Annotated in this window: 50 protein-coding genes, 2 tRNA genes and 3 pseudogenes (1 of these 55 running past the window's edge); 26 read left to right on the forward strand and 29 right to left on the reverse strand. The window is 64.0% G+C overall.

Translation table 11 applies throughout. The annotated features are described in order from the left end of the window. Positions 1-118: 118 nt before the first annotated feature. The 5 genes and pseudogenes from PCE31106_RS13645 to PCE31106_RS13665 form a co-directional block, all read right to left on the reverse strand. The gene (locus PCE31106_RS13645) at positions 119-1,327 is read right to left on the reverse strand and encodes a hypothetical protein (RefSeq protein WP_150563617.1); all 1,209 of its coding nucleotides are present in this window, start codon (positions 1,325-1,327) and stop codon (positions 119-121) included. A 127-nt stretch (positions 1,328-1,454) separates the two neighbouring features. Further along, positions 1,455-1,531 (reverse strand) — tRNA-Met (locus PCE31106_RS13650). Between the two features lie 180 nt (positions 1,532-1,711). Further along, entirely contained in the window at positions 1,712-3,370 is a 1,659-nt protein-coding gene (locus PCE31106_RS13655) for an MFS transporter (RefSeq protein WP_150563618.1), read from the reverse strand. Positions 3,371-3,541: 171 nt separating this feature from the next. After that, positions 3,542-5,185 (reverse strand): sensor histidine kinase, encoded by a 1,644-nt coding sequence (locus PCE31106_RS13660; protein WP_150563619.1) that lies wholly within the window; start codon positions 5,183-5,185, stop codon positions 3,542-3,544. Then, positions 5,106-5,947, reverse strand: a pseudogene (locus PCE31106_RS13665) (response regulator transcription factor). Before PCE31106_RS13665 ends, PCE31106_RS13660 begins: the two are co-directional and overlap by 80 nt. Before the next feature lie 202 nt (positions 5,948-6,149). On the opposite strand from PCE31106_RS13665, the gene recA reads away from it, so the two are divergent. From recA to PCE31106_RS13705, 8 genes are all read left to right on the forward strand, one after another. Next, entirely contained in the window at positions 6,150-7,214 is a 1,065-nt protein-coding gene (gene recA, locus PCE31106_RS13670; protein WP_017232934.1) for a recombinase RecA, read from the forward strand. 100 nt (positions 7,215-7,314) lie between these two features. Continuing rightward, complete coding sequence (recX, locus tag PCE31106_RS13675) at positions 7,315-7,860, forward strand: recombination regulator RecX (protein WP_150563620.1); 546 nt, start codon at positions 7,315-7,317, stop codon at positions 7,858-7,860. A gap of 309 nt (positions 7,861-8,169) precedes the next feature. Continuing rightward, positions 8,170-8,856, forward strand: a complete 687-nt coding sequence (locus tag PCE31106_RS13680; RefSeq protein WP_017232936.1) for a DUF2889 domain-containing protein — start codon at positions 8,170-8,172, stop codon at positions 8,854-8,856. Then, the gene (sucC, locus tag PCE31106_RS13685) at positions 8,853-10,019 is read left to right on the forward strand and encodes an ADP-forming succinate--CoA ligase subunit beta (protein ID WP_017232937.1); all 1,167 of its coding nucleotides are present in this window, start codon (positions 8,853-8,855) and stop codon (positions 10,017-10,019) included. The genes PCE31106_RS13680 and sucC overlap by 4 nt, the downstream gene beginning before the upstream one ends. Before the next feature lie 82 nt (positions 10,020-10,101). After that, positions 10,102-10,983, forward strand: coding sequence for a succinate--CoA ligase subunit alpha (gene sucD / locus PCE31106_RS13690; protein ID WP_017232938.1), 882 nt, complete (start codon positions 10,102-10,104; stop codon positions 10,981-10,983). Between the two features lie 155 nt (positions 10,984-11,138). Next, positions 11,139-11,867 carry a TerC family protein gene (locus PCE31106_RS13695; RefSeq protein ID WP_150563621.1) on the forward strand — a complete coding sequence of 243 codons (729 nt, stop codon included), beginning with the start codon at positions 11,139-11,141 and terminating at the stop codon, positions 11,865-11,867. 229 nt (positions 11,868-12,096) lie between these two features. Next, positions 12,097-12,621: a pilin gene (locus PCE31106_RS13700; protein ID WP_174975181.1), complete on the forward strand. Its 525-nt coding sequence runs from the start codon at positions 12,097-12,099 to the stop codon at positions 12,619-12,621. A 304-nt stretch (positions 12,622-12,925) separates the two neighbouring features. Beyond that, entirely contained in the window at positions 12,926-14,722 is a 1,797-nt protein-coding gene (locus tag PCE31106_RS13705; RefSeq protein ID WP_150563623.1) for a PglL family O-oligosaccharyltransferase, read from the forward strand. Positions 14,723-14,804: 82 nt separating this feature from the next. Here PCE31106_RS13705 and thiD read toward each other — a convergent pair whose 3' ends face one another. After that, a complete protein-coding gene (gene thiD / locus PCE31106_RS13710; protein ID WP_017232942.1) occupies positions 14,805-15,647 on the reverse strand; it encodes a bifunctional hydroxymethylpyrimidine kinase/phosphomethylpyrimidine kinase in 843 nt (280 codons plus the stop codon). A gap of 217 nt (positions 15,648-15,864) precedes the next feature. On the opposite strand from thiD, the gene PCE31106_RS13715 reads away from it, so the two are divergent. The 7 genes and pseudogenes from PCE31106_RS13715 (at position 15,865) to PCE31106_RS13745 (ending at position 21,974) form a co-directional block, all read left to right on the forward strand. Further along, the gene (locus tag PCE31106_RS13715; protein WP_006400971.1) at positions 15,865-16,035 is read left to right on the forward strand and encodes a rubredoxin; all 171 of its coding nucleotides are present in this window, start codon (positions 15,865-15,867) and stop codon (positions 16,033-16,035) included. 240 nt (positions 16,036-16,275) lie between these two features. Then, positions 16,276-17,664, forward strand: a complete 1,389-nt coding sequence (locus PCE31106_RS13720) for a serine/threonine-protein kinase (protein ID WP_150563624.1) — start codon at positions 16,276-16,278, stop codon at positions 17,662-17,664. Positions 17,665-17,808: 144 nt separating this feature from the next. Next, the gene (locus tag PCE31106_RS13725) at positions 17,809-18,378 is read left to right on the forward strand and encodes a YqgE/AlgH family protein (RefSeq protein WP_017232134.1); all 570 of its coding nucleotides are present in this window, start codon (positions 17,809-17,811) and stop codon (positions 18,376-18,378) included. Beyond that, entirely contained in the window at positions 18,375-18,803 is a 429-nt protein-coding gene (gene ruvX / locus PCE31106_RS13730; protein ID WP_150563625.1) for a Holliday junction resolvase RuvX, read from the forward strand. The genes PCE31106_RS13725 and ruvX overlap by 4 nt, the downstream gene beginning before the upstream one ends. Positions 18,804-18,901: 98 nt before the next feature. Further along, positions 18,902-19,855 (forward strand): annotated as a pseudogene (locus tag PCE31106_RS13735) (aspartate carbamoyltransferase catalytic subunit); the annotation flags it as partial. A 7-nt stretch (positions 19,856-19,862) separates the two neighbouring features. After that, positions 19,863-21,131, forward strand: coding sequence for a dihydroorotase (locus PCE31106_RS13740; protein ID WP_150563626.1), 1,269 nt, complete (start codon positions 19,863-19,865; stop codon positions 21,129-21,131). Positions 21,132-21,143: 12 nt separating this feature from the next. Next, the gene (locus PCE31106_RS13745) at positions 21,144-21,974 is read left to right on the forward strand and encodes a lysophospholipid acyltransferase family protein (protein ID WP_150563627.1); all 831 of its coding nucleotides are present in this window, start codon (positions 21,144-21,146) and stop codon (positions 21,972-21,974) included. 124 nt (positions 21,975-22,098) lie between these two features. On the opposite strand, the gene PCE31106_RS13750 is transcribed toward PCE31106_RS13745, so the two are convergent. The 7 genes from PCE31106_RS13750 to PCE31106_RS13780 form a co-directional block, all read right to left on the reverse strand. Further along, positions 22,099-23,106, reverse strand: a complete 1,008-nt coding sequence (locus PCE31106_RS13750) for a symmetrical bis(5'-nucleosyl)-tetraphosphatase (RefSeq protein ID WP_150563628.1) — start codon at positions 23,104-23,106, stop codon at positions 22,099-22,101. 96 nt (positions 23,107-23,202) lie between these two features. Next, positions 23,203-24,294, reverse strand: coding sequence for an MraY family glycosyltransferase (locus PCE31106_RS13755; protein WP_150550587.1), 1,092 nt, complete (start codon positions 24,292-24,294; stop codon positions 23,203-23,205). 56 nt (positions 24,295-24,350) lie between these two features. After that, complete coding sequence (locus tag PCE31106_RS13760; RefSeq protein ID WP_150563629.1) at positions 24,351-25,445, reverse strand: MraY family glycosyltransferase; 1,095 nt, start codon at positions 25,443-25,445, stop codon at positions 24,351-24,353. 67 nt (positions 25,446-25,512) lie between these two features. Further along, positions 25,513-26,655, reverse strand: coding sequence for a glycosyltransferase family 4 protein (locus PCE31106_RS13765; RefSeq protein ID WP_150563630.1), 1,143 nt, complete (start codon positions 26,653-26,655; stop codon positions 25,513-25,515). Between the two features lie 5 nt (positions 26,656-26,660). Continuing rightward, positions 26,661-27,791: a glycosyltransferase gene (locus tag PCE31106_RS13770; protein ID WP_174975183.1), complete on the reverse strand. Its 1,131-nt coding sequence runs from the start codon at positions 27,789-27,791 to the stop codon at positions 26,661-26,663. Then, a complete protein-coding gene (locus tag PCE31106_RS13775) occupies positions 27,788-28,924 on the reverse strand; it encodes a glycosyltransferase family 4 protein (RefSeq protein WP_174975184.1) in 1,137 nt (378 codons plus the stop codon). Before PCE31106_RS13775 ends, PCE31106_RS13770 begins: the two co-directional genes overlap by 4 nt. A 4-nt stretch (positions 28,925-28,928) precedes the next feature. Beyond that, a complete protein-coding gene (locus PCE31106_RS13780) occupies positions 28,929-30,146 on the reverse strand; it encodes an oligosaccharide flippase family protein (RefSeq protein ID WP_150563633.1) in 1,218 nt (405 codons plus the stop codon). A 358-nt stretch (positions 30,147-30,504) separates the two neighbouring features. On the opposite strand from PCE31106_RS13780, the gene PCE31106_RS13785 reads away from it, so the two are divergent. The 4 genes from PCE31106_RS13785 (at position 30,505) to waaA (ending at position 35,327) form a co-directional block, all read left to right on the forward strand. Beyond that, positions 30,505-31,902, forward strand: coding sequence for a phosphomannomutase/phosphoglucomutase (locus PCE31106_RS13785; protein ID WP_150563634.1), 1,398 nt, complete (start codon positions 30,505-30,507; stop codon positions 31,900-31,902). Between the two features lie 252 nt (positions 31,903-32,154). Next, positions 32,155-33,123 carry a lipopolysaccharide heptosyltransferase I gene (waaC, locus tag PCE31106_RS13790; RefSeq protein ID WP_254441054.1) on the forward strand — a complete coding sequence of 323 codons (969 nt, stop codon included), beginning with the start codon at positions 32,155-32,157 and terminating at the stop codon, positions 33,121-33,123. 5 nt (positions 33,124-33,128) lie between these two features. Then, positions 33,129-34,016, forward strand: a complete 888-nt coding sequence (kdoO, locus tag PCE31106_RS13795; RefSeq protein WP_026131630.1) for a Kdo hydroxylase KdoO — start codon at positions 33,129-33,131, stop codon at positions 34,014-34,016. A gap of 3 nt (positions 34,017-34,019) precedes the next feature. Further along, a complete protein-coding gene (gene waaA, locus PCE31106_RS13800; RefSeq protein WP_174975194.1) occupies positions 34,020-35,327 on the forward strand; it encodes a lipid IV(A) 3-deoxy-D-manno-octulosonic acid transferase in 1,308 nt (435 codons plus the stop codon). Positions 35,328-35,339: 12 nt separating this feature from the next. Here the strand turns inward: waaA and PCE31106_RS13805 are convergent, their stop codons facing one another. From PCE31106_RS13805 to PCE31106_RS13815, 3 genes are read right to left on the reverse strand one after another with little or no spacing between them, the layout of a single operon-like run. Beyond that, positions 35,340-35,663: a rhodanese-like domain-containing protein gene (locus PCE31106_RS13805; RefSeq protein WP_017232120.1), complete on the reverse strand. Its 324-nt coding sequence runs from the start codon at positions 35,661-35,663 to the stop codon at positions 35,340-35,342. A gap of 33 nt (positions 35,664-35,696) precedes the next feature. Then, the gene (locus PCE31106_RS13810) at positions 35,697-36,365 is read right to left on the reverse strand and encodes a protein-L-isoaspartate O-methyltransferase family protein (RefSeq protein ID WP_150563636.1); all 669 of its coding nucleotides are present in this window, start codon (positions 36,363-36,365) and stop codon (positions 35,697-35,699) included. Positions 36,366-36,425: 60 nt separating this feature from the next. Next, on the reverse strand, positions 36,426-37,112 hold the full coding sequence (locus PCE31106_RS13815; protein ID WP_150563637.1) for a TetR/AcrR family transcriptional regulator: 687 nt from the start codon (positions 37,110-37,112) through the stop codon (positions 36,426-36,428). A 98-nt stretch (positions 37,113-37,210) separates the two neighbouring features. On the opposite strand from PCE31106_RS13815, the gene PCE31106_RS13820 reads away from it, so the two are divergent. The 4 genes from PCE31106_RS13820 to PCE31106_RS13835 all read left to right on the forward strand — a co-directional run bounded on the left by PCE31106_RS13820 (position 37,211) and on the right by PCE31106_RS13835 (position 39,902). Beyond that, entirely contained in the window at positions 37,211-37,993 is a 783-nt protein-coding gene (locus PCE31106_RS13820; protein ID WP_174975186.1) for an SDR family NAD(P)-dependent oxidoreductase, read from the forward strand. 5 nt (positions 37,994-37,998) lie between these two features. After that, positions 37,999-38,262 (forward strand): YkgJ family cysteine cluster protein, encoded by a 264-nt coding sequence (locus PCE31106_RS13825; RefSeq protein ID WP_150563639.1) that lies wholly within the window; start codon positions 37,999-38,001, stop codon positions 38,260-38,262. Between the two features lie 68 nt (positions 38,263-38,330). After that, complete coding sequence (locus PCE31106_RS13830) at positions 38,331-38,972, forward strand: DUF1439 domain-containing protein (RefSeq protein WP_150563640.1); 642 nt, start codon at positions 38,331-38,333, stop codon at positions 38,970-38,972. Between the two features lie 87 nt (positions 38,973-39,059). Beyond that, the gene (locus PCE31106_RS13835) at positions 39,060-39,902 is read left to right on the forward strand and encodes an undecaprenyl-diphosphate phosphatase (RefSeq protein ID WP_017232116.1); all 843 of its coding nucleotides are present in this window, start codon (positions 39,060-39,062) and stop codon (positions 39,900-39,902) included. Positions 39,903-39,950: 48 nt separating this feature from the next. On the opposite strand, the gene trmB is transcribed toward PCE31106_RS13835, so the two are convergent. The 9 genes and pseudogenes from trmB to PCE31106_RS13880 form a co-directional block, all read right to left on the reverse strand. Next, positions 39,951-40,751 carry a tRNA (guanosine(46)-N7)-methyltransferase TrmB gene (gene trmB, locus PCE31106_RS13840; RefSeq protein WP_254441046.1) on the reverse strand — a complete coding sequence of 267 codons (801 nt, stop codon included), beginning with the start codon at positions 40,749-40,751 and terminating at the stop codon, positions 39,951-39,953. A 286-nt stretch (positions 40,752-41,037) separates the two neighbouring features. Continuing rightward, on the reverse strand, positions 41,038-41,955 hold the full coding sequence (locus tag PCE31106_RS13845) for a DUF2894 domain-containing protein (RefSeq protein WP_150563642.1): 918 nt from the start codon (positions 41,953-41,955) through the stop codon (positions 41,038-41,040). Further along, positions 41,948-42,616, reverse strand: coding sequence for an OmpA family protein (locus PCE31106_RS13850; protein WP_150563643.1), 669 nt, complete (start codon positions 42,614-42,616; stop codon positions 41,948-41,950). Before PCE31106_RS13850 ends, PCE31106_RS13845 begins: the two co-directional genes overlap by 8 nt. Next, entirely contained in the window at positions 42,613-45,453 is a 2,841-nt protein-coding gene (locus PCE31106_RS13855) for a DUF802 domain-containing protein (RefSeq protein ID WP_150563644.1), read from the reverse strand. The genes PCE31106_RS13850 and PCE31106_RS13855 overlap by 4 nt, the downstream gene beginning before the upstream one ends. Next, entirely contained in the window at positions 45,434-46,243 is an 810-nt protein-coding gene (locus tag PCE31106_RS13860; RefSeq protein WP_150563645.1) for a DUF3348 domain-containing protein, read from the reverse strand. The genes PCE31106_RS13855 and PCE31106_RS13860 overlap by 20 nt, the downstream gene beginning before the upstream one ends. Before the next feature lie 73 nt (positions 46,244-46,316). Then, positions 46,317-47,273 (reverse strand): glycoside hydrolase family 191 protein, encoded by a 957-nt coding sequence (locus PCE31106_RS13865; RefSeq protein WP_150563646.1) that lies wholly within the window; start codon positions 47,271-47,273, stop codon positions 46,317-46,319. 135 nt (positions 47,274-47,408) lie between these two features. Then, positions 47,409-47,482 (reverse strand) — tRNA-Gly (locus PCE31106_RS13870). Between the two features lie 487 nt (positions 47,483-47,969). Further along, complete coding sequence (locus PCE31106_RS13875; protein ID WP_150563647.1) at positions 47,970-48,677, reverse strand: VIT1/CCC1 transporter family protein; 708 nt, start codon at positions 48,675-48,677, stop codon at positions 47,970-47,972. A 106-nt stretch (positions 48,678-48,783) separates the two neighbouring features. Beyond that, a pseudogene (locus PCE31106_RS13880) lies at positions 48,784-49,126 on the reverse strand (transposase); the annotation flags it as partial. A 275-nt stretch (positions 49,127-49,401) separates the two neighbouring features. Between PCE31106_RS13880 and PCE31106_RS13885 the strand changes: the two are divergent. Continuing rightward, on the forward strand, positions 49,402-50,190 hold the full coding sequence (locus tag PCE31106_RS13885; RefSeq protein ID WP_150563649.1) for a deaminated glutathione amidase: 789 nt from the start codon (positions 49,402-49,404) through the stop codon (positions 50,188-50,190). Between the two features lie 90 nt (positions 50,191-50,280). Here PCE31106_RS13885 and PCE31106_RS13890 read toward each other — a convergent pair whose 3' ends face one another. The 3 genes from PCE31106_RS13890 to PCE31106_RS13900 all read right to left on the reverse strand — a co-directional run bounded on the left by PCE31106_RS13890 (position 50,281) and on the right by PCE31106_RS13900 (position 53,906). Beyond that, complete coding sequence (locus PCE31106_RS13890; RefSeq protein ID WP_254441048.1) at positions 50,281-52,110, reverse strand: EAL domain-containing protein; 1,830 nt, start codon at positions 52,108-52,110, stop codon at positions 50,281-50,283. A gap of 447 nt (positions 52,111-52,557) precedes the next feature. Beyond that, on the reverse strand, positions 52,558-52,749 hold the full coding sequence (locus PCE31106_RS13895) for a hypothetical protein (protein ID WP_017234820.1): 192 nt from the start codon (positions 52,747-52,749) through the stop codon (positions 52,558-52,560). 380 nt (positions 52,750-53,129) lie between these two features. Further along, positions 53,130-53,906, reverse strand: coding sequence for an NAD(P)H-dependent oxidoreductase (locus PCE31106_RS13900; RefSeq protein ID WP_150563651.1), 777 nt, complete (start codon positions 53,904-53,906; stop codon positions 53,130-53,132). 106 nt (positions 53,907-54,012) lie between these two features. Between PCE31106_RS13900 and PCE31106_RS13905 the strand changes: the two genes are divergently transcribed. After that, entirely contained in the window at positions 54,013-54,906 is an 894-nt protein-coding gene (locus PCE31106_RS13905; RefSeq protein ID WP_150563652.1) for a LysR substrate-binding domain-containing protein, read from the forward strand. A 3-nt stretch (positions 54,907-54,909) separates the two neighbouring features. Here the strand turns inward: PCE31106_RS13905 and zapE are convergent, their stop codons facing one another. Then, positions 54,910-55,944, reverse strand: coding sequence for a cell division protein ZapE (gene zapE / locus PCE31106_RS13910; protein WP_150563653.1), 1,035 nt, complete (start codon positions 55,942-55,944; stop codon positions 54,910-54,912). A gap of 232 nt (positions 55,945-56,176) precedes the next feature. On the opposite strand from zapE, the gene PCE31106_RS13915 reads away from it, so the two are divergent. Continuing rightward, positions 56,177-56,402: the 5' end (the start) of an arylamine N-acetyltransferase family protein gene (locus PCE31106_RS13915; protein ID WP_150563654.1), read on the forward strand. It continues 632 nt past the right edge of the window; 226 of the gene's 858 nt are visible here — the first part of the coding sequence; its start codon is at positions 56,177-56,179; its stop codon lies beyond the right edge, outside the window.

Raw genomic sequence — 56,402 nt, forward strand, 5'->3', positions numbered from 1 at the left:
TCCTTTACGCGGATCGATTCGTTCGACCGTCCGTGTAATTCTCAACTCGCCTTGAACACGGAAATTCTGACACCCCCTCCAATACCGGCCGCTTCGCAGAGCCTGATAAGAACACTCGTCAGAAGGGTATTTCCCCAAGTCTGTCGGCGACTGCACCAATGTTCGAGCTATTCACCAGATTGAAGTCCTCTGTTCCGCCACCGAGAATTTTGTCGAAGAATAGGCTCGTCAAAAATGCTTCCTTGGCTTCCGATTGTCTTCCCCACGGGCGCACTTCGTAGTTGTTCGCGATTGAGTTGTCGACGCGTCGGCGGATGTTGCCTGGGATCATGTTGTACACATGTCGTCTGGTGTACCTCGAGTCTTGCAGCAGAGCAGCCAGCCCCTTCATGGTGTAGTAAATCAGGTTCCAAACTTGGGGAATGGAGTACCGTTCGAGTGCGTAGCGAATTGACTCGGCAATCTTGTCGGAATAGCCGTCGCCCGGGAAGTTGTATCGGTCGTATTGCTCGATGAAATACGCCTTGCACTCATCCTCAGCAACGATTTTCCAAAGGGCGTCGAGAGCATCGGGCTCGGGCGTGTGAAAACTAGCCTCAAGTACGGTGAGTAGGTCTGAGTCGGAGAGTCCTTCAGGGTCACTAGCTAACGTCCAATTTACCCGAGTCGGGTAGTAGGCGATTTTTCCGTCATCTTTCACGATTACGGAGCCGCGCGTTGACGTCTCGCTCAAGCACAACACGCCCGCATTGTTCATCCGCATATAGATCGCTATCGAACCGTCTTCGGTCGGCGCGAGCGTGCCAGCTTGGCTGTCTATCGATTCGATAAGCGAAGCTCGCCATGACTCACCCGCAGCGTTAAGCAGCGCATAAAGTAACGCAGAGTTGACGAAGCCTAGGCTTTGGTAGTCGCGGGGTGCGAAGTCTTCGTTTACTGAGTTCAAATGTCGAGCAATTGACTCGGCTTGCGCGGCTTCGGCGGCTCGCTTTTCCTGTTGCTGGAGGAGTAACTGCTGCTTACGAAGCTCGTTTTCCTGAGCCAGGCAAGTCCCACATCTACGACGAGTGTTCTTTGCGCTTGCAAAGTCACTTCTGGATGTCACTTCGACGGGGGTATCGCATACGGTGCAGCGAGCGCCGACCGCGAATGCTGAGCTCGCTTGTTGTACGAACTTGCCGAGGTTGTATTTGGGGATGCCGGCGTCTGAGGCTATCGAGTCGACCCGTTCAGACCAGACACCCTGAGGTCCCAGAGCCCAATATCTATTGCAGATGTCAACGATGTGCTGATCGTCTGTCCGATAGCAAAGAAATACGCCGTCCACTCAGAAGCCCCCGTTTGGCCAAACTGCGAGATTGGAATATTTTGAACTGCGGCGATGCCGGTTGACAGTTGGTTGACACTCGGCAGAAACGACAAAGGGTTAGCCGAAGCTAACCCTTTGTTTTATTTGGTGGCGAATCAGGGACTCGAACCCCGGACCTGCGGATTATGATTCCGTCGCTCTAACCAACTGAGCTAATTCGCCGTAGAAGAAAGAGTATAGGTAAGCCCCAATGGGCTGTCAACATATTTTTGCGGAACAACGCAAATAGTCGCCACGACCGCTCGTCCCGCCTCGCCGCCCCGGGTTCCGGAAACGACAACGCCGAGACCCGAAGGCCCCGGCGTTGTTGATCCGTTTCAACCTGTCGGGCAGGTCACCCCATCAATCGTTGGCGTAGATATCGACGTCCTTGGTTTCCTTGATGAAGAGCATGCCGATCACAAAGGTCGCCAGGGCGATGATGATCGGGTACCACAGGCCGGAGTAAATGTCGCCCTTGGCGGCCACGATCGCGAACGCCGTGGCCGGCAGGAAGCCGCCGAACCAGCCGTTACCGATGTGATACGGCAGCGACATCGACGTGTAGCGAATGCGCGTCGGGAACATTTCCACCAGCATCGCGGCAATCGGCCCGTACACCATCGTCACGAAGATCACCAGAATCGTGAGCAGCACCACGACCATCGGCTTGTTCATCTGCGCCGGGTCAGCCTTCGGCGGATATCCGTCGGCCTTGAGCGTACCGGACATGTCGGCCTCGAACGCCGCAGTCTTTTCCTTCGCATCCGCCGCTTTGCCGTCGACCGACGAAATCACCTTGTCGCCGATCTTCACCGTGGTCATCGTGCCCGCCGGCGCTGCCTGGTTCTCATAGTTCAGGCCGGAACGCGACAGGTAGCTCTTCGCGATGTCGCACGAACTCGTGAACTTCGACGTGCCCACCGGGTTGAACTGGAACGAGCACTCGTTCGGATCGGCGATCACCGTGATCGGCGAGCGAGCGGTTGCCGCCTCCAGGGCCGGGTTGGCGTAGTGCGTGAGTGCCTTGAAGATCGGGAAGTACAGCAGCGCGGCGATCAGACAGCCCCCCATGATGATCGGCTTGCGCCCGATCTTGTCCGAGAGCGCGCCGAAGAACACGAAGAACGGACTGCCGATAAGCAAGGCCACCGCGATCATGATGTTCGCGGTATTGCCATCGACCTTCAGCACCTGCGTCATGAAGAACAGCGCATAGAACTGGCCCGTGTACCACACGACCGCCTGACCGGCCGTCAGGCCGACGAGCGCCAGGATCACGATCTTCAGGTTCTTCCACTCACCGAACGACTCCCTGAGCGGCGCCTTCGAGGCCTTGCCCTCGGCCTTCATGCGCTGGAACGCCGGCGATTCGCTCAGTTGCATGCGGATCCACAGCGACACCAGCAACAGCACGAGCGACAGAACGAACGGCACGCGCCAGCCCCAGTTGGCAAACGCTTCTTCGCCAATCAGCGTGCGGGTGCCAAGAATGACCAGCAGCGAGAGGAAGAGACCCAGCGTGGCGGTCGTCTGAATCCACGAGGTGTAGAACCCGCGGCGGCCGTGCGGCGCGTGTTCGGCAACATACGTGGCGGCACCACCGTATTCGCCACCGAGCGCCAGACCTTGCAACAAACGCATGGCGATGAAGATCACCGGAGCGGCGATCCCCCACGACGCGTAGCCCGGCAGCAAACCGACAACCAGCGTCGACAGCCCCATCAGCGTGATGGTTACCAGGAACGTGTACTTGCGACCGACCAGGTCACCGATGCGGCCGAACACGATGGCGCCGAACGGACGCACCGCGAAGCCTGCAGCGAATGACAACAATGTGAAGATGAAAGCGGCCGTCGGGTTGATCCCCGAGAAGAACTGCCGGCTGATGAAAACGGCCAACGACCCGGCCAGGTAGAAGTCGTACCATTCGAACACCGTGCCCAGCGACGACGCGAAGATGACCTTTCTTTCTTCGGCGGTCATCGGCGCATGGGAGGTGGCTGTCGTTGTAGTAGCCATGCGGTTGTCTCCTGTAATGTAAGCACGCCCCTGGGTCGTGCCCGGGCCGCTGCCACTGATTATTGGAGGACAACCTTACCGACGTCTGACGCCAAACTGACTCGAAGCTTACGTTGCTAGGGACTTACCCTCGACTTTGGCTCGATATTGAACGTATTTCGCGTGAATTCGTCACGCATGCGGGTTTTCGATAGGCGCATCGGCGAGGGGGAACGTGACACGAATGAGCGTGCCGGTTGCTTCGGGGTGCTGCGCGTCAACATGGTCGAGCACGCTCACGTCGCCGCGATGGATCTGCACGATCTCGCGCACGATGGCCAAACCCAGGCCGCTGCCGTCGCTGTCACTGCCGAGAATGCGATAAAAGCGCTCGAACACCCGTGGACGCTCCGACGCCGGAATGCCTGGCCCGGTATCTTCGACTTCGAGATGAACGAAGCCGTCGGACGCCTCATGCCGCAGACGTACCGTCACCTTCCCACCCGTCGGCGTATAACGGATCGCGTTATCGATCAGGTTGTTGAGCAATTCGCGAAGCATCACCGGTTGACCCGACAGATGCACCGAAAACGGTGGCTCCTCGAAGCCCAGATCGATCCGCTTGGCGAAGGCGGCCTGAAACCAGTCCTGCATGGCGCTTCGGGCAAGCACGCTGAGATTGACCGGCGTGAAGGCGGCGGCGTCGTTCGCGCTGTTCTCCGCGCGGGCCAGCGCCAGCAACTGGTTGACGAGGCGCGCCGCCTGCTCGGAACTTACGGCGATCAGCGACAGCGAACGGCGTAATTCGTCGGGAGACGTCTGGCGCAAGGCAAGTTCGGCCTGCATGCGCAGCCCCGCGAGCGGTGTTTTCAGCTGGTGCGCGGCATCGGCGATGAAACGCTGTTGGAGTTTCATATACTGCTCCAGCCGACTGAGCAGATCGTTCAGCGAACCCACGAGCGGTGCAATCTCCGGCGGGGCCTGGCGCGCTTCGAGCGGCGATAGATCGTCGGGACGCCGCGCGCGGATGTGTTCCTGCAACGCGTGCAGCGGCGCGAGGCCGCGCGACAGGCCGAACCACACGAGCACGATGGCCAGCGGCAGGATCACGAACTGCGGCAGGATCACGCCCTTGATGATTTCGTTCGCCAGTTGGCTGCGCTTGTCGAGCGTCTCCGCGACCTGCACGAGCGCCATGCTGCCGGCGGGCGTCACCCGCGGCAAGTCGACGTAGGTGAACGCCACGCGGATGTCGTTGCCGCCCACGGTTTCGTCGCGAAACTGTACGACGCCGGGTTGCGGACGGTCGTCTTCGTGCGGTAGCGGCAGGTCGGGCGTGCCGCCGACGAGTTCGCCCTTCGCCCCCAGCACCTGGAAATAGACGTTGTCGGTGGCGTCGGCGCGCAGCAGATCGCGTGCGGGCATGGGCAGCGTCAGGGTGACTTGGCCGCGGTCCGAATGGACTTGCTGGGCGAGAACGTAAGCGTTGGTCTCGAGCGCCCGGTCGAAGGGGCCGTTGGCAATGGATTTCGCGACGAGGTACGTCACGGCAATGCTCATCGGCCAAAGCAGCAGCAGTGGCGCGAGCATCCAGTCGAGAATTTCGCCGAAGAGCGAGCGCGGGGGCGGCTCCGCCTCGTGCTCGAGCGGCGCGCCAAAGCCGGGCCGTACGAACGGATCGGTGTAAGGGTCGAGCCGGTCGAACGGTTCGTCGGCACCGGGCGGCGAGGGAGTGTGCGGTCGTGAGGGTGCGCCCTCAGGTGATGAGGGCGAGTGCGACGACGCGTCCGGGTCCGCAGGCGCGGCGCGATGATGGTGGCGAAAGCTCAGACGCATCGGACGGAGAGGCTAAAGAGGCAGGGGCGGCCGCGGCCGCATTCGGCGGACTATGCCGCATTGGCTGGCGCGGCGGCCGGCTTCTCCAGACAATACCCCAACCCGCGGATCGTGGCGATGCGCACCCCGCTCGGCTCGATCTTCTTGCGCAGCCGGTGCATGTACACCTCGATGGCGTTGTTGCTCACCTCTTCGCCCCAGCCGCACAAGTGGTCTACGAGCTGCTCCTTGGAAACGAGCCGACCGGTACGCAGCAGCAGGACTTCGAGCAATTCCAGTTCGCGGGCGGACAGGTCGAGCATCTGCTCATTGATATAGGCGGTTCGTCCGACCTGGTCGAAGCTGAGCGGGCCGTGACGGATGACCGTCGAGCCGCCGCCCGCGCCGCGCCGCGTCAGCGCCCGCGCCGCGCCGCGTCAGCGCCCGCACGCGCGCTTCGAGTTCGGCCAGCGCGAACGGCTTGGCCATATAGTCGTCGGCACCGAGATCGAGCCCCTTGACGCGGGCGTCGACACTGTCCGATGCGGTCAGGATCAGTACGGGCAGATGGGAATTGCGCGCGCGCAAGCGGCGCAGGACCTCATGACCGGGCAGGCGAGGCAGGCCGAGGTCGAGAATCAGCAGGTCGAACGTCTGGGCGCAGAGCGCGGAATCGGCTTCGAGCCCCGTCTTGACGTGATCGACGGCATAGCCCCCCTGGCGCAGCGAGCGGGTCAGGGCGTCGGCCAGAATGCTGTCATCCTCTGCGATGAGAATTCGCATGGGCGTGATAGGCTCGTATTGGCACCGTCGCCTGACGGCTGCGGTGTGTCTCCTGTGATGTTGCGGCGCGTGGTTCGCGGCTTTTTTTGTCGTTTCGGCGCTTTCGGACAACAGGCACTTGCAAACAGCACTGGTTTTTTATACAGTACTGGCATTCACGCCTCACCCGAGCCGTCTCGCTCATCATATCAAAGGACGATTCATGGAAGAAAGCAAGAAAGGGTCTGCCAATCTGTCGGCCGAGAAAGGCAAGGCGCTGGCCGCCGCCCTCGCGCAGATCGAAAAGCAATTCGGCAAGGGCTCGATCATGCGTCTGGGCGACAGCGAGGTCGAAGCGGACATCCAGGTCGTCTCGACCGGCTCGCTGGGCCTGGACATCGCGCTGGGCGTGGGTGGCTTGCCGCGTGGGCGCGTGATCGAAATCTACGGTCCGGAATCGTCGGGTAAGACCACGCTCACGCTGCAAGTCGTGGCGGAAATGCAGAAGGTCGGTGGCACTTGCGCGTTTATCGACGCCGAGCACGCCCTCGATGTCGGCTACGCCAACAAACTGGGCGTGTCGGTGCCGGAACTGCTGATCTCGCAGCCGGACACGGGCGAACAAGCCCTCGAAATCGCCGACGCGCTGGTGCGCTCGGGCTCGATCGATCTCATCGTCATCGACTCGGTGGCGGCGCTGGTGCCGAAGGCCGAAATCGAAGGGGAAATGGGCGATTCGCTGCCGGGTCTGCAGGCGCGTCTGATGTCCCAGGCCCTGCGCAAGCTGACCGGTACCATCAAGCGCACGAACTGCACGGTGATCTTCATCAACCAGATTCGGATGAAGATCGGCGTGATGTTCGGTAACCCGGAAACCACGACGGGCGGAAACGCACTGAAGTTCTACTCGTCGGTGCGTCTGGACATTCGCCGGATCGGCTCGATCAAGAAGGGTGACGAGGTCGTCGGCAACGAAACCCGCGTCAAGGTCGTCAAGAACAAGGTGTCGCCGCCGTTCCGCGAAGCGATTTTCGACATCCTTTACGGCCAGGGGATTTCGCGCGAAGGCGAAATCATCGATCTGGGCGTGAACGCGAAGATCGTTGAGAAGGCTGGCGCCTGGTACAGCTACAACGGCGAGAAGATCGGCCAGGGCAAGGACAACGCGCGTGAATTCCTGCGCGAAAATCCGGATATCGCCCACGAGATCGAAAATAAGGTACGCGCATCGCTCGGCGTCACGGCAATCAACGAGACCGGCGAAATCGAAGCAGACGACGAGGTCTGAGGACCTCGCGCCTGTTCCTGAGCGGCAACGCGAAGCCAGTCGGCGCCGCGTTGCCGTTTTGCTTTTCCGGCCCCCGCTTTGATGGCATCACGATGACGTCATGATCACTCGCCGTCCTCCCCGAGATCCGAACGCGCCGCCACCTCCGCCGGGCGACGCCGCCGTTGCGGTCAAGCCGTCGCGCAAACCCGTGCTGAGCCTCAAGGCGCGCGCGCTGTCCTATCTCGCGCGTCGCGAACACAGCCGAGCCGAGCTGCGTCGCAAGCTTGCGCCGTTCGCCGACGCCGACGATCCCGAAGCGCTCGATCGCGTGCTCGACAGTCTTGAGCAGGAGCGCTGGTTGTCCAATGAACGATTTGCGCAAAGCGTCGTGCATCGGCGTGCGTCGCGCATGGGAACGACGCGTATCGTCAACGAACTCAAGCAGCATCAGGTCGACGCCGATACCGTGACGGCCCTCGCGACACAACTGCGCGAAACGGAACTCGTTCGGGCCCGCGCCGTATGGCAGAAGAAGTTCGGCGAGATTGCCACGACGCCCGAGGCGCGCGCCAAACAGATGCGTTTTCTCGCCTCGCGCGGTTTCTCGCGTACCGTTATCAGCAAAATCGTGTGGGGTGCCGACGAATACTCGGACGACTTTTGACGCGACTTCCATCATTTTCCTGATGGATGTCGCACCATTCATCGGGGAAGGGCGGGTGACGCGCGTGGGCTCGCAAGCCGCATGAATACTGGCGTGACATGGCGCGGTATCTCGCGTGTCGCGTCATGCCACAGTTATCGCGATATGGCGTTGCACCATACGCCCAGCACCTGCGGAATTTTGATAACCCGACCCATTGGTCGGGTAATTCGACCTTATGCGGCGGGCTTCTGTTGCGCTGCGGCAATCGCCGTCGCTGCCTATGCTAGAATTCAGATCTTTCCGCGTTCATGCATTGCACACTCTCGCATGCCGCTCTCTGAGCCCGCCTCTCGTACCCTGCGTCACCGCCGCGCGATCGCTGTCGAAGCGTTTTCGCGCGACGATGGCCTATGGGACATCGAAGCCTGTCTAACCGATCACAAGGATCGCGATTTTGCATTGGCAACGGGCCTTCGAAAGGAGGGCACGCCGATTCACTCGCTGTGGCTGCGTCTGACGATCGACGAGAGTTTCGAGGTGCGTGACGCCGAGGCCGTCTCCGACTGGGTGCCTTATCCCGGCATTTGTGACCAGATTGGCCCAGACTACCGTCAATTGATCGGACTTAACCTGCGGCGCGGGTTCCGCCATGCGGTGCGCGAGCGCCTCGGCGGCGCGGCGGGCTGTACCCATCTGACCGAACTTTGCAGTGTCCTGCCCACGGCAGCGATTCAGGCCTTCGCCGGCGAGGTGATCCACACCCCCGACACGGCGCTCAAGGCCGCCCATGAGGCCGATGTTTCGGCGCCTCCTTTCCAACTCGGACATTGTCACGCCCTGCGGTTTGATGGCGAGGCGGTGCGCCGGTTTTACCCGCGCTGGTTCAACGGCCGCGCAAACGATCGAGCGAACGAGCCCACGACGCCCGCCACAACCGAAGCGGTGCGCGATGGTGCCTCGACTCGCCAGCTCGAACCCAAACTTCCAACTCAGCAAGAAGGGAATCACGCATGAAGATTCATGAGTATCAAGGCAAGGAAATCCTCCGAAAATTCGGAGTCGCGGTGCCCCGCGGCATTCCGGCGTTTTCCGTGGACGAGGCCGTGAAGGCAGCCGAAGAACTCGGCGGTCCGGTTTGGGTGGTCAAGGCCCAGATTCACGCAGGCGGTCGCGGTAAGGGCGGCGGCGTGAAGGTTGCCAAGTCGATCGAGCAAGTGCGCGAATACGCCGGCCAGATCCTCGGCATGCAACTGATCACGCACCAGACCGGTCCGGAAGGTCAAAAGGTCAACCGCCTGCTGATCGAAGACGGCGCCGACATCAAGAACGAACTCTACGTCAGCCTCGTGGTCGACCGCATCACGCAGAAGATTGTGCTGATGGGTTCGAGCGAAGGCGGCATGGACATCGAAGAAGTCGCCGAAACGCATCCGGAACTGATCCACAAGGTCATCGTTGAGCCGTCCGTCGGTCTGACCGACGCGCAAGCCGACGATCTGGCGAAGAAGATCGGCGTTCCCGACGCTTCGATCGCTCAAGCCCGCGCGATTCTGCAAGGTCTGTACAAGGCGTTCTGGGAAACCGATGCGTCGCTGGCCGAAATCAACCCGCTGAACGTGAGCAGCAACGGCACGGTCACCGCGCTGGACGCCAAGTTCAACTTCGATTCGAACGCCCTGTTCCGTCACCCGGAAATCGTCGCTTACCGCGATCTGGACGAAGAAGATCCGGCAGAAGTCGAAGCCTCGAAGTTCGATCTGGCCTACATCTCGCTCGACGGTAACATCGGCTGCCTGGTGAACGGTGCCGGTCTGGCCATGGCCACGATGGACACCATCAAGCTGTTCGGCGGCGAGCCGGCGAACTTCCTGGACGTGGGCGGTGGCGCCACGACCGAGAAGGTCACCGAAGCGTTCAAGATCATGCTGAAGAACCCGAACCTGACCGCCATTCTGGTCAACATCTTCGGTGGCATCATGCGTTGCGACGTGATCGCCGAAGGCGTGATCGCAGCCTCGAAGGCCGTCTCGCTGAAGGTGCCGCTGGTCGTGCGCATGAAGGGCACGAACGAAGACCTGGGCAAGAAGATGCTCGCCGAATCGGGTCTGCCGATCATCTCGGCGGACAGCATGGAAGAAGCTGCCCAGAAGGTTGTCGCGGCTGCCGCAGGCAAGTAACCAGAACAGTCGAAGCCGCAGCGGCGCGACCCCAAAGGGGTGTGCGAACGCTGCCCGGCAACCGGATGAAGGAAATCAAGCAATGTCGATTCTGATCAACAAAGATACAAAGGTCATCACCCAAGGTATCACTGGCAAGACCGGCCAGTTCCATACCCGCATGTGCCGCGAATACGCGAATGGCAAGAACGCGTTCGTCGCCGGCGTGAACCCGAAGAAGGCTGGCGAAGACTTCGAGGGCATTCCCATTTTCGGTTCGGTCAAGGACGCGAAGGCACAGACCGGCGCGACCGTGTCGGTGATCTACGTGCCGCCCGCAGGCGCGGCCGCCGCGATCTGGGAAGCCGTCGAAGCCGATCTGGACCTGGCGATCTGTATCACGGAAGGGATCCCCGTTCGTGACATGATCGAAGTGAAGGACCGTATGCGTCGCGAAGGTCGCAAGACCCTGCTGCTCGGCCCGAACTGCCCGGGCGTGATCACGCCGGATGAACTGAAGATCGGCATCATGCCGGGTCACATCCACAAGAAGGGTCGCATTGGCGTGGTGTCGCGCTCGGGTACCCTGACGTATGAAGCCGTGGGTCAACTGACCGCCCTGGGCCTGGGCCAATCGACCGCCGTCGGTATCGGTGGCGATCCGATCAATGGTCTGAAGCACATCGACGTCATGCAAATGTTCAACGACGATCCGGATACGGACGCCGTGATCATGATCGGTGAAATCGGTGGCCCGGACGAAGCCATGGCGGCCGAGTGGATCAAGGGCAACATGAAGAAGCCGGTCGTCGGCTTCATCGCGGGCGTGACGGCGCCCCCGGGCAAGCGCATGGGCCACGCCGGCGCGCTGATCTCGGGCGGTGCCGATACGGCTGAAGCCAAGCTGGAAATCATGGACGCCTGCGGTATCAAGGTGACCAAGAACCCGTCGGAAATGGGCCGTCTGCTCAAGTCGGTGCTGTAATTCCCGTCGGACGACCGGCTCGTGCGCGCCGGAACTGGCGCGCACGAGCGAGGTCATGAAAAGGGAGCCCGGGACATCGGGCTCCCTTTTTTGCTATGGCGTTTCACAAGCCATTCGTTTCCATCGTTGCATTCGTTCCCGAGGATATTCCCGCCATGCTTGCGTTTTTTGCCGAGCTGAACTGGGCTGCGGTTCTGCAGATCATCATGATCGACATCCTGCTGGGTGGCGACAATGCCGTGGTGATCGCGCTCGCCTGCCGCAACTTGCCGGCCAAACAACGTTTGCAGGGCGTCGTATGGGGCACGATCGGCGCCATCGTGCTGCGCGTGATTCTGATCGCGTTCGCCGTGACGTTGCTCGCGGTGCCGTATCTCAAGGCGGTGGGCGGCGCGTTGTTGCTCTGGATTGGGATCAAGCTGCTGGTGCCCGATCATGAGGCTCACGATAGCGTACAGCCGGCCGACAAGCTCTGGACGGCGGTCAAGACCATCATCATTGCGGACCTGGTGATGAGTATCGACAACGTCATCGCCATTGCCGGCGCCGCGGAAGGGGCAGCCAAAGACCATCAGTTGCCACTCGTCATCTTCGGTCTGCTCGTGAGCATTCCGCTGATCGTCTGGGGCTCGCAACTGGTGCTCAAGGCCCTGGACCGGTTCCCATTCATCGTGATGGCCGGGGCGGCGTTGCTCGGCTGGATTGCGGGCGGGCTGATCGCGTCGGATCCGGGCATCGGCGACTGGTTGCATCTGCCGGGCGCCGCGGCCGAATATACGCATTACGTGGCGGCTGTGATCGGCGCACTGCTCGTCGTGGTGGTGGGGCGCGTGCTCAAGCGTCGGGCCGATGCACGTCAAATGCGTGCAACCTCTTCGGAATGATCGGGTCCATTCCCGGGACCGATGTCGTCGGTCCGCGGTGGTTTTTCCAGGAGCCACCGTGCTGTTCGGCCGAATCGTCCCGCCTCTGACTAGGACGATTCTCCTCACCCATACGGCCCCGCCCGATTTTGATCTACGGCAGGGCGCTGGCCGAGGGGGGTATGGCATACTCCGCCCACTTCCCCCCGATGTCCCTTTTGTTTTCATTGCTTTCGCAGGGAGTTACACAATGCGTCGTTTCGGCCACCGGACCTCCGGTATTGCCAAGTCTCGGGGTTTCACCCTGATCGAGTTGATGATCGTGTTGGCGATCATTGGTGTGCTGGTCATGGCAGGGGTTCCGTATCTGCAGAGTTATCTGGTACGTGCACGTGTTGTCGAAGGGCTGGGGGCTGCGGCGTCCGCCAAGGCACTCGTGAGCGAGAACGCCATGCACGGCGCGCCGTTCAACAGCGGCTGGCAAGCGCCGAGCGCGACGGACAACGTGAATGCGGTGAGTATCGATGCCGTGAGCGGCAACGTGACGGTCGCCTATACGCAACGTGCAGGCGACGGTGCCCTTGTGCTGGTGCCGACGAGTGCCGCTGCCGATGGCTCGCCCAAGGCGCTGACGGTCGGCAAGGCCCCCGAAGGCCAGATCGTCTGGACGTGTTACGCCCAAGGCCGCGAAGGGGCTCCGAATGGTGCGACGTTGCCGGGTAAGCTGGCGCCGCCGGAGTGCCGTGCGGCGGCCACCACCGGCAAGTCGGGCTGAGGCCGGCGCTCGGCCGGACGGATTGCGTCGAGCCGTATCGGCGCGACATCCACGCAACGTCGGCACAACGTCTGCCGACGCGGGCCCAGCGCGTGCGTAACGTCGAGCTTGCGTTGATATGGTGGCGACGTAGCGTTGACGCACCGGCGGCGCAACCTTGGCATGCCCCCCGCGTGGCCTGCCGAGATGGCGGATTTGTCGACGGCGCATTCATACGCGCCCGCTGTGAAATGGCTGCCCCTGGGGCAGCCATTTTTCGTTATGCTTGCGCATCTTCCAACGGGTGCATTGCACGGCGGCAATCTTGTTTCCTCCTCTGCTTCTCTCAATGATCGGGCTCACGCTGGCCCTGATCTGGGCCTTGCCCTATAACCTCGTCAGGCACACGTATCCGATTTCCACCTTCTATGCGGAAGCGCTGACATTCTCACTGTTCGCGTTGCTCGGTGCGCTCTCGATGATCGCCGTGTGGCAACGCGACGCACGCGCGCTACGGATGCCTCGCGTCACCTGGATGCCGCTCGCTTTTGTGGCGGTCATCCTTGTGCAGCGTGCCACGATGCCGACCGAGCTGCCGCAACTGATGATGACTGCGCTGCTCTACGGCGTGGCGATGATCGTGGCCGTGAATGCCGGGTTCTGGCTGGCACAACTCGGGTGGCGCGACGTGCTCATGCGATGGAGTGCGATGGCGCTCACGCTGGGGGGGCTGTACGCCGTGGGCGCGCAGGTCTTGCAAGCGTTTCATCTGGAAGCCGACGTACCCTGGCTGGTGGCCAAGTACTCCGTGACGGTCGCGCGCCGACTGTTCGGCAATATGTATCAGCCGAATCACTTGGCAACATATTTGTCGCTTGCCAGCGCGGGGGCGTTCTATCTCTGGTATCAGCGCAAGCTGCCCGCCTGGCTGTGGCTTGTGGTGTGTGCGGCTTTCGATATCGGTATCTGCCTGACCGGCTCGCGTACACCGTGGCTGCAACTGGCGCTATTGTCGGCATTCGGGGCGTGGCTCGTGTGGGTGGCGCGTGCCGAGACGGCGCGCAACATGCGCCGGCCGACGCGCTGGTTCGTGCCCGTTGCCATCCTTCCGTTGCTCGCCCTGATGACGATGTTCGTCGGTTGGGCGAACGTTGCCTGGGGGTTGCAGCTCGACGGCAGTGCCGTGGCCCGCATGCAGCAGGCCGGCCAAGTGGCGGGGCGCTTGAACCTGTGGGAGTACGGTCTGGCGATCTTCCGTGAGCATTGGTGGTTCGGCGCGGGCTGGTCGAACTACATCGACGCACAGTTTGCCTTGGTCGACAAGCTCGGTCCCGTCGAGATGGCCGACAACGCCCATAACGTGCTGCTCGATCTGCTCGCGAAGACCGGCATCATCGGTGCGTTGGCGGTACTGGCGCCGCTCGCGTTCTGGTTCGCGCGCGCGGTGCGCGGCATCAAGACGGCGTCTGTCGCGCTCGCCTTCGTTCTGCTCGGCATGCTCGCGGTCCACGCCATGCTGGAGTATCCGCAGCACTACGCATTCTTCCTCTTGCCCGCGCTGTTCCTGCTCGGTTTGTGCGAGACAAAAGCGATCGATAGCGTGTCACCCACCGCCGCCGGTGCCATCAATGGCGTGATCGTGCTGTTTGCATGCGTGGCGATTCCTTGGCTCTACCACGACTACCAACGCGTCGAAGTGGCTTATCGCGCCGGCAAAATCGAAGCCTATCGCACGGATCCGGCGCTCTTCTTCACCCCGTATGGCGACTACGCGGTCACGGGGGCGTTGTTCCTGAATCGCGATCAGCTCGACGAAAAGCTGGCGGCGCATCGTGAAGCGCTGGCGCTGGGTGCCGGGCCGACCATGATCAAGCGTTATATCGTGCTGCTCGCCCTCGCAGGGCGCGACGACGAAGCGCTCGAAGACATTCAGCGCCTGAAGAATTACAACTCGGCGATTTTCGATGGGCAGTACGCTGCGCTCGTCCGGATGTTGCGTGAGCAGGGCGATACGCTGAAGCCGTTCGTCAAACGGGTCATCGAGGCGTGGGGGCGGCCGAAGGGCGAGGCCGACGAGGACGCGAGCGCCGCACCGCAAAAGAAGACGTCATCGATGTCATAAAGGCCGTGGCGACCCTGCCCATGAAACACAACGCCCGTGAATTTCACGGGCGTTGTGTTTTGCGGCGCTGTCGCACAACGGCTCAAGCCTTGGGGGTATCGCCTTCGTCGTCCTGATCGGTCTCTTCGCTACGCGCCCAGAAGAAACGGTCGGGGAAATGGCGTCCCATGCCCGGGCGGAATGCGTTCTCCAGGACCTGCTGCAGATACTCTTGCGCTTCACTGACGGCTTCCGGCACGGCGAGGCCGTTGGCGAGCATCGCGGTGACGGCGGCCGCCAACGTGTCGATGGCGCCGGCGACGTTGTGGGGCGGCCGGTCCCAGGCGTCCTCGCGCACCACGCCACCCTCGGTGTAGAGCGTGTGCGTGAATTGCGGTGCGTTGTTGTCGCTCACCAGAATGAACTCGCAGCCGTTTTCCAACAGGATGGCAACCGCGTCGTCGAGCGAAAGGTTTTCGTTCTCCGTGACGGTCTGTGCCAGCGCGATGGCATTGGCCGGGCTCACCACAAGCACGCTGGCCTGCGGCACGAGCAGACTGGCCGTGGCCTCGCGCAACTCGTCGGCCGAGAGCAGGTGCTCGCCGGCCAGGCCGAAGTCGGGCGCCACCACCAGGGGCGTCTCGTCGTAATCGGCCACGATCTCGGCAATGGCCGCGACGTTCTCCGCATTGACAGCGCTTCCAACCTTGAAGGCGGCGACCGGCATGTCTTCGAGCAGCATGCGGGCCTGATCGACGACCCAGTCCGGGTCGACCGGCTGTACGTCGTTGCACGTGCGCGAGTCCTGGGCGGAATAGCCGGTGAGCACCGACACGCCGTAGCCGCCCATGCTCGCGAACGTGAGCAGGTCAGCCTGGACGCCGGTTGCCGAAGTCGGGTCGGAGAGTCCGAAGGTCAGGAGAATGGGAGGGGATTCAGTTTGCATGGAGGCAGGATAGACGGCGATCTGGTCACGCCTTGGGTTCGTTGGTACCATCACGCCTTAAATGCCCGTTTCGGAGCGCTGGAAAGCGTCGTGGGCATCGCCCGCCGGAGAACGAATGCACCGGCAGGTTCCCACGCCACCGTACGACATTTTTGTCTGCGGGGCCCGAAGCGGTTGACAAAGCCATTGTAACGGAACGCTCGTCGCTGAAGAAAGCATGGAATACAAGAGCTGGATGTGCCTCATTTGCGGTTGGATTTACGACGAAGAGGCAGGTTTGCCCGATGAGGGCATTGCGCCCGGCACGCGCTGGGAAGACGTGCCCATCAATTGGACCTGCCCCGAGTGCGGCGCGCGCAAGGAAGATTTCGAGATGGTGCAGATCTGAGGACGGGCGGCCCAGCCGCCGCCTGTTCCCCAAGGGTCTTGCGCGTCCAACGCGTCCGCCGCGTTTGTCGCGCGCTCCGAAGCATCGGATGCCTTCAATGCCTCTGATGTACCCGATCGCCGTTTGGCCGTCGTTACGGCATGGCGCTCGACGATCTGCCCGGCCTTCGGCCGGGACGGTGACGCAGCGGACTTCCCGCCCGAATTCACGAAGACCGGCCGTATGGCCAGGAGATGGCCTATGGTGACGCCGCAAACGCCTTCCGACACCACCATCAACACGCCCCAAACGTCCGCGCGCGAGACTCGCGACACGCCCTTGTGGCGTTTGCCCGAAGTGGCAGACGCGCTGACCGAGGCATCCGACGCCTGGTCCAACGGTCCGGCGGCCTCGCTCGGCCCGCTGCGACGGGCCAACCGTCTGCTCCAGTCGAGCGGCCACGCCGATTGGGCGCTGCACGGTGAGCGCCTTGTGCAGGCGATCGCCGAAGCGGCCTATGGGCAGCCGGCCAGCCAGGACGCCCAGCGCAATGCCCTGCGTCAGTTCGAACGCGACATCTGGCAGGCGGGGACGGCCTCTGGTGCATCCCCTGTGGCGACCGATGATGCCCCTCGCGCTTCCGAGCATTGGCCAGGCGCGCCGTCGCTGGGTGAGCTTCGTATGGCCGGCTGGCCGGCCGCGCACCCACGCCTGGACGGTCTGCCGGCGGGCACGGCACCGTTGCGAGCGGACGTCGAGCGCGTGCTGTTGCGACTGCTGCGTCCCGACGCGCAGGCCACCGACACCACTGCGGCCCTCGGTGAACTGGCTGATCTGGCGGCCGATCTCCACCGTGCGGGGGGGACGGCGCCGCTCGACTACTGGCGTCTGGCGGCTGCATGGCTGCGATTTTCCCGTGCGCCGTTGAGTCTGGCCGACAAGCGCCAGATTGGCCGGATGAATATGGCGTTACGCAAGCAACTGACGCGTGCGGTTGTGCCGGAGGGCGGGGCCCCCGCCGCAACGCCTTCGTCTGCCACGGCGGGTGTCGGCGCAAAGGGCGCAAACGAGGCCATTCCCGGCCACGATCTGCTCGAAGCGCTCGCCACGTGGCATGCACAAGCCCCGGATCGCTGGCTGGGCGCGCTGCTGACCGATTTCGGCGTACTGCGACATCCTGGCCATCTGCCCGAGCCGCTGGTCGATGCCGCACAGGTCGGGCAGAAGCAGGGCACGGGAAGCAGTTCGCGCGATTGGCTGCGCATTGGGCCGCTGGCGGTACGGCAGGACGTCTGCCAGACGTTCCTGAGCCTGGCGGACGAGGCGCTGCCCAATCTGAACGATCCGGCGGTGGCGGCGAAGGTGGCGCAATACTCGGCGGGCATCGGGCTGGCACCGGTCGCGCGGCTCGCGGCGGCGGTGGCGGCCACCGGCGAGCGGCTTGCCGCCTCGCCGCCGGCGGAGCCAGGGGGGCCGGCGGCGCTGGCGATGACGGTCAAGGCGTTGCGCGGCATGCTGCATCAGTTTGCCGCCGATACTTATCCGGAGTCGCGGCCCGACCTGATCGCGGAAATGGCGATGTGGCGCGAGCGTGCGCTGGACGCCAGCGTATTCGGACAGCGGCTCGTCACCGGGCGCGACGTTCCGTGATAAAGTCGGCGCAAAGGCTGCCATTGGCAGCTGATGGCCGTATCACGATGCGGAAAAAGTTCGTCTGCTGACCCGCAGCACCCGCTGCGCAAGGCAACACCCGGGCAGCAGACCGTCAAACAGCTTCCGATAAACTTTGGCCCTATGCCGAACGACCGTATCAACCTCACGAATCAATTCCTCATCGCCATGCCGGGCATGGCCGATCCGACGTTTTCCGGTACCGTCGTGTACCTGTGTGAACACAGCGAAAAAGGCGCGATCGGGCTGGTCATCAATCGTCCCACCGACATCGATCTGCAGTCGCTCTTCGAGCGGCTCGATCTCAAGCTGGAAATCGATCCCCTCGCGCATCAGCCCGTGTTTTTCGGCGGGCCGGTGCAGACCGAGCGCGGCTTCGTGCTGCATGAGTCGACCGGCGCGCCCTATAGCTCCTCGCTGTCGGTGCCGGGCGGTCTCGAAATGACGACCTCGAAAGACGTGCTCGAAGCCGTCGCGAATGGTCAGGGACCGCATCGTTTCCTGCTGACGCTGGGACATTCGGGTTGGGGCGCCGGGCAGCTGGAAGACGAGATCGGCCGCAACGGCTGGCTGACGGTCGCGGCGGATCCGGGCATCGTATTCGACGTGCCGCCGGCCGAGCGCTTCGATGCTGCGTTGGCGTTGCTGGGCGTTACCTCGTCGATGCTGTCCGCCGACGCGGGTCACGCATGACGGCTGGCAGTGCCACGGTCCTCGCCTTCGATTACGGCGAGCGCCGAATCGGGGTCGCCATCGGCAATCTGATGTTGCGCGAGGCCAGCGCATTGACCGTCGTGGCCAATCTCAATCGTGAAGTCCGGTTCGCCGAGACCGGTAAGCTCATCGCCGAATGGGAACCCGAACTCATCGTCGTCGGGCTGCCGTGCCATCCGGACGGCACGCCGCACGAGATGACCCAGCAAGCCAAGCGCTTCGGCAACCAACTCAACGGACGATTCAACGTGCCGGTCGTGTGGGTCGACGAGCGTTACTCATCGGTCGCTGCGGCCGCGGCGCTGGCCGAGGCGGGCGTCAAGGTTTCGCAAAAGACATCGCTCGACGCCGAGGCCGCTCGCATCATCCTTCAGCAATATTTCGACGAGCATGTTCCTGTCTGATATCCCGAGCGGCATTCCGCCCGCGCGCCGCCAATGCGACGCCGCGCAACGCCATCTCGCCGCGGAGCCCCTGCATGGCTAACGGAATCCTGGGCCGGCGCGGCCACCCGCAGCTCAACCGCAACGGCGAGCTGAAGCATTTGCTGACGGTGGAAGGGCTGCCGCGCGCCGTATTGATGCACATTCTCGACACCGCCACGCAGTTCGTCGGCGTGAACGATGCCGACGTGAAGAAGGTGCCGCTGCTACGCGGCAAGTCGGTCTTCAATCTCTTCTTCGAGAATTCGACACGTACGCGCACGACGTTCGAGATTGCCGCTGCGCGTCTGTCGGCCGATGTGCTGAATCTGAATATCAACGCGTCCTCGACGAGCAAGGGCGAAACGCTGCTCGACACCATCGGCAACCTGTCGGCCATGCACGCGGATCTGTTCGTCGTGCGTCACGCCCAATCGGGCGCACCTTACCTGATCGCGGAGCATTGTGCGCCGCACGTGCATGTCATCAACGCCGGCGACGGGCGTCACGCGCACCCGACGCAAGGCTTGCTAGACATGTACACGATTCGTCATCACAAGGGCGAATTTCAGAATCTGACGGTAGCGATCGTCGGTGACATTCTGCATTCGCGCGTGGCGCGCTCCGACATTCACGCGCTCACCACGCTGGGCGTGCCGGAAGTGCGCGCCATCGGGCCGCGCACGCTGTTGCCCGAGGGCCTAGAGCAACTCGGCGTGCGCGTATTCCACGACATGGATGAAGGGCTGCGCGACGTCGACGTCATCATCATGTTGCGGCTACAAAACGAGCGAATGAGCGGCGCGTTGCTGCCGTCGGCGGCCGAGTATTTCAAATATTACGGCCTGACGCCGGCGCGTCTCGCTTTGGCCAAATCCGACGCCATCGTCATGCATCCCGGACCGATGAACCGCGGTGTGGAAATCGATTCGGCGGTTGCGGACGGTCCGCAGTCGGTCATTCTCGAACAAGTATCGTTCGGCATTGCCGTGCGCATGGCGGCGATGAGTATCGTTGCCGCAACGCACGGGTGAGGGCGCCATGAAACTGCATCTGAAGGGCGGCCGCGTCATCGATCCCTCGACCCGAATCGATCGTGTCCAGGACGTCTTCATCGCGGCGGGCAGCATTGCTGCGCTGGGCATGCCGCCGGCCGACTTCGTCGCTGACCGAACCGTCGACGTGACGGGGCTGGCGGTCATGCCCGGGCTGGTCGATTTGGCGGCACGTCGCATGACGGCGGCCAGCGAAGCCGCGGCGGCGCTGGCTGGCGGGGTCACGCGCGTCGTTTGCCCACCCGATACCACCCCTGTGCTCGACGCGCCGGATCTCGTCGAAATGCTGCAGTTGCGCGCCCGTGCCGTGCACCATGCGCAGGTGCATCCGCTGGGCGCCTTGACGGTGGGACTTGCCGGCCGAGAACTCACGGAAATGGCGCAGTTGGCGCGAGCGGGCTGCATCGGACTGTCGCAGGCCAACGCGTCGATCACCGACAACCGCACCTTGTTGCGCGCGATGCAGTACGCGGGCACGTTTGGGCTGACTGTCTGGTTGCGCCCGCAGGACGCCGCGCTGGCGGCCGGCGGCGTGGCGGCCAGCGGTGCCGTTGCCTCTCGTCTCGGACTGGCGGGCATTCCGGTGGTGGCCGAGACCATCGCGTTGCACACGATTCTGGAACTCGTACGTGTGACGGGTACGCGCGTGCATCTGTGCCGTCTGTCGTCCGCAGCGGGGCTGGCGCTCGTGCGCTCGGCCAAGGCCGAAGGGCTGCCGGTGACGTGCGACGTCGCCGCGCATCATCTCCATCTGAGCGATATGGACATCGGCTATTTTGATGCTCAGTACCGACTCGATCCGCCACTGCGAGGGCAACGTGACCGAGAGGCCATCCGCGACGCCGCGCGCGACGGCACGGTCGATGCCATTTGCTCGGACCATACGCCGCTGGCGGTCGACGCACGTCTCGTCCCGTTTGCCGAAGCCGAGCCGGGCGCGAGCGGCGTGGAGTTGCTCCTGTCGCTGGTGTTGAAGTGGGCCGACGAGTCGCGCGTGCCGCTGGTCGATGCGCTGGCGCGGGTGACGTACGGGCCGGGACAGCGGCTCGCGACGGTGGCCCCGGGGGCGGGCCGGCTTGCGCCGGGGCAACCGGCAGACCTATGTGTGTTTGCGCCGTCGGCACACTGGACGGTGGCCGCGCAGCAGATGCGCAGTGCCGGCCACAACACGCCGTTTCTGGGTTACGAAGTGCCGGGTCGTGTAGGTCTCACGCTGGTGGGTGGCCACGTGGCGCACGAAACCCTCGCCGTCTAGGATGCGATTGTCGTGCTGCTAATCAAAAAAATTCGTCTTGCCTTGCACCTCACACGCGGTCTGCTGACCGCGCTGCTGTTTTTCCCGTTCCTGTCGGAAGCGGCGAAGCATCGTCGCATTCGCGCATGGTCACAAAAGCTGTTGACGCTGTGCGGCATGCGTCTCGAAGTCGAGCAGCGGGCGCCGTTGCCCGACAGCGGCGTGATGCTGCTGTGCAACCACGTGTCGTGGATCGACATCTTCGCGATCAATGCGTGGCAGCCGGTGCGGTTTGTCGCCAAGGCCGAGATTCGCCACTGGCCGTTGGTCGGCTGGCTGTGCGTGCAGACGCGCACCATCTTCCTGCAACGTGAGCGCCGTGCCGACGCCCGCCGCATCATGCATTACCTGTCCGATTGCCTGCGCGATGGGGACATCATCACCGTCTTCCCCGAAGGCACGACCACGGACGGTCGAAGCTTGTTGCCGTTCCACGCCAATCTGCTGCAGGCGCCGGTGGCTACGTCCAGGCCGGTGCAGCCGCTGTGTCTGTTCTATACCGATGCCGAGAGCGGGCGCCATACGATGGCGCCGGCGTATATCGGCGAAACGAGTCTGATCGAGTCCATCGACATGATTCTGCGCGCGCCGCCCATGACGGTGCGCTTGTCGGTGGGCGAACCGCAGCATCCGCAAGACGGTCAGCACCGTCGCGAGTTTGCGCTCGGCGCGCAGCGGGCGGTTGGCGATGCCTTGCAAGGGTTTCTGCCCGAGGCAGTGTTGCCGCAGAGCGGATCGGTCGGCTCGCGTGACTCGGCATTGGGTGACGAAGACGACGATACGGTGCGGGCCGTTCAGGTCTGACGCGTGTCGCGCGACACAAAAAACGGCGCCCGTGGGCGCCGTTATCGTTCGTCAGGGCGATGACCGTAGCGACGCAGACGTCACTCACGAGACGGGCCGCAAGACGTCGCCCCCGCGCGATCAATCAATGGCCTTTGCGCTTCTCGGCTTTGTCCGCTTTCGCCGATTTCCCAGCCCTCTCCACCTTTCCAACCTTTCTGATTTTGCCTACGGCGCCTCTATCGGACTTCTCGGCTTTCGCGGCCTTGGGCGCGTCTTGGGTCCTGTCCGCCTTTTTGACCTTGTCGCGCGTCTTGTCGTCAGCCATTGCAAGCGGATCGCGAATCTGCGGGCAGTCGACCTGGACCAGCTCGCGCGCGGCGGGCGTGCTGGCGAGCTTCACCGCGGATAACTGCCCGCCCCAGACGCAGCCCGTATCGAGCGCGAGCAGATTGTCGCGCATGACCAGGCCGAGCGCGGACCAGTGACCGAACGCCACCGTGACATTGGCTGTGCGACGGTTCGGCGTGTCGAACCAGGGCTTCAACTCATCCGTGGCCGCGTCGGCCCCTTCCTTGATCTTGAAGTCGATGCGCCCGTCCGCTGTGCAAAAGCGCATGCGGGTGAGGGCGTTGATTGTGAGACGTTGACGGTCTTCGTCGCTCAGATCGTCTTGCCACCGATCGGGCTGATTGCCGAACATGCGCGACAGGAACGTTCTCCAGTCCGGGCCACGCAACTGCCGCTCCACGTCGCGAGCGAGCGTGATGACCTGCGCGGCGTCCCATTGTGGGAGCACGCCGGCATGCACCATCAGATGACCCTGTGCGAAATGCGCGAGCGGTCGATGGCGTACCCAGTCGATGAGGGCGTCGCGGTCGGGGGCCTTGAGAATGTCGTCGAGGGTGTCGCTGCCGTGGGTCTGGCGCACACCGGCCGCCACGGCCAGCAGATGAAGATCGTGATTGCCGAGCACGGCCGTGACGCGATCGCCCAGCGCGATGACCTGGCGCAACGTATCGAGCGAGCGCGGCCCGCGATTGACGAGGTCGCCTGCCAGCCAGAGATCCGCGTCCGGAGGCAGGTGCGCGAGCAGTTGTTCAAACGACGTCTGGCAACCCTGCAGGTCGCCGATAGCATAGATGTCACGCATGGCGGAGGTGGCGCTGTCTCGTCTGTCTAGTTGTCCCGATCATGGGGATGGCGGGTGCCGCGGCTTCGCGCCTGCGATGCGTTGCCCTTGGAGCGTTCACTTTTTGAAAATCAGCCAGCGGGGTGCTTTGAAGCGAACGATGCGCAGATACAGCCAGACATACGTCACCATGAAGGCGACGCAGCACAGCGCGAGCACCAGACTGTGTCGCCAGAACACCGTCGCCGGGATCACTGCCAGCAAGCATAGCAGCCAGAGGTACGGAGACGTCAAGGAGTTGCGTTGCGTCAGCGCGCTTGCCGTGCGGGCGCCGACGGCCCAACGCATCAGCCGCTTGTAGACGAGCATGTGCAGGTGCACGCCATCGGGAATGCCGGGCGACATGCCGCGCACGAAGCGCTTGCGATAGATTGAGAAACAGACCTCGAAGGCGGGGTAAATCACCATCAGTGCCGGGTACCACGGCGACACCTGCGGGTTGCGCATGACCAGCAACACGGCAATTTCGGCCAGCATGAAGCCGATGAAATACGCGCCGCCATCGCCGAGAAAGATCAGTCCGCCGGGAAAATTGAAGATGAAGAACCCGAGGATCGCGCCCACCATGATCATTGAGGTAGTGAGCACAACGGGGTCTTGTACCTGAAACCCGACATAGCCGAGCGAGGCGAACATGATCATCGCGACCATCGCGGCGAGCCCGTTGAACCCGTCGATGATGTTGACGGCATTGGCCATGCCGGCCACGCATAGCACGGTGAGTGGTACCGACACGGCGGCGAGCATCAGCGCGTGGTCGGCCAAGCCGATGTCGATGCGCGTGATATGGATGTCGAGCAGAAGCCAGGCCAGCAGCGCGGCGAACATCGTGCAGATGAGACGCACCGTCGGCGTCACTTTCTTGGTCAGGTCTTCGACAAAGCCGGAGAAGAATGCGGGCAGGCCGCAGGCGACGAGCAGGAGGATATTGCGCGAGACGACGGGATACGAGAAACCGAGCGCCGTGGCGGCCACGATCAGGCCCGCCAGAATGCCGACGCCGCCGATGCGCGGAACCGGACGCACGTGAAACTTCTGCACGCCGGCAACATCGCTATCGCCGGAGAAGCGGGCGTGAACGTGCGCATAGCGGACGATCAAGAGCGTCGCGATGAACGACACGAGCAGGGCGATGGCGAGACTCAGCATGATGCGATGTAACGGCCGATGATTCGGCCGTCGAAGAGAGAATTCGGAAAGACGTCTTACTTCTTCTTGACCACCATCCAACGCGGCGAGCGGAATCTTACGATTCGCTGATACAACCAGACGTACGCCACGATGAATATCAGACAGCAGGCCGCCAAAAGACCACTATGCCGCCAGAAAATCGTTGCCGGAACGACGGCCGAAAGACACAGCACCCAAAGGTAAGGGGAGGTCATCGAATTACGTCGTGCGAGTTGTGATGCGATTTTCGAACCGACGGCCCAGCGCAATACTCGCTTGTAGATGAGCATGTGAAGGTGCACGCCGTCAGGCATGCTGGGAGAGACTCCGCGGACGAAGCGTCGCCGGTAGATCGAGAAGCAGACTTCGAAAATCGGGTAAATCAACATGAGTGCCGGATACCACGGGGAGACCAGCGGGTTTCGCATCACGAGCAGAATGGCGAGTTCCGCAAGCATGAACCCAAGGAAATAGGCGCCGCCATCCCCGAGAAAAATCAACCCATTTGGGTAATTCAAGATGAAAAAGCCGAGCACTGCGCCGACCATCATCATCGCGGCGGAAAGCACGATGTTATCGCCGACCTGAAACGCGACGTAGCCCAGCGACATGAACATGAAAATGCTGACCATCGCGGCAAGTCCATTGAAGCCGTCGATGATATTGATCGCATTGGTCATCGCCGCAGTGCAGATGACGGTCAATGCGACGGAAATCGCTGGAATGGCGAGCAGAGCGTCAATCGGGGCAATGCCGATGCGATTGATGTGGATGCCCAATATCCAATAGGCGACGAGCGCCGACACCATGGCGCACAGCAAGCGCATTCTTGGGGAGACACGTTTGGTGATGTCTTCTATGAATCCGCCGAGAAACACCGGTGCGGCGCTGGCGGCCAGCAGCAAAATTTCTTCGAGGCGTCCTTCGTATCGGAAAGTTGCGAAGGTGCCGGCGACAAGCAGACCGAACATAATGCCCAAACCGCCAATGCGTGGCACAGGATGGGCATGAACCTTCTGAACCCCTTTTGTGTCGCTATCGCTGGAAAAATGCGCATGCACGTGGGCATACCGCACAATAAGCAGCGTAGTGACAAATGAAACCACCAATGCCAATGTCAGGTTCAGCATGTTACGGACAAGTTAATCGCGTTGATTAGTATTTATGTGCGATTGGCGTTCCCTCGCTAAGCCCGCTTTAATCGTGAGTCGAGCCAAACGGAGTCCCCCGATTGACTTCGCCGAGTATTCTCAAGTACTCGGCGATCACCAATCGCTCGTCGAAATTTTGCGCTACTTTAGCACGCCCGGCCTCCCCGACCGCCGCGAGATCACCCGCTGACATGTCTGCCACCTGTTTCATCTTCGCGGCCAGTGCCGCCGCGTTCTGTACGGGGATGACCCATCCTGTCACGCCTTCGCTCACCACCTCACGGCAGCCCTGAACGTCGGTCGTGATCACAGGGCGGCCCATGGCACTCGCTTCGAGAAGGGTTCGCGATAAACCCTCCCGATAAGATGGCAGCACGATGCAGTGTGCTTGCGCGATGAAGGGGCGAACTTCCTGCGTCACGCCCAAATATTCGACGAGACCTTCCCGCTCCCACGCGGCCACCTGCTCACGCGAGATCGCTGTTGGATTTTCAACGTCGGCGGGGCCCAACAACTGGCATCGGACGTGCGGCATCGTCACCTTCAGCGCGCGCGCGGCTTCCACGAACTCCAGCACGCCTTTGTCGCGCAATAGCCGCGCAATCAACAAAAATCGAAATGTGCCATCGTCTCCCGGCCAAGGGGCGGGGGCGAAATGATCCAGATTGATGCCTTCCCCCGGGAGAAGACGTGCTTTGCGTATATCGACGAGCCCGCCGTTGACCATGGCATCGAAGTCCGCCGTATTGAGCAACCAGTTCTCCCGCGTGTGACGGAAGGCATACCGGTACAAGAAGCGGACGACATGCGTAATGAACGATCTGTTGATGAACACGGTGCCCATACCCGTCGTGATCGATACCGACGCAATCCCAGCCCAATGCGCCGCCATGGCGCCGTAGATATTCGGCTTGATCGTGTAATGGAAGCAGACCGCAGGACGAACGCGTCGGTACAGGCGATACAGACGCATCGCGAAGGCGATGTCCTGCAGCGGATTCTGCCCTTTGGACGCCATCGGCATGAGGTGTACCGTGCACCCCATCTCGCGCAGCAAGGGCGAATAGTCGTCATCCGGGGCCACGACGTGGACGGGGTGCCCGTCGGCCAGGAGTGCCCGGATCGGGCCGCCACGAAAATTATGAATCGACCAGAAAGAGTTCGAGCAGAAAAGAACGGGTGCTTGCATGGGATTCAGTGGATTTCGGCTTGAGCCGCTGCAAGACGCGCATACACCGCGATCCAGCGCGTCACGACTGCATCGAGAGAGTAATGGGTGATGATGCGCTCGCGATTGGCGGCGCCGGTCGCGTGACGCGCGCTCGCGTCGGCGCGCAGATGGCGAATCAGGGCGTCCCCGAGCGCCTGCGCGCTGCCTACCGGCACGAGCGTGTTGCCCGAGACGGTGCCGAGGAGTTCGCGCACCCCCCCGCAGTCAGTCGACACGACGGGCAAGCCGCTGGCCATCGCCTCGCCAATCACGAGCGGCAATCCTTCCCAGGCGGACGACATCGCATAGACGTCCGCAGCACACATCCATTGCGCGATGTCGTTGCTACGCCCGAGCAGCGTAATCGCATGGGCCAGCCCGCGTGCGTCCACGAGCGCCTGCATAGCACCGCGCAGCGGCCCGTCTCCGGCGATCGCGAGGCGTGCTTCGGGCACCGCCAGGAGCACATGCGAGAACGCGTCGATCAGCGTCGGATAGTCCTTCGCTTCAACCATCCGGCCCGCCGCGAAGACGATGGGCGTCGCCGTCGAGGGCAACGTGGGTATGGCCGCACGCCACTGCGACCGAACCTGCTCATCGGGACGGTAGCGATCCGTGTCGATGCCGTTGGGCACGCTCACGATACGTTCCGCCGGCGCGGCGCGTTGCGCAACGAAGGCGGCCACCGCGTCATCGCTGACGTTCGTCGTCAAATCCGTCCACCGATCCGTCAGCCGATAGGCCAGCATCCGCAGACGTCCGCCTTCATTGCGGCTGTGCGCGCTCGTCACCAGCACCGGCACCGGGGCAAACCACCGAGCCACGCGAGCCAGCAGGTTGGCATGCACCATGTGGGCGTGCACGACGTCGGGCTGCCACGCGCGCAGGTGCGCGACGAGGCTTCGCAACGCACACACGAGGGACCACGGCGTCTTGCCCGCCTTCAATTCAATGAGCGTGAGCCGCGGCGATTCCGGCAAGGCGATGGCACAGGTGCCCGTGAGCGAGATGAGTGCGACGTCATGCCCGCGCGCGAGGAAACCCCGGGCGAGATCGGCGACCTGCGTTTCCGCTCCCCCCAATTGCAGACCGGTGACGAACAGAACGATCTTCATCGCGCGCTCCGCGGTGTCGAACCGCCCTCGGCCCATAGCGCTTCCCAACGCGCCGCAATGGCATCCGCGCCGAAGTCCCGCGCATGCGCGTAGCCCGCCAGGCCAAGTCTGCGTCGCAGGGAGGCGTCGCCGATCAGCCGTTTGAGCCCGCCAGCCAACCCCTCGATATCGCCGTCGTCGATGATCAGACTGTCGACCTCGTCATGCAACAGCGCGCGGGGCCCGGCATCGGCAGCGTAGGCCACGATGGGCACCGCATACGCCTTGGCTTCAATTAACACGAGTCCGAAACTTTCACGTCGCGACGGGAGACAGTAGATCGCCGCCCGCGCATAGTGCTGCGCGATGTCGGCCACGGCGGGCAGCACCTGCACGCTGTCGCCGACCCCGGTGTCGCGCGCTTGCGCGAGCAGCGCGTCGCGCAGCGGGCCATCGCCCACGATACGCACCTGCCAGCCAGGGGCGTCGCGGGCGATACGCGCCCAAGCGTCGATCAGGCGGTCGAAGCCCTTCTCCGGAACCAGGCGCCCGACGGCGACAATGCCGCCCTCGCTGCTGGGCTCGGGAGGCGCGTCCGGGATCGCAAGGCCCAGCGGATTGGGAAGCGTGACGAACTGCGCCCGGGCGTGGGGATGATGCGTTCGCCACGCGTCGCGGTCGGCGTCAGTGAGCACGACCACGGCGTCGTACCGACGTGCCGCCAGCGCACGCGCCCATCGGCGGGCGCGTCGGCCGAGGTCGCTGGCGTAGGTGCTGTGCTCCCAGGCGATGCGTTGCAGCGGCAGTCCGATCGTGGCGGGCACGGTGTAGAGCGCGAGCATCGGGTCGACGTCGATCAGCACATCGATGGCGTGCTCGCGCACATAGCGCCGCACTTGCCGAACGATGGACACGTAGTGATGCTTGAACGCCAAGCGCTCGGCGAACATCGCGTGGTGCGCGACACCGGGCGCCAACGGGAAGACGGGCTTATGGCCCCACAACGACAGCACGTGCACGCGATGCCCGCGCGCCGCAAGCGCGTTCGCGAGCGTGGCCGTCGCGCGTTCGGCGCCGGCGAAGGCCGCGAGCGTACCCGTGAACAGGCAGAGGGTACGGCCGACGTGGTTGTTCGGGGAATGAGACAGCGTCATCGCATCAGTCTCGCCGGAGCAACCAGACACCGAGCACCAGCGCGGCCGCATACCCCGCGCCGTAGCCAAATGCGCCGGCGAGCGCTCCGAAATGCGGGGCCAGGCCGCGCACGACCGCAAAGGCCACCACGGCCGCACATAGCCACTTCGCGATGACCCAGCGTCCGGCGCCGCGACGAATCAGCGTGAGGTTCAGGGCGGCGTCGGCGAACACCAGAATCCCCATGAGCGCCGAGACGCGAAGAATTTGCGCCGACTCCGCGAATCCGGCGCCATAGATCAGGTGCACGATCCAGGGCGCCAGCAGCGCGATCGGCATCGCCAGGCAAGCGCCGGCGGCGACCATCAGCCACACCGCACGCACGGTATTGCGTCTCGCGGTGGCGTTGTCGAACGTCTGAAAGATCAGTTGCGGCGCCAGCGAATTCGCGATGATCGGCGCCACGAGCACGAAGTTTTCCGTGATCTGCATGGCGGCGGCATACGCGCCGAGTTCCGCGAGCGGGATGAGCGGCTTGAGCACAAGTTGGTCGATGCGCTTGAAGAGGATCATGAGCATCAGGCCGCCCCAGAACGTCATGCCGCTCGAGAGCAGGTCCACCAGCAACGTGCGCCGCCAGATCACAGGCGTCTTCGGCGAATGCTTGAAGTAATACCGAACCAGCAGCGCGGCGGCCACGACGGCCTCGACAGCGTAGACGACCGCGAACGCGGCAACGCCCGCGTGTGTCACGAACAGGAGCGCCACGAGGGCGAGTTTGACGCCGAGCCCGCAGAGGTTGGCCGCGACGCTCGGCCGGTTGAACGTGCGCGCCTGCAACCACGCGATGACAATGCCCGCAGGCTCGCGGAACCAGAGCGCCACGCCGAGCCAGAGGGCAACGGCGACCAGCTCGGACTCGGCAAACCCGATGACGTAGATGGCCAACGCCGCGTAGGCGACGGCCGCAGCGGCCAGGCGCAGCACGAAAGCATGGGCGATGACCGTGCGTTGCTCCGCCTCGGTCTTGCCGACCAGTCGCGGCACCACGACCTCGCTGCCGCACAACAGCGTGAGGGACGCGGCGAGGAACACCAGCGATTGCGCGTACTGAAACAGGCCGAACTGCGCGGCGCCGAGGCTGCGTGCCAGTAGGCCGGAGACGGCGATGCCACCGGCGATCTGCGCGCCGCGCTCGGTCAGCATCCAGAGGATGTTGCGAATGATGGTGCGATAGGGCATGTGGCGCTCGCGCGGCTCACTCGTTCTCAAGTCAAGATAAGCAAAACCGGCCTCGCAAGGCCGGTGCTGGGGGACGTCACACGCGTGTCACGATGCGCGGACACTGATTGTAGGCGATCGCTGACAAGGGTTTGGAGGGAAATGCCGCAGTGCGGCGAAGTCCCGTATAATTTTAGCGTAATGCAGCCGATCCCGGCCGGTCTTCCTGCCGGGATTTCGCGTTTGCTGCGCGCTCGGCGCTGGCTTTCCGGCCGACGCCCCTCGACATTTCCGTTACGTATGGGTTCGCCCAGGCGATACGCCCGGCCCCTCGCGTCGGATGACGACTTTTTCCCTCGTTTCCGAGAGATCCTCCCCCATGACGCAAACCACGCAAGTTTCACCTGCGATTTTCAAGGCATACGACATCCGCGGTATCGTCGGCAAGACCCTGGATGCCAACGTCGCGCACCTGATCGGACGCGCGTTCGGCACGGCGGTGCGTCGCGAAGGCGGCAACGCGGTCGTGGTCGGTCGCGACGGCCGTCTGTCCGGACCCGAACTGGTCGGCGCGCTCTCCGACGGCCTGCGCGCCGCCGGTGTCGATGTGGTCGATATCGGCGTCGTTGTTACGCCGATGGTGTATTTCGCGACGAACGTCACACTGCATGGCCGCATCGTCGACTCCGGCATCATGGTCACGGGTAGCCACAACCCGCCCGACTACAACGGTTTCAAGATGGTCTTGCGCGGTCGGGCGATCTACGGCGATGCCATTCAGGGCCTCGCCACGCTGATCGGCCAGCAGGACTTCGAGACGGGGCAGGGCACGTACACGGCCGACGAGATCGGTGAATCGTATCGCGCGCGCATCGCGGGCGACGTGCATCTGGCGCGGCCGATGAAGATCGCCGTGGACTGCGGCAACGGTGTGGCGGGCGCGTACGCTCCGGCGCTGTTCCAGATGCTCGGCTGCGATGTCATCGAGCTGTTCTGCGAGGTCGACGGCACGTTCCCGAACCATCACCCGGATCCCGCCCATCCGGAGAACCTCCAGGATCTGATCCGCACGCTGCAGACGACCGATGCCGAGATCGGCCTCGCGTTCGACGGCGACGGCGACCGTCTCGGCGTAGTCACCAAGGACGGTCAGATCATCTATCCGGATCGCCAGTTGATGCTCTTCGCCGCCGAGGTGCTGAGCCGCCATCCGGGCGAGAAGATCATCTACGACGTGAAGTGCACCCGCAACCTCGCGGATTGGGTGCAAAAGCACGGCGGCGAGCCGCTGATGTGGAAGACGGGGCACTCGCTGGTCAAGGCCAAGCTCAAGGAAACGGGCGCACCGCTCGCGGGCGAGATGAGCGGCCACGTGTTCTTCAAGGACCGCTGGTACGGTTTCGACGACGGCCTGTACACGGGCGCGCGTCTGCTCGAAATCCTGTCGAAGGCAGCCGATCCGAGCGCGGTGCTCAATGCGCTGCCCAACTCGATTTCGACGCCCGAGCTGCAGATCCCGCTGGCCGAAGGCGAGAACTTCGCGTTGATCGACAAGCTGCGCGAGACCGCGAAGTTCGACGGGGCGCGGGACATCGTCAAGATCGACGGCGTGCGTGTCGAATATGCGGATGGTTTCGGTCTGGCCCGTTCGTCGAACACCACGCCGGTCGTCGTGCTGCGCTTCGAGGCCGACAGCGATGCGGCCATCGCGCGCATTCAAGACGACTTCCGCCGCGCCATCCTGGCCGTGAAACCCGACGCCAAGCTGCCGTTCTGAGGCGAGGCCTGGGGGTCCCAGCGCCGGGCAACCGGCGCGGGACGTCTTAAGGGATGCCGGATGGGCGTCGAGGGGACGCCATAAGATACGCCGTAAGGGGACCGCTGCAAGAACGGCGCAATCAACGCTGTTCGGCGGGCCGGGTCGGGGTAAAATCGCGGTTTTGCTCACGAGGCCCGGCCGAACCGCCGGGGCGTGCGGTTGCAGGTTCTGATCGTCAAAGTCTCGTCGCTCGGCGACGTCGTCCATAACATGCCCGTGGTGCAGGACATTTTGCTCCACCATCCCGACGCCCAGATCGACTGGGTGGTGGAAGAGGGCTTCGTCGACCTCGTCAAGCTCGTGCGCGGGGTGCGCCGGGTCATTCCTTTCGCGTTGCGCCGCTGGCGCAAGCAGCCGCTCGCCGCACGCACGTGGCAGGAGATCGGCGCCTTTCGCCGCGCCTTGCGCGAAACCCCTTACGACTACGTGATCGACACGCAGGGTCTGATCAAGACTGGCTGGATCGCACGCACGGCGCGCGGCGCCGTGTGGGGGTTGGGCAACCGGACCGAAGGGGCCAGCTACGAGTGGCCGGTGCGTTACCTCTACCGGCATACCGTGCGCATCGAGCCGCACACGCACGTGGTTACGCGCTCGCGGCTGCTGGTGGCCGAAGCGATGGGGTTCAAGGTAACCGACGAGATCGACTTCGGCATTGCCACCGAGCGCGCCGACCACAGCCAGTGTCCGGACTATCCGTATGCGGTGTTCGTGCACGCCACGTCGCGCGACGACAAAACATGGCCGGAAGACGACTGGATTGCGCTGGGTCGCGATCTGGCGTCGCAAGGGTTGCGGATCGTATTGCCGTGGGGCAGTGCGGCGGAGCGCGAGGTCTCGCTGCGACTGGCCACCGCGCTGGGTGACGACGCCTGGGTGCCGCCGAAGATGAATCTGTCGCAGGTCGTTGGCCTCATCGATCGCGGCGCGATCACCGTTGGCGTGGATACGGGGCTGGTGCATATTGCCGCAGCACTGAACCGTCCCACCATCGAGTTATACAATTTCAGCACCGCGTGGCGCACCGGCGGATTCTGGTCGCCGCGCATTGTCAATCTTGGCGACGCCGCGCACAAGCCAACGCTCGCGCAAGTCCGCGACGCCGTGCGCCAGCTCGCACCGTCGCTGCGGCCTGTGCCGAGCGGCGACGGCGCGCCCCGGGAGGACCGAAGCGCATGAGCCAAATGAATGAAAGCGGCCAGATCGTTACCGTGGAATCCGGCGACTGGCAGGCAGGGCAACTGTCGGTGCCGCGCGAGACGCTGGTGGCCGATGTCGAGGCCGGCAAGGTGCTGTATTTCCCGCACCTGGCCTTCGCGATCGATGCCGCGGAGCAGCGCCTGCTCGATCCGGCCATTGCCGATCCGAAGCGCAAGAACATCAGCCTCGATCCCAAGTCCGACGTGCTGGTCGGTGTGGCCGCCGACGACAGCACGCAGCGCGCCGTCCATGCGCTGGTCAAGCGTTACTACACGCAGGCGTGCAGCCTGATCGACGGTCTGTTGCCCGAGTATCGCGGCAAGTTGCGCGCGGCGCCCACGAGTCTGCGTCTGCATCGGGTTGAAACGCGCCAGACGTCGTGGCGCAAGGACGACAGCCGACTGCACGTCGACGCCTTTCCGTCGCGCCCGAACTACGGCGAGCGCATTCTGCGCGTGTTCACCAACGTCAACCCGGCAGGGCAGCCGCGCGTCTGGCGTGTGGGCGAGCCGTTCGAAACGGTGGCCAAACGCTTCCTGCCGAAAGTGCCTACCCAATGGCCGGGCTCCGCGTGGCTGCAGAACGCGGTAGGCATCACCAAGCGTGAACGCAGCGGCTACGACCACATCATGCTGCATCTGCACGACGGCATGAAAGCCGACATGGACTACCAGCGCGACGCGGAACAGCAGACCATGCCGTTCCCGCCGGGCAGTGTGTGGATCTGCTTCTCGGACCAGACGTCGCATGCGGTGATGTCGGGCCAGTTCATGATGGAGCAGACCTTCTTCCTTCCCGCCGAAGCGATGGTGCACCCCGAGTGCTCGCCGCTGGCGGTTTTGCAACGTCTCACGCATCGGGCGCTCATCTGAATGTTGCTGCGTCTCGTCTATCGCGCGCTCTGGTGGATCGTCGCGCCGCTGGCCGTGGTGCGGCTATGGTGGCGCGGCCGCTTCGAGCCCGGATACCGTCGTCACATCGGCGAACGCTTCGGGTTTTACGACGCGCCGCCCTACACCGGTCGCCCGCTGATCTGGGTACACGCCGTCTCCGTTGGCGAGACGCGCGCCGCGCAGCCGCTCATCGATGCGCTGCTCGAGCGCTATCCGTCGCACGGCATCGTGCTCACGCATATGACGCCCACCGGACGCGCGACCGGGGAGACGCTGTTCGGCGATCGCGTGCTGCGCTGCTATCTGCCGTACGACATGGTCGGGCCGATCCAGCGTTTCCTGAAGCAATGGCGGCCGAGTGTCGGCGTGGTCATGGAGACGGAAGTCTGGCCGAATCTGATCTTCACGTGCCGCGAGCGCGGCGTGCCGCTGGTGCTGACCAACGCGCGGATGTCGGCGCGCTCGTTCCGGCGTGCAGCACGCTTCGGCGATGCGGCCAAGCCTGTCTTCGGCGGATTCAGCCGCGTGTTTGCGCAGAGCGATGCCGATGCCGAACGTTTGCGCATGCTGGGCGCGAACGACGTCGACGTGATGGGCAACCTCAAGTTCGACATGACGCCACCGCCCGCGCAGCTTGCGCTGGGGGCGCGCTGGCGCGAGCGTTTCGGCGAGCGCAAGGTCTGGCTGGCCGCGAGTACGCGTGACGGCGAGGAGTCGCTGGTGCTTCAGGCGCGCGCCATGTTGGCGGCGTCCTCGGAGGTGGGGCGGCGTTCGTTGCTGGTGCTCGTGCCGCGACATCCACAGCGCTTCGACGAGGTGGCCGAGATGCTGGATCGAGTGCGAATTCACTACTTTCGTCGCAGCACATGGGCTGACGACGACACGCCGCTGCCCGCGGATGTCGATGTGGTTCTCGGCGATTCGATGGGGGAGATGGCCGCGTATTTCTCGGCGGCGGACGTCGCGTTCATTGGCGGCAGCCTGCTGCCGCTGGGCGGTCAAAACCTGATCGAAGCCTGTGCGGCGGGCACGCCGGTCGTCTTCGGTCCGCACATGTTCAATTTCACGCAGGCCAGCGAGAACGCATTGACGGCGGGCGCCGCGCGACGGGTGAGCGACGCCGGTGACCTTGCGACGGCACTGGCCGAGTTGCTGGTCGACGACGACCGGCGGCTCGCGATGCGCACGGCCGCCATGTTGTTCGCGAAACAGCATCAGGGCGCGACCGCGCGTACCGTCGACGCGCTGGGGCGTTGGCTCGACGCGGGCCTTGCCGTCCCGCAGGACTGACGTCGCGCAGGTTCAGTAGGTCGGCATCGACGGGTCGACCTGGCGAGCCCAGGCATCGATTCCGCCGTCCAGATTGAACAGTTGGGTAAAGCCTTGTTGTTCCAGGAACATCGCGGCGCGAGCGCTGCGCATGCCGTGATGGCAGATGCACACGATCGGCGCTTCGGCGTCGAGTTCCGTCAGGCGGGCGGGCACGTCGCCAAGCGGTACGTTCCGGCTCTCGGCGATGCGGCAGGTCTGCACCTCCCAATCTTCACGCACGTCGAGCAGCGTGGGTTGGCCGCGCTCCCCGTCAGCGAGCCACTGGGCCAATTGCGCCGGTGTAATGTTTTGCATGATGGTCGTGTGTCGTTTGGGTCGCGACCCGGCTCAGAACTTGAAGCTCGACGGCTTCGTCGCGACCAGATAGGCCACTTGCGTCTCGAACAGGTTTTCGCGGCGGTATTCGGTCTCGGACACGCGCGTGATGAGCACGGCTTCCATGACCGGGCTACCCCCGATGAACGCTGCCAGACGGCCGCCCACCTTGAGTTGATCGAGGAACGCCTGCGGCAGCTCGACCAGCGCGCCCGAAATGGCGATCACGTCGTAGGGCGCGGCGGCGCTCCAGCCTTGCGCGCCGTCGGCGTTGACGACTTCCACGTTGGTCACGCCATTGGCGCGCAGCGTCTGCTGGGCCGTCTGGGCGAGATTGGCGTCGAACTCGAGGCTCGTCACGTGGTGCGCATTGTAGGCCAGCAGCGCGGCCATATAGCCCGACCCCGTGCCGATTTCGAGCACGTTCTCATGCTTCTTCGGCGCGAGCGCTTGCAGAATGCGCGCTTCCACACGCGGAAACATCATGTGCTGGCTCTTGTCGGCAATCGCTGCGCCCGGCAGCGGCAGTTCGACGTCGGTGAACGCGAGTGCGCGCTGGGCCGTCGGCACGAATTCCTCGCGCTTGACGAGCTTGAGCAGATTGAGCACTTCTTGGTCGAGCACATCCCAAGGACGGATCTGCTGCTCGATCATGTTAAAGCGGGCCTGTTCGTAATTCATTTCGATTACCGTGGGTAGTAGGCAAACACAACCCGGCATTTTACCAGTTCCGGGCGGTAGTCATGTGACTGCGTGAACTTTTGTCGCCGCGGCGTCGTCAGCCGCCCTGGCCACGCGATGCAGATAGGCGCCGCACATCGTCGCCATCTGATCGGCGATCTGGCTGGCGAGCGTTGCATAACAGGTACCTGCGGGCGCGCGATTCTCAAGAATCGCCTTGATGGGCCCGGTCATCGAGTTCAGGAACATGAACGCGACGGTCTCGGGATCGTCGAAATGCGCGTTTCGCGCTGTTTTCAGCATAGCGACGACGGCCACGTGCATGCGCGTGGACGCCCCCGCAAACACTTCCCGCCCATCGAGATCTTCCGAGAGCCGGTACAGCGCCTGGGCTTCTTCGATGTCCGTCATCTTCGCGCCGACATACGCCTTGGCGAGCGTCTGCGCCATCGTTTCCAGCGGCTGGGCGTGCGAGGCCAGACAGGTCGCCTCCACCGTCTCGACGATCCGGTCGATGTGCCGCCCGAGCACCGCATAGAGCAGCACCTGTTTATTCTGGAAATACTGGTACAGCGTGCCCACCGACACGCCCGCCCGTTCGGCCACACGCGTCGTGGTCAATTGACGCCCGCCATCGAGCAGCAAAACCTGAAGCGCCGCTTCGAAAATGGCGTCGATGGTGACCCGCGAACGCGCCTGCTGCGGCGTCTTACGGGGCGTTGCGGGGCCTCGGCTGTCAGGTTTCATATGCGAATGGAAAAACTGAAGGATTCTTCATAAACTCGATGCTAACAAATTTGCGTGCGGCCGGGCGCAACACAACAGGTCAATCGACGGGAGCAGGGATGAAACGGGACGCCATCGAGAATACGGTGCGCGCGGATGCCGAACGCCATCTGGGACGTGTGGCGCTGGTCACGGGCGCGACCCGGGGTATTGGACAGGAAGTCGCGCGCGGGCTGGCCGAGGTGGGCATGACGGTGCTGGTGGGCGCGCGCGAGCCCGCGAAGGGCGACGAGGTGGTCGAGCCGTTGCGCAAGGCGGGTTTTCAGGCAGAGACGCTCGTGATCGACCTGCTGCAGCCCGAGACGTTGCATGCGGCGGCCTATCGGATTGGCCGCTACTACGGTCGACTTGACCTGCTGGTAAACAACGCGGGCGTGACCGATCCGCGCGACGACGCGCCTGAGAAAGCCTCCATCGAAGCCGTCGAGCGGGTGTTCGCGACCAATTTCTTCGGCACCTTGCGCGTTACGCAAGCCATGCTGCCGTGGCTCGCGCGCTCCGCGCGGGCGCATATCGTCAATGTGTCGAGCGGCCTGGGCTCGCTGGCGCACAACAACGATCCGGCGTGGGAGCATGCGGCGTTCCGGCAGATCGGGTTCAACGCATCGAAGGCGGCCTTGAACATGCTGACAGTGCAGCTCGCGCAAACCTTGCGTGAGACGTCGATTACGGTGAATTCGGTCGATCCGGGCGCGCCCGCCGATCTGACGGTCGACGCGGCCGGCAAGCGTGCGCGGCAGGGGGTGGCCCAAGGCGCGCGCAGTGTGCTGATGCTGGCGCTCGGCGAGCGCGGGCCGGTGACGGGCGGCTTCTTCGACGGCGCGGGCCGCTTGCCGTGGTGAGCGTCATGCAGTGTCGTCCTCACTGCGCGGCCTGCTGCATCGCGCCTTCCATCTCGACGCCGATTCCCGGCATGCCGAACGGCAAGCCGGCGAACACCCGTTGCGTGCAACTGGACGACGAAGACCGTTGCCGGATTTTCGGCAGCCCGCTGCGTCCGGCGGTCTGTGGATCGTTGCAGCCCTCGGCCGAGATGTGCGGGAACGATCGTGCGCAGGCCATCGCCTGGCTAACGCAGCTCGAGACGATGACCGCGCCGGCGACGCCGTAATGGCGCGCCGCATGCGAATGCTATAGTCGCGCGTGTCGGGCGCCGGGCGCCCAGTTGCGGACTTTGTCATGTCGGGTAGTGCTCATCCAGATCAGCGAATTCGTCAGCAGTGCGATGGGCTTGCGTCGCAGGACGCCTTGCGCCTCCCGAGTCGCCTCACGCGCCGTCGTTGGCTGGCGCTGGCTGGCGCGACGGCGCTCGCCGCAGGGCTGAGCGCCTGCGCGGGGTTGCCTTTCGGCAACGACTACACCTTCACCGAAAGCCAGTTGCAGCGCGCGCTCGAACGCAAGTTTCCGTTCGACCGTCGCGTGCTGGCGGTGCTCGACGTGAACCTCTCGCATCCGCGTCTGACCTTGTTGCCGGCGCGCAATCGTCTGGCGGTGTCCGTCGACGCGACGGTGACGCACCCGTTCGGTGGTGCGCCGCTCACCGGCACGCTCGCCATCGAGAGCGCGCTCGCGTACGACCCGGCGACGATGTCGGTCGTGCTGCGCGATCCGGAGGTGGAGACGTTCACGGTCGACGGTCTGCCCGAGCGCTGGTCGCGTCAATTGAACGCCGCCGGGGCATTGATCGCGACGCAATGGCTGCAGGGCGCGCCGCTTTACACGTTCAAGCCCGAGCAACTCAACATCGGCGGCGTGGCGCGACAGCCGGGCGCGATCACCGTGCGCTCACATGGCGTGAACGTCAAACTCGATGCGCGTTGACGCGGTCCGTCCGACGCGGCCTGGCGCATCGCTCTCGCTTCCCGTATTCCCCTATTCGCTGTTCGCACCTTCTCAGGAACTCATTGCATGGACTTGTTGCTGGCGTTCAAAGCCCTCATTCTCGGTGTCGTGGAAGGTCTGACCGAATTTTTGCCGATCTCCTCGACCGGGCACCTGATTCTGGCGGGCAGCCTGCTCGACTTCAACGACGAGAAGGGCAAGGTCTTCGAAATCGTGATTCAGTTCGGCGCCATTCTCGCGGTGTGCTGGGAGTATCGCGAGAAGATCGCACAGGTCGTGGCCGGCCTCGGCAGCGATGCCAAGGCGCGCCGCTTCGCGGTGAACGTGATCGTCGCGTGCCTGCCCGCCATCGGGCTCGGCCTGTGGCTCGGCAAGCACATCAAGGCCGCGCTGTTCAACCCCACCGTGGTCGCCACGGCGTTTATCGTCGGTGGCGTGGTCATCCTGCTGGTGGAGCGGCATAACCGTCGCAACGCCGAAGCGGGCAAGCGCCCGCGCGTGAATTCGATGGACGACCTGTCAGTCGTCGACGCCCTGAAAGTCGGCCTCGCGCAATGTCTCGCGCTCGTGCCGGGCACGTCGCGCTCTGGGGCGACGATCATCGGCGGCATGATGTTTGGGCTTGAGCGCAAGGTGGCGACCGAGTTCTCGTTCTTCCTCGCCATCCCGATCCTGTTCGGCGCGACCGTCTACGAACTCTACAAGGCGCGCGCGACGCTCTCGGTCGACGACTTCAGCCTGTTCGGCATTGGCTTCATTGCCGCCTTCATCAGCGCCTTCATTTGTGTGCGCTGGCTGCTGCGCTACATCGCGTCGCACGACTTCACGGCGTTCGCGTGGTATCGCATCGTGTTCGGTCTCGTGGTGCTGGCGACGGGCTACAGCGGTTGGGTAGTCTGGGCCGACTAAAAAAATGGGGCACCGCGTGGTGCCCCTTGTCGTCTCTGGCGACGCGTCTCAGCCGCGTTTGCGGAACACGAGATCCCACACGCCGTGACCGAGGCGCAGGCCGCGATTCTCGAACTTCGTCACTGGACGATAGTCGGGACGCGGTGCATAGTCGGCCGCCGTGTTTTCAAGCGTGGGTTCGCCGCCGAGCACTTCGAGCATCTGCTCGGCATATTCCTGCCAGTCCGTTGCGCAGTGCAGGTAGCCGCCTGGCTTCAGGCGCGACGCGAGCAGCGCCACGAACGGCGGCTGCAGCAGGCGGCGCTTGTGGTGGCGCTTCTTGTGCCACGGATCGGGGAAAAAGACGTGCACGCCGTCCAGCGAGCCTTCGGGCAGCATGTGCTGAACGACTTCCACGGCATCGTGTGCAATGATGCGTACGTTCGACAAGGGCGTTTCGCCGATGCGCTTGAGCAATGCGCCCACGCCCGGCTCGTGCACCTCAACGCCAAGGAAATCGTCTTCCGGACGCAGCTTGGCAATGTACGCCGTGCCGTCTCCCATGCCGAAGCCGATCTCGAGAATGCGAGGCGCATCGGCGCGCGCGAAGGCGGCGGGCCAGTCGAGCGGCTCAGGCGCGTAGGGCAGCAGGAACTGCGGGCCGAGGACGTCGAACGCGCGCTTTTGCGCCTCCGAGCTGCGCCCTGCGCGACGCACGAAGCTGCGAATGCGGCGCGGCTGCGCCACGTCGTTCGGATCGACGTGCGTGTCGTCGTCGCCCGTGGCGTTGGATTGCGACGCGCCCAAGTCGGCGTCGTCGTCGTGGGCCGGTGGCGCGTCGTCAGCCGGCGGTTGTCCGTGGTTCGTCATGGAAACAAAAAGCCGTCTGGGCGACGGCTTGTCGAGGAATGCTGCGGCGGGCGGCACATCCGGCATTGCGGCCTGAGTCGGCACCCAACACGATGATTTTTCGAAAGTTTTTCCCGTGCCATGGCGGCGGGAACGGGCCCGATTATCTCCCGGAACGTCCTTCACTGGCAAGTTGACGTCGTGCACAAGCCAGGCAAGCGACCCGCAATGAGCGTAGACGCATGGCACGAGGGCCCGGAATCTGTGCCTGCGAGGGCAACCGACGCCGGCTATGTCCGCGCAGGCGTTAGCGCGTCTTCGTGCGCGACGGCTTGGCCGCCACGCGAGCCGCCGGCTTGTTGCCAAGCACGCCGGTGGTCTCCATGTCTTCGAGCCAGGAGAGCGCGTCGGCGTGGCGCAGGAAGTGCCGCAGATAGTCGGGCGAGATGTCGTGCATCAGCGACAGTGCGCGGTGCACCAGATGACTGGAGTTGAGCGGTCCGGCGTTCTCCGGTACCTGGGCAAGCGACTGACGCAGATTGCCGTCGGTGCTCACTTTTGACCACGTCTCGCGGAAATACTCGAGGACGTCGAGGTCGTCGAAGGCATCGTCGGTGGCGATGACCGTCGGTGTAAGCGCCACGGGGGCGGGCGGCGCGACGGGGCGTTTCGGCAGTGCCGTGGTTCCGCTGACCGGCTGAACGGTATCGGTGGTGCTGGTGCTGGAGCCATCGCGCAGCGTCCGGCCTGGCGGCGTTGCGGCTTTAACGGCGTGAGACGTCGTCGGCGGCGCGGACCGTTCACGGGGAGGGGCCACGCGTTGCGCAATGCTCGCCGTCAATTCCGCAAGCGGTGAGGCTAGACGTTGTGTCGTCGGTGCTGCAGCATCGGCGGATGCGGGCGATGCGGGCGATGCGGGCGATGCGGGTGATGCGGGTGATGCGGGTGATGCGTCAGATGCGTCAGATGCGGCAGATTCGGCGCCGGCCGCGCCAAGCGACTGCGTAAACGTGTCGACGAGTGCCCTCAAACGTTCGTCGAGCACGCGTCGCACGTCGCCACGAAAGGCACGGCTGCGCAGCGCCAACGCTTCGATGCGATGAAAGCGCACCGGGTCGCGTTTGTCGGCCCCGTGCGCCCGCCATGCGGCGAGTTGCTCGGACAACGTGTCCGTTGCCTCGTGCGCCTGCGCGGCGCCAGCCTCGGCGGGCATCGCGTCACGCATGGGGCTTGCCCGCGTTGCTGGCGCTGCTGCGTGGCATCGGCGCGATTTCCACGCGGCGGTTCTTCGCGCGACCGGCCTCGTCGCGGTTCGACGTAACGGGCTGTTCCGAACCAAACGCCGCGGAGAAGACCGACGACGGCGGCACGCCCGCGGCGATCAATTCGCGCGTCACGGTGAGCGCACGCTGGGCCGACAACTCCCAGTTATCGGCAAATCGCCGGTTCGTTTCGCGCACCTGTTGATCGTCGGTGAAGCCGCTGACCATGAGAATCTCATCGCTCGCCCGGAGATAGGCGGCCAGCGGGGTGGCCAGGCTACGCAGCACTTCACGCCCCTGCGGTTGCAACTGGTCCGAGTTCAGCGCGAAAAGCACATTGCCGCTGATGCCGATACGACCGTTCACCAGTGTGACGCGCCCGCCTGCGAGGGGGCCGGCCAGCGCTTTCTCGAGCGTTTCGCGGCGTTGCGTTTCGGCCCGGCGCTCCTTCACTTCACGATCGAGCTTGGCGGAGAGTTCGATCTGCACGCCGATCACACCGAGCATGATGAGCACGAACGCGCCGAGCATCACCGACATCAGGTCGCCGAAGACGGCCCATGTCGGCGCTGCCGCACCGACCTCGGCGCTGTCCCCGATGTCCGCGTCGAAATCGTCTCTCATGCTGCCGCGCTACCCGGTTGTGAGCGCGTTTGCGCCAGTTCCTGAAGGTTTTCGAGGATCTGCTTTTGCGACATCACGCTCAGCTCCACGACTTCGCGTGCCTGCGCAACGTAGTAGCCGAGTTGTTCGTCGCTGCGCGCCATCGACTTGTCGAGCGCGGCTTCGATGCGTTGCAGGTGGTCGAGCAGTTGCGCGTTCGATTCGCCGAACGATTGCACGGCGGCGCCGAAAGCGTCGCCCAGGCTCGCGATTTCCACCGCGCTGCCGGTGACCTGCGCCGACGCGGCGGTGAGCTTCTCCGTTTGCGCGGCGATGGCGTCGCCCAGATGCGTGCCGGCACGTTCGAGCAGTTGTGCGGACGTCGTCACCAGGTCGTCGACCGCGGCGCGTTGCTCGTTGCCCGCGTGCTTGACGGTGTCGAGCAGCGTGCCCAGCGTGTCGAGCAGACGCGAGCGCTCTTCGAGCATGGCATTGTCGCGCACCATGCTGTCCGAGAGTTTCTGGCGCAGCTCGCCAATGATCTCGGCGGCGGCCTTCGGCGCCTCGGACGCGGTCTGCACCAGACGCGAAATTTCGGCGAGCGTGTCGCTGGCGTGGGCGCGCGTCTGTTCGGACATCTCCAGCGCGGTGCGCGCGAGCGTGTCGCAGATGGCCTGTTGCTGGCTGGCGCTGTGCTCACCGACCTGCTGCCATTCCGAGCGCAGCGTGGCGAGCGTGCCTTCGAGCGTTTGCGTCCACGCCGACAGGCGTTGCGTTTCGCGCTCGGCCGTGGCGTCGTGATGGGCCGCGTTGGCTTCCTGAAGCGCTTGCAGCAATGACGCGCTGTGGTCCGTGAAGACGCTGGTCGTCGCGGCCACGAGTTGCTGATTGCCGTCGGCCAGCCGTTCGCTCGTGCGCGCGTGCTCCGCGATCGCGTCGCGCCACGTTTGCGCGACGTGGGCCGATGTCGAATCCATCTGCGCCGAGACGCTTTGCAGCAATTGCGACGCGCGTGCCTCGAAGGTGTCCGCAAAGCGGGCAAGCGCGCTCGCCAGATCGCGGGCGAGTGCGTCGTTGGCGGACTGTTGCGCGGTGAGGGCTTGCTTCCACTCGCCGGACACGACGCTGGCCGTCTCCGACACGCTGTGCATCGCGCCTTCCGTGCGCAGGCTCACGCCATCGATCAGGTGCGCCGAGCGTTGCTCGAAGGTGTCGGTGAAGCGCGCGAGTGCGGCGCCGAGTTCGGTATTCAGGGCGGCGTTGGCTTGCTGTTGCAGCGCGATCGATTGATCCCACGCCTGGGCGACGCGTTCGTGCGCGCCGCTGACGTTTCCGCTGGCGGCGTCGAGCTTGGCGGCCACGTCGCTGAGCAAGGCCGTGGAGCGAGCTTCGAACGTTTGGGCGAAGCTTTCCAGCGCGGTGCCGAGGTCTTGCGTCAGGGCGTTGTGCGAACGCTGCTGCTGGGCGAGGGCTTGCTCCCATGCCTGGGCGACGGTCGTCTGCGCCGTGGCGATGCTGCCGGTCGCATTGTCGAGACGCGAGGCGACATTGGCCAGCAGGTCGGTGGAGCGGGTCTCGAAGGTCTGGGCGAATTGCGCAAGCGTGGCGCCGAGATCCCTGGCGAGCGCATCGTTGGTGCGCTGCTGCGCGGCGAGCGACGTCTCCCAGGTTTGCGCAACACCCGCATGCGCGGCGCTGACGTGTCCGGTCACGGTTTCGAGCCGGGCGGCGACGTCGTCGACCAGTCGGGATGAGCGCGTCTCGAAGGTTTGCGTGAATTCGCCCAGCGCGGCGCGCAGATCGGTGGCAAGCGATTCATTGGTGCGCAACTGAGCGTCGAGCGAATCCGTCCAGACATTTGCCACGCGGGCGGTGGTGGCCTCGAAGCGATCCGACAGGCCGTCCATTCGATCCTGCATGGCGGTGGACACGGTCTGGTGCCACGAGGCCGACTCGCGCGCGAGGCTGGCCATCGTTGCCTCGACCTCGGGGCGGATGGCGGCACTGGCCGCGTTGGCCGTCGTTGCCACGCTGTCCTTCAGATACTGCTGCATTGCGTTGGTGAGTTGCGCGTACGAGGCGTCGGTCTTGGCGTGCAGGGCGTCTTGATTCGCGACGAGCCGTTCGCCAAGCGACTGACTCTGGCGCTCCATGGCGGCCATCATGTCTTGCAGACGGTCGACGAGGGCGGGCATGACCGTCGCCTGCTGTTGAAGCAATTGCAGCGTGGTGTCGCGCTGATGTTGTCGCGAGAAGCCGCGCAGCGTTGTGACGATGCGCGCGTCGAGCGATTGCACGACCTGGGCGCGTTGCTTGCGGGCGAGCGCGGCGAGCAGGCCGAGCATCGCGGACGTGGCGACCCCGGCCACCGACGTGCCGAACGCAAAGCCGAGGCCTCGGACGGGCGAAGCGAGCGAGGCGCGGATGGCTTCGAGATCAGTGGCGCCTTCGAGCGCGAGACCGGTGCCGCGCAAGGTGGCGGCCATGCCGAGGAAGGTGCCGAGCATACCGAGCAGCACGAGCAAGCCGACCAGATAGGGCGTGAGGGCGGGGCCGGGCAGGCCGACGCGTTCCCCTTCGACGCGCAGACGCACGGCGGTGCGCAGGCCGGCCGGCAGCGTGTCGAGCCACGACGGCAGCGACGCGGGGGGTGAATTCAGGCCGGAGACGGCGTTGGCGAGAGCATCCGTCGCTTGATGGAAGCGTTTGAGTTCGAGGGCGCCGAAGAGATAGACGGCGGCGATGAGCAGGGCGACGGCCAGCGCGAGCGGGTTGGTGCCTGCATAGCCGATGGCGATCCAGCCGACGACGGCCAGGCCTGCGACAAAGGCGACGAGATCAACGAGGTAACGGGTCATGTTGTCCGGGTTCACTAACGTTTTCGCCGGGGGGCGCCGAGGCGAGGGCGGCGATCAGCCCTTCGATCGGTTCGAGGCGTATATCCAGTTCTGCGAGCAGGATGCTCTGCATGTCCCGGTGAAAGGTGTCGAGCCATGTGCCGGCGGGCGCGAGTGGCGGCGCGCCGGGCACGCGCGGGGCGGCCATGGCGGCTTGTTCCGTATCGCGCAGTCGCACGAAGTGCCCTTCGAGCAGATTCGGTACACCGGCGAGAAGTGTGCGCTCACGGGCGGCCATCACACGTTCCATGACGGCGTCGACGCTGGCGAGTCGGGCGGCGTGCGGCGCACGCCGTGCCAACTGGCCGCGCAGGCGGGTGCGCAGGGCGCTGATCGCCGTATCCATCGTCTGTTGCGAGGTCGCGTAGCGCTGACGATAGGCGGGAAATTCCGCGAAGGACGCGGCTCGCTGACGCTCGGCGGCGCTGAGGGTGCGGATCTGCCCGCCGGGCGCGGCGGCCAGGCCGCAATCGCGGGCGATGGCGGCGGCGAGGTCTGCACGCACGCGTGCGAGTTCGCTGGCCGGATCGTGCGCAGCCGCGTGCGCAGCCGCGTGCGCGCCGGGCGTTGCGGCCGGCGGGGCGGATTTGAGGGCCGACGACAGGGCGATGGCGTCGGTCCAGCCCAGCCACTGGCTCATGCGGTCCGAGAGCGACGGCGCGGCCTCAGGTGGCGCGAACGTGCTCAGACGGGCCAGCGAGCGTATGAGTGTCGGGGCGCTGATAACGGGACGCCGGGGCACTTGCACCATTTCACTGGGGGGTCGAAAACCCAGCAGTTTACACTGCGCGCGCCCTTCGCTTGCCCTTTGCCCGTCCGTTGCCTCAGAAGCCCCAGTAGCACACCACGTTCTGGCCTGCGCTGGCGTCGCTCACGGACGGGCTGAAGCCATGCGTCCGGCTGCGGGCGAAGACGATTTTCGCCTCGCGCGCGTTGCCACATCCACCGACGTAGTCGAGCGTGCCGATCCAGAGCTTGCGACCTCGCACGCCGGGGTGCTCCCGTGACCACGTCAGCAATTCGCGCTCGACGGCGGCGTCGTACGTTGGCGCGTAGACCTCCTCGTGCGCAATGCCGTCGAGCAGCGACGTGAAGGCGACGCCGCCGGTGATGCCCTGACGCGTTGCGGGGCCGGTGGCGTTCTGCATGACGAGGATCTTGTCGGGGAAGGCGTTGCGAAGTTCGCGCACCAGATCCAGCGCGCCTTGCTGGCAAGCGGCGTCGCAGGGGCCGTTGCGGGTTCGCACGCCATGCTCGATCAGTTCGAGATTGTCGAGGTAGAAGCCGTCGACGCCCTGCGCAATCAACCGCGGCGCGACGTACGACACGATGAGCTTGCGGTACGCCGGGTCGGACGGGTTCATCCAGGTTTCATCACGGTAGCCGTCATAGCGGCCCAGATGCGCGTGGCGGTTGCGGCCGCAGGAGAGGAAGCCGGCGGGGGCGTGCTGCCAGTACGAACGAAAGCGCTCGCATGCGCCGAGATTGAGATAACTGATGACGCGGTTCGTGCCGTCGGCCTTGAGCGTGGCGATTTGTGCAGGCGTGACGTTGCCTTGATCAGGGTCGGCGTCGATATCGATGAGCCGGAAGGTGCTCGCCGCGCGGGCGAGGTCGAGGTGGGCGACGTTGCCGTAGTAGCTGACCCATGGGGCACCGATGCCGATATCGCGACCGGTCGGAAGGGGGGCTGCGACGGGGGCTCGCGTGTGGGGTTGCGCGGACGACACGAGGGCCGTGAGCGCGAGGAGAAAGCACAGAACGCAGCGCAGCCATGGCATCGGGGCTCGCGCGCGCTGTGGGAATCCGTGTAGATTGACCTGCCTAGCGTGAGTCGTCATGGATGCGATGGACGCAAAAAAGCCGTCTGCAAGACGGCTGATCGATGAGTGCTACGAGCGCTGCTGAAGAATTCGTGGAGCGGGCGATGGGAATCGAACCCACGGCTCTAGCTTGGGAAGCTAGGGTATTACCATTATACGACGCCCGCGAAGATCGCTATTTTACGCGGGGATTGGCGCTCTTGGCAATCAGCGTGTTTCGTAAGTGTGTACGATTCTGGGGTGAGAGTCTTGGGATCGATTCCCATCGCTGGCGCTTTGGACCGACCAGCCTTTCGTAGACATCTTCGAGCCATAATTTATGGCATCCGATGAGGTCAGGATGAATGTAATGACCCAGCGAAACCTGCACATGTTAAGCGGCTAATGCAAATGCCTCAGCCGGGGGGGGGCATCCCAAGCGCCTGATGTGAGCGCCGGCGATTGGAGAAGCGTATTGACGTCCCCTCAAAAAAACGTAGCGGCGAGAATTGCCTTTTTCCGTCCATCGCGTCCGCCATCGGAAAGTCAACACGCGCGTCAACGGATTCGTTCACGGTCTTGCGAGATATCCTCGGGACAGGATGGGGAATGTATCCACACGACAAGTCGCACGGATACACCGGCCCCCAATTCCTGGCCGCCGCTGCTCTGAGATCAAACAGTGGTCCCGAACACGGCCCCCACGCCCGCTGTCACTGCCATCGCAAAGGTGCCCCAGAAAGCCACGCGCAGCGCACTTTTGAAGAGAGGAGTTCCGCCAACGGCAGCAGCGGCAGCGCCGAGCAGGGCCAGGAAGATAATCGCCGTCGCCACGATCCAATAGAGCAGGCTCTGCTCCGGCGCCAGCAAAACCACGGCTAGCGGCATGGCCGCGCCCACGGCGAAGCTCCCAGCAGACGCCATTGCGGCTTGCAGCGGGCGCGCGCTCAACGTTTCCGAGATGCCCAGTTCATCGCGCGCATGCGCGCCCAGCGCATCGTGCGCCATCAACTGCGTGGCGACTTGATCCGCGAGCTGCTGATCCAGGCCGCGCCGCACGTAGATGGCCGTCAGTTCCCGATGCTCTGCCTCCGGGCTGTGCCTCAGTTCCTCACGCTCCCGCATCAAATCCGCCTTTTCTGTGTCGGCCTGCGAATAGACCGATACGAACTCGCCGGCAGCCATGGACATGGCGCCTGCCACCAATCCCGCCACGGCCGTGGTCAGGATGCTGGCGTGGCTTGCATGGGCCGCGGCCACACCGGCGACCAGACTGGCCGTGGAAATGATGCCGTCATTGGCCCCAAGGACGGCGGCGCGCAGCCAGCCGATATGTTCAGTACGGTGTCTTTCAGGGTGGGCACGATGGTGAAACTTTGTCATTGAAGATTCCGATCCATGTGAAGTAGCTGTGGGCAATCCGTTCAGGTGCGACGCCTCGGGAAGCCTGCGAACCCGTGTGCTGTCGCGCATGACGTCGTCGGCAACGCCAGCGCTCCTGCGCCCATAAATACGTAATGTCGCCGCACCAGACTTGATTCGACGCCGCCACATTGAACTCGCAATTTAATACGTTCGAAATGTCGATGCGCTCCAGCGTAGCGCGCATGTAGGCGTGGTTGCCAGGTTGCTTTCATCATGGCCAGCAGATATCTACTGCGCGGCGTGATGCCTCGGCGTTCCTGGTGCAGTTGTTGAACCCAGCGGCGCAGAACCGGCTCCGCGACGCCGACCGACCGGCTGGCATCGACGTGACTATAGCGCTGGTCGAGGACTAGAGACGCAGCGCTGCGCTTGAAATCAGGGGAGAACGTACGACGTTGCTTGCTCATCAGACGCCTCTCCATGGCGAGTATTCTCGCCTAAATTTGTGTCCGGGGAGATTAGACCACTACGCTTGGCCTTGGCCGTCAGAATCGTGCAACGCCAGGCCCGCCGTAGGCGATGCCGAGCGAGTGCCCCGTTCGCGTGCGAGGTGCAAACTGTCGAACTGGCATACTTAAGCAAAGTTGAGCTACGTTCCCCATTCCCATGCTCTGGAATTCAGCCGATCCGCGCCCCGTCCTCCGATTGGGCCTGAGTCGCATCCGTCTTGAGAGAGAAAGTCATGAAAGCAGCCATTGGACAATTCGCCGTTGCCGCAGATGCGTCTATCAACGCGCAGACCTGCCTGCAATGGATGGCCAAGGCACGCGCCGCCGGTGCCGACCTGCTGGTACTCCCCGAGGGCGTGCTGGCGCGCGACATCGCCGACCCTGACCTGGTGCGCCGCGCCGCGCAGCCATTGGACGGCGAGTTCGTGACCGCCTTGCGCGAAGCAAGTCGAGGCAACCACCTCACGACGATGATGACGGTGCACGTGCCCGCGACCGCTGACGGCAAGGTGTGGAATGTCCTGATCGCACTGCGCGACGGCGAAATCATCGCCGAGTACAAGAAGATCCACCTTTACGATGCGTTTTCAGTGAAGGAGTCGACAAACGTGGTCCCCGGTAACGAGGTACCGCCGCTGGTCGACGTCTGCGGCCTCAAGGTTGGCCTGATGACGTGCTACGACGTGCGCTTCCCCGAGCTGGCGCGACGCCTCACGCTCGATGGCGCCGACGTGTTGGTGTTGCCGGCCGCGTGGGTGAGGGGGCCGCTCAAGGAGGCGCATTGGGAAACCCTGTGCACCGCGCGTGCGCTGGAGAACACGTGTTATCTGGTGGCGTCGGGGGAATGCGGGCCCCGCAATATCGGCGCAAGCATGGTCGTTGACCCGTTGGGCGTGATTGTCGCGCGCGCGGCGGAAGCGCCCGCATTCCTGCTTGTCGACCTCGATCCGGCCCGCATCGCCGAAGCGCGTCGCGTGCTGCCTTGCAACGAGAATCGTCGCTTCGCGGCGCCGCAACTTTAGGGCGTGTCGGCCCGGCTCAGCGCATGGCAGAACGGCTGACGTGCCGGGCAAGCCGAGTGACGATGTCGGCCATGTCGGACGAAGCCACCATTACATCAACCGATTGCGCGCTTCGAGCAGCAACTGCGCCGCCAACTTGCCCAGCACCGTACTTGGCGCGTGTGTATCGGGCACGCTCGGCACGCACGCCATCCATTCGGTCAACGCTTCGGCCGGCATCGGGCGCGCAATCGCATACCCTTGGGCGATATCGGCGCCGAGAATCACGACCGCCTCGAGCATGCCCTCGTCTTCGATGCCTTCCACCACGACGGCCTTGTTCAACGAGTGTCCCAACTGGATCAACTGATAGGTGAAGCGCAGGGTCTCCAGGGGATCCCGACCGACAGCGCTCACGATGTCCCGGTCGATCTTGACCAGGTCGAACGGCACTTCGCGCAGGCGCGTCAGACTGCTATAGCCCGAACCCAGATCGTCCTCTGCCAACTGGATTCCCAAGGCTTTGAACTTCGCCAGCTCCTGCGATACGTCCACGCCGAGCGGGAAGGCATCGGTTTCCAGCACTTCCAGCGTCAACTGGTTTGGCGCGGCACCGCTCTTCTTGAGCGCCCGCTCCGTGACTTTGAAATAGCGGATGTCGCCAAGTGCGCTCGATGGCAAGTTCACGGAGACGCTCAGCGGGAAACCCGCCCGCAGCCAGAGGCGGCGCTGCGACAGTGCTTGCTCGAGCCCGCGCTTGTACAGCGTCAGGAAGTCCTCGGACGACAGTGCCGGGAAGAATTCGCCAGGTGTCAGAAGGCGATCGCCATCCTGCAAGCGGGCCAATGCCTCCACCTTGGTCACTTGCCCCGTTTTGAGATCGAGCAGCGGTTGATAGTGGATCTTCAGTGCGTCAGTCCCGAGAAGCTTGGACCAACGCTGCCGAACGGTATAAGGCACGGTGCGGGTATGGCCGGCCAGGCGCTCGGTGCCGGCAATGGCGAAGCCCAGAATCGTCTGCAACAGGGAAACGAAGGCAATCTGATCGGCGCCGGTCAGTGCGCCGGGTAAGGGGCTGTACAGGTTCAGGATGGCAGCGGTGGGTTCGCCCGGCTGGTGCAGGGGAATCGCAATGCAGGAATGAAAACCGACCGGCAAGGCCGCGGCCCGCCACGGCACCATCTTCGGATCGTTCGCAATATTGAGCGAGCGCACCACATGGCCGCTGCGCCAGGCACGCCCCGTGGGCCCCTGACTGCCGGACGAATTGCCCACCGTGATGGGCGCCGTTTTTTCGATCCCAGCGAGATAACGCTCGATGGTGCCGCCAGCCGCCAATTCGAAGCGAAACACCCCCTGACGATCCGGCCGGCCCACCGCACAGCCGGCGATCTCGTCGTGTTCCCCCAGAATCTGGACCACCTGGCTGATCAGGTCGGTATAACTTTCCGTTCTCCACGCCAGCAACGTGACGCGCTGCAATACCGCATGACGGGAGATCTGCAGGCGCTGATAGGCCTCGGCCTGCCAGGCGAGATCCTGGTTCATGCGCCGGCTCAGCAGACATAGCGCCTCGCCATGCGCCGCTGTATCGATGAATTTGACGATGGCTTCGCCAAGGACCCCTCGGGCGCGAACCAGATCTTCCCAGTTGAGTCCGACAATGGCATGCGTACGCCCGGCCCTGATGGCTTGCGCACGATGATCGGCAGCCGTCAGCGAAGGCGCCGAAAGCGCGCATAGTCGCTGCGTCTGGCGCGATTTGGCATATCGCATTTCCGCTGGCGTCAGGTGATTCAGAATACGCTGGGACGCCGGCAGGCATGCAAGTCCATCGTGGAACTGGCTGACGATAGCTGCGGCGTGGCGTTGCACCTCGGCGAAGAGCGCCGCGAGTTGTGGCGTCCCGGCCATGCCGTACATCTCTCGTCCCTCGCTCACGGACGCAGGATCCTGAAGCGGGTGCCAGAACTTTTCGACGTTCGCTGAAACACCGGGAGATTGCATCTCGTCGTCTTGCGTGACCATGAACGTCGGCGGATCTGTGGTTTGCCTTGAAGGAATTAACGACCGGCAGTTGGAAATCCGCAGGCCGCGTCCAGCGACGAGCATACTGCACGGCCGGCCGCCATGCTACCGTGGTTTCACCTGACGATCCCAGTGGGGATCGTCGACAAATGGATAGCACGCGGAGATCGATTGGCGAGCGCGCATCGGGCATGGAGCGCCGATGGCCGCGGAGAGAGGGTGCCGACAAAGGGGGCCGACAGAGCGCGCAGACACCTCGACACGCCGGCACGCTGACGTGCGGCAAGTCCTGGAGGGCGGCCGCAGCTATGGGGCGGCCGCATTGTCGCGGTAAGGCGCTAACGCGTTACCGCGTTTCGATCAGCACCAGGCGGGGACGTAGGCGGACCGGCAGTACGATCTGCCATACGGCGTCAATTCGAGACGCTCGCCCACTCGGCAGACCAGTTCACGCGCCAGCAGCGCGTTAATGATGGCATCCGAAGGGGGGTCGTCATTGCGAATGACGCGATAAATGGCAGCGACTATGGCCTGCTTCGACAGCGTGAGCATTCGTGCTCCTGACATGGATGAGATAACTGCGAGCCGCGTTGACCGACGCACATTTCGCGTCGGGCCTGAGATACCCGCACATGGCTCACGAACAAGATCGGTCGCGTAGCGATGGGCTATTGAGTTGGGTTGGTTTGTCGATGCCTGCAACGCTTTTGGACCGTGCACCCCATCAAACGACGTAGGTCGGTTCTCGCGAAGTGATCGAATTCGCTTCGACCGACCGATTGGATCTCGCAAGGATCGAGGAGATTGACGCGGTGTGGACAAGCGTCAGACTTGAGATTCTCTTTGTCACTTATACGCGTGTTCCGCGCATCGCGCAATGCTTTGTGCCGCCGAACGCCCGCCGACTGTGGCATCCGACGACACGCCCCCTATTAGCCGATATGCGCGGCAAACCCCGTCTGTCCGGTGGCGACGTTGTCCTTGAGCGTGAGCGCCGGAATGTCGTATGCGCCGTGGTTCTGCCGCCGATAGGGAATCGGCGCCGTCGTGGCGAGTGTATCGAGACGCTCGCCCAGCTCGCGCTGAATCTGTGCAAAGCGCTCGGCGTCGATGCGTCCCGTCCGGAAGGCGACGTAGGGCGGCAACACGTCGAACCCCGGGTAGAACAACATGCCGTGCTGAATCGGGAACAGCACATCGTCAATGGGACCGTTGATGCCGCGATCGCTGTAGTGCGAGTCCCAGCCGCCGGTCGTCACCACGAGCATTGCGCGCTTGCCGGCCATCGACCCTTCGCCGTAGCGGTCGCCCCAATGCGTATTCGAGTGCTCGCCAACGCCATACGCGAAGCCGTAGGCATACACGCGATCAAACCATCCCTTCATGATCGCCGGCATCGAGAACCACCACAGCGGGAATTGCAGGATCACCGTGTCTGCCCAGCGCAGCTTCGCCTGCTCGCGGGCGATGTCGGCGCGCTGCGTGCCGCTCGCGAACGCATGCTTCGAGTCGAGCGACGCATGGAACGGCTCGCTCGCATTGCGTTGCGGCGCGTCGTCCTCGTCGATGGTGCTCTTCCACTGCATGGCATACAAATCCGAGACTTGCACGTGGTGCCCGGCCGCTTCGAGTCGCTGCACAGCAAAGTCGCGTAATGCGCCGTTGAGCGAGCGCGGTTGCGGGTGGGCATAAACGATCAATACATTCATTTTTCAAACTCCGTTGCGATTGGGTTCATTCGACTCAGGGAACAAATGCAGGTTAGGCGCACGCAAGGTATATTGGAAATGAATTCCTGATATGCCAGGTATAACCATGAATAATTTGCGACGAATCGATCTGAATCTGCTGGTCACGCTCGATGTCCTGCTTGTCGAACAAAACGTGACGCGTGCCGCCGAGCGGCTGTATATGTCTCAGCCGGCGGTCAGTGTGCATCTTGCGAAGTTGCGCGATTTGCTCGGCGATCCACTTTTGCTGCCGGGGCCGCGCGGCATGCGCCCCACCGCGCGCGCAGAGGCGCTGCGCGGGCCGTTGCGCGATGCGCTTGAATCGCTGTCACGTGCCGTCTCACCCGCTGCGGCTTTCGATCCGGCCAACGCCGACTTGACCTGGCGTATCGCCGCCACCGATTACACGGAGTCGACCCTGGTACTGCCAGTGCTTCAGCGCCTGCGAGCGGCGGCGCCACGCACGCGGCTGGCGGTGTTCGATCTGTCGCCGTCGCGCGTTGCCCGGCAGGCGGAGCAGGGTATCGTCGATATCGCGTTTCACACAACGGATGGCGCACCACAGGGCTTGCGTCGCAAGGCCCTGTTCGCGGAGCGCTATGTTCTGGTGGGACGGCGCGGGCATCCGAAGCTCAAACGACGGCCCACGCTCAAGCAGTTTTGCGAGCTGGAGCACGTCATTGTGTCGCAGGACGGAGGCGGCTTTCATGCGAGCACTGACGATGCCCTCGCGAGGCTAGGGGCGTCGCGGCGCGTCGTCCTGTCCGTGCCGCATTTTCTCTTCCTGCGATCCGCGCTCGCCAGCACGGATCTGGTGGCGATGGCCCCCGAACGCCTCGTTCGCGACGATCCGGCGTTGCAGGTGACGACGCCGCCCGTCGACCTGCCGGGCTTCGAGATCTCGATGTACTGGCACGAGCGTGTGCATCGCGATCCGTCGCATCAATGGCTGCGGGAATGCATCGCTAGCGTCGTGTGACCTTCAGCTCGGGCGAACGAGCGTGCGGCGCTCGTAGTCGCGCGATCCCATCTCGGCCAGTCGGCTGATCGTGCGCGACAGATCGCGCCAGTCGCGCAGCGCATCGAGCGCGGGAATGAGCGGCATGTCGGACGCGATCAGCAACGTGCGTTGGCGGTCATAACAAATGTCGATCAGCCACAGGAATCGTTGCAGGGTGTCGGGGCGCTGGAGCCGTTCGACGTGCAGATCGCCCACGATCAAGGAGGGCCAGCGCTCGGCGAGCGCGAGGTAATCCAGATGCGAGCGATGTGCGACGCAAAGGTCGTCGAAATTGGCCCACAGCACGCGCGCGCCTGCGCTTTGTGCCCGCAGTGCACGGCCGGCGATCGTCACCGTCGACGGATTTGACGCGGGTCGCCCCTCCAATTCGGCATAACGCAGCGGCAAGAGCTCGCGCGCTTCGTCGGGTGGCGCGATCCAGCGCGGTAGCTGTGCCGCTTCGCCGCCCATGCGGTAGTCGGTGGCGCCGTCGAAATGCACGACCGCGAAGCGTTGCAGAATCACGGCGATGGTCGGTTCGAAACGCTCGTGAAACTCGGGGTCCGGCAACAACTGCTGCGGCGCATAGTTCGACGTCAGCACCAGCCGCACACCCCGCGCCAGCGCGATGTCGAGAAATCGCCCGATCAGGAAAGCATCGGCAATGTCGTGGACGTGAAATTCGTCGAAACACAGTAACGCAACGCCGTGGAGCCAGCGATTCGCCACCGCCGAGAGTCGGTCGTCGCATGCCGGCTCGCGCACGAGTTGCCGATGGATGTCGCGCAGGAATTCGTGAAAGTGCACGCGCCGCTTCTCGCACTCGGCGACGGCGAAGGCGGCGTCCACGACGAGGCTCTTGCCGCGCCCGGGGAGTCCGTAGCAGTAAACGCCGTCGAAGGGCGGCTTGGCGGTCCCCAGCAGTGCGGTGAGAGCGGCGAGGGCGTCACGTTGGCGAAGGTCGGGACGGACGTGGCGCTCAGCCAGCGCCCGCGTCACGCGCGCAATGTCGATCATGTAAAGCAGACTCCGGATAGCAGCAGCCGGCGTACCCGGCCGGCCAATGGGGGCCACTATACCGACGCTGCGCGGTTCCGGCTAATTTGGACTGCGGTGCGAAATCCGCGCATTTCGGCGTCGCCTGATCGCCCGCTCACCTCGTCGCCGCGATGGCATTGCGCAAAGACGCGGCGGATGCGCTAACGTATGGGCTCTGCGTAGGTCCGCATCCCTCAAGAGGACGTCAGGCATGTCTCACCCCTTCGATCCGGAACGCTATTTTCAGCGCATCGGTTACACCGGCCCGCGTGAAGCAACGCTCGATGTTCTGCGCGCCATCCACTCGCTCCATCCGCTGGCCATTCCGTTCGAGAATCTCGACCCGATTCGTGGCCAGCCGGTCGACGTCGAGCTGCCGTCGGTCGTTGCCAAGTTGCTCGATGGCGGACGCGGCGGCTACTGCTTCGAGCAGAACG

Origin of the sequence: Pandoraea cepalis (genome assembly GCF_902459665.1) — a bacterium.
Classification (GTDB): Bacteria; Pseudomonadota; Gammaproteobacteria; order Burkholderiales; family Burkholderiaceae; genus Pandoraea; species Pandoraea cepalis.

Bases quoted from the DNA above. Each gene is read 5' to 3' on its own strand.
- PCE31106_RS13780 (WP_150563633.1), bottom strand. From the start codon at position 30,146: ATGCCCTATCGCACCATCATTCGCAACATCCTCTGGATGCTGACCGAG.
- PCE31106_RS13820 (WP_174975186.1), top strand. From the start codon at position 37,211: ATGAAACGGGACGCCATCGAGAATACGGTGCGCGCGGATGCCGAACGC.
- PCE31106_RS13855 (WP_150563644.1), bottom strand. From the start codon at position 45,453: ATGACCCGTTACCTCGTTGATCTCGTCGCCTTTGTCGCAGGCCTGGCC.
- PCE31106_RS13860 (WP_150563645.1), bottom strand. From the start codon at position 46,243: ATGGTGCAAGTGCCCCGGCGTCCCGTTATCAGCGCCCCGACACTCATA.
- PCE31106_RS13850 (WP_150563643.1), bottom strand. From the start codon at position 42,616: ATGAGAGACGATTTCGACGCGGACATCGGGGACAGCGCCGAGGTCGGT.
- PCE31106_RS13750 (WP_150563628.1), bottom strand. From the start codon at position 23,106: ATGCGTGACATCTATGCTATCGGCGACCTGCAGGGTTGCCAGACGTCG.
- PCE31106_RS13760 (WP_150563629.1), bottom strand. From the start codon at position 25,445: ATGCTGAACCTGACATTGGCATTGGTGGTTTCATTTGTCACTACGCTG.
- PCE31106_RS13765 (WP_150563630.1), bottom strand. From the start codon at position 26,655: ATGCAAGCACCCGTTCTTTTCTGCTCGAACTCTTTCTGGTCGATTCAT.
- PCE31106_RS13835 (WP_017232116.1), top strand. From the start codon at position 39,060: ATGGACTTGTTGCTGGCGTTCAAAGCCCTCATTCTCGGTGTCGTGGAA.
- PCE31106_RS13895 (WP_017234820.1), bottom strand. From the start codon at position 52,749: ATGCTCACGCTGTCGAAGCAGGCCATAGTCGCTGCCATTTATCGCGTC.
- PCE31106_RS13695 (WP_150563621.1), top strand. From the start codon at position 11,139: ATGCTTGCGTTTTTTGCCGAGCTGAACTGGGCTGCGGTTCTGCAGATC.
- PCE31106_RS13655 (WP_150563618.1), bottom strand. From the start codon at position 3,370: ATGGCTACTACAACGACAGCCACCTCCCATGCGCCGATGACCGCCGAA.
- PCE31106_RS13785 (WP_150563634.1), top strand. From the start codon at position 30,505: ATGACGCAAACCACGCAAGTTTCACCTGCGATTTTCAAGGCATACGAC.
- PCE31106_RS13740 (WP_150563626.1), top strand. From the start codon at position 19,863: ATGAAACTGCATCTGAAGGGCGGCCGCGTCATCGATCCCTCGACCCGA.
- PCE31106_RS13875 (WP_150563647.1), bottom strand. From the start codon at position 48,677: ATGACAAAGTTTCACCATCGTGCCCACCCTGAAAGACACCGTACTGAA.
- PCE31106_RS13845 (WP_150563642.1), bottom strand. From the start codon at position 41,955: ATGCGTGACGCGATGCCCGCCGAGGCTGGCGCCGCGCAGGCGCACGAG.
- PCE31106_RS13815 (WP_150563637.1), bottom strand. From the start codon at position 37,112: ATGAAACCTGACAGCCGAGGCCCCGCAACGCCCCGTAAGACGCCGCAG.
- PCE31106_RS13885 (WP_150563649.1), top strand. From the start codon at position 49,402: ATGAAAGCAGCCATTGGACAATTCGCCGTTGCCGCAGATGCGTCTATC.
- PCE31106_RS13770 (WP_174975183.1), bottom strand. From the start codon at position 27,791: ATGAAGATCGTTCTGTTCGTCACCGGTCTGCAATTGGGGGGAGCGGAA.
- PCE31106_RS13715 (WP_006400971.1), top strand. From the start codon at position 15,865: ATGGAATACAAGAGCTGGATGTGCCTCATTTGCGGTTGGATTTACGAC.
- PCE31106_RS13825 (WP_150563639.1), top strand. From the start codon at position 37,999: ATGCAGTGTCGTCCTCACTGCGCGGCCTGCTGCATCGCGCCTTCCATC.
- waaC (WP_254441054.1), top strand. From the start codon at position 32,155: ATGCCCGTGGTGCAGGACATTTTGCTCCACCATCCCGACGCCCAGATC.
- PCE31106_RS13830 (WP_150563640.1), top strand. From the start codon at position 38,331: ATGTCGGGTAGTGCTCATCCAGATCAGCGAATTCGTCAGCAGTGCGAT.
- PCE31106_RS13700 (WP_174975181.1), top strand. From the start codon at position 12,097: ATGCGTCGTTTCGGCCACCGGACCTCCGGTATTGCCAAGTCTCGGGGT.
- PCE31106_RS13905 (WP_150563652.1), top strand. From the start codon at position 54,013: ATGAATAATTTGCGACGAATCGATCTGAATCTGCTGGTCACGCTCGAT.
- PCE31106_RS13725 (WP_017232134.1), top strand. From the start codon at position 17,809: ATGCCGAACGACCGTATCAACCTCACGAATCAATTCCTCATCGCCATG.
- kdoO (WP_026131630.1), top strand. From the start codon at position 33,129: ATGAATGAAAGCGGCCAGATCGTTACCGTGGAATCCGGCGACTGGCAG.
- PCE31106_RS13865 (WP_150563646.1), bottom strand. From the start codon at position 47,273: ATGCCATGGCTGCGCTGCGTTCTGTGCTTTCTCCTCGCGCTCACGGCC.
- recX (WP_150563620.1), top strand. From the start codon at position 7,315: ATGATCACTCGCCGTCCTCCCCGAGATCCGAACGCGCCGCCACCTCCG.
- PCE31106_RS13680 (WP_017232936.1), top strand. From the start codon at position 8,170: ATGCCGCTCTCTGAGCCCGCCTCTCGTACCCTGCGTCACCGCCGCGCG.
- PCE31106_RS13775 (WP_174975184.1), bottom strand. From the start codon at position 28,924: ATGACGCTGTCTCATTCCCCGAACAACCACGTCGGCCGTACCCTCTGC.
- PCE31106_RS13810 (WP_150563636.1), bottom strand. From the start codon at position 36,365: ATGAATTACGAACAGGCCCGCTTTAACATGATCGAGCAGCAGATCCGT.
- sucD (WP_017232938.1), top strand. From the start codon at position 10,102: ATGTCGATTCTGATCAACAAAGATACAAAGGTCATCACCCAAGGTATC.
- sucC (WP_017232937.1), top strand. From the start codon at position 8,853: ATGAAGATTCATGAGTATCAAGGCAAGGAAATCCTCCGAAAATTCGGA.
- PCE31106_RS13660 (WP_150563619.1), bottom strand. From the start codon at position 5,185: ATGCGTCTGAGCTTTCGCCACCATCATCGCGCCGCGCCTGCGGACCCG.
- PCE31106_RS13720 (WP_150563624.1), top strand. From the start codon at position 16,276: ATGGTGACGCCGCAAACGCCTTCCGACACCACCATCAACACGCCCCAA.
- recA (WP_017232934.1), top strand. From the start codon at position 6,150: ATGGAAGAAAGCAAGAAAGGGTCTGCCAATCTGTCGGCCGAGAAAGGC.
- PCE31106_RS13900 (WP_150563651.1), bottom strand. From the start codon at position 53,906: ATGAATGTATTGATCGTTTATGCCCACCCGCAACCGCGCTCGCTCAAC.
- PCE31106_RS13755 (WP_150550587.1), bottom strand. From the start codon at position 24,294: ATGCTGAGTCTCGCCATCGCCCTGCTCGTGTCGTTCATCGCGACGCTC.
- PCE31106_RS13805 (WP_017232120.1), bottom strand. From the start codon at position 35,663: ATGCAAAACATTACACCGGCGCAATTGGCCCAGTGGCTCGCTGACGGG.
- zapE (WP_150563653.1), bottom strand. From the start codon at position 55,944: ATGATCGACATTGCGCGCGTGACGCGGGCGCTGGCTGAGCGCCACGTC.
- ruvX (WP_150563625.1), top strand. From the start codon at position 18,375: ATGACGGCTGGCAGTGCCACGGTCCTCGCCTTCGATTACGGCGAGCGC.
- trmB (WP_254441046.1), bottom strand. From the start codon at position 40,751: ATGACGAACCACGGACAACCGCCGGCTGACGACGCGCCACCGGCCCAC.
- thiD (WP_017232942.1), bottom strand. From the start codon at position 15,647: ATGCAAACTGAATCCCCTCCCATTCTCCTGACCTTCGGACTCTCCGAC.